The organism is Erwinia aphidicola (assembly GCF_014773485.1).
Taxonomy (GTDB): Bacteria; Pseudomonadota; Gammaproteobacteria; order Enterobacterales; family Enterobacteriaceae; genus Erwinia; species Erwinia aphidicola.
Map to the genome: position 1 here is coordinate 344,202 of NZ_JACXBP010000006.1, position 54,778 is coordinate 398,979.

Genomic DNA, 54,778 nt, shown 5'->3' on the forward strand with positions numbered 1-54,778 from the left:
TCGGTCTGCAGTAGCTCAGGCTGTTTAACGAGATCGATTCCCAGTGCTTTGCCGCATGCAGAGTAATTATCGCGGAACGTGACTTGCTTCAGTCCGCGCCCGCGATACTTCCATCCATCACCTGTGAGGTTGTTACCATATCGGCCACCATAAACGAGGTTGGCTATAGCCATCTGTCGCTCTGGAGATAATGCAAACTCTCCTGGCTTACGCCCAAGTTGCTCTCGCTGTGCAGGGGTTAATCGCGATCCGAATATAGCGAGCCCTGCAACGGAGTAGTTGAAGCTCTCGCTCACACTGGTGAACCCGCCGGACTCAGTTCCAACCTGCGCAATGAAATAAGCCTGGCGCTTCGGCGTGTCGATGCCGAATTCACCCATCGCAGATCTGACAGGTCCGAACCACTTTTCAGCCAGAGACTGACTGATGTTCGCGGCGCGTCTGAACTGGTCTTTAGTCATTTCCCGTTACTCCAATGTCACCAGAGGCTTTTTGAAGGAATCGCTTTTCGAGAGCCTTGATAAGAGATGAACCAGACCAGCCGGCCATACCACATATGGCACCAGTAACCTCCTGAGGCCACTTCCAATAAGTAGCGAGCAGCATCATCAGGAATCCGGCGAATATGGATACGATTAACTGCAGGCAGAGCGTGCGCCACGAGAACGCGTCTCCGCTGAGAACTTTGTAGGCATATGCTGCCACCGCCCCGAGCACAGTCATGCCCAGCGCAATCAGCGTGGCAATGAAGCCCGGATCGGATTTATAAGGCATATTTTTCACATTCAACCCCCGTGTAGGGGACTTGTCCGTTTTCAGAGTTGTCTAAATGTTGAGCTGAACAAGTCCGGGTAAACTTCATCTTGTCGATAGAAGAAGCTCCGCCTTGTGCCGTGAGGTAGCTAACCGAAGAATCCGCCATTGAGCGGATTTTTTTGTTTAAAGTGCGCCGCAACGAGCTGTCATTGATATCTGAGGGTTGTATCGAAGGGCGCAAAAGAAAAGGCCGCTCTTTGGCGACCTTTGAATATGGTGCAAACTGAGGGCCTCGAACCCCCGACCTCCTGATTACAAATCAGGCGCTCTACCGTCTGAGCTAAGCATGCAAATGTTATTTGCCGGGACCGCAGTTTCGAACTGCCCGGCGCAGCTCCTCATGACCGCTCAGCGGCTTGCGTTACTAACCCATCGGATGTGACCGGATAGCGCAAATGAAAAAAGCCAGCTGCGGGATCGAGGTTTTAAGCTCGGCGCAGTCTGGCTTTTCTCTCTAGTCACCGTAACATCTTCACGGATTTCTAGTGTTAGAGGACTATATCCGCAGTTTCGGGAAAAGTAAATAGCTCACGATAAATTAATGAGCTATTTCTTATTGCACTATGCAGTTACTTTTCTTAATGCGCTATTGGCCCATGATTCCTCGATCTCCAACTTCACGGTAAGCCCGTCATAAAATGGCTTAATCGACTTCTTCCATGTGTCGAGGGTTAGCACTTCAGTAACCTGAGACAAAGCTCTGTGTGCGTCGGTCGAAGGAATGCGCTCGTAGCCGCGACCACTACAGCGTTTGCATACTCCATGAACCGGAACGCCCTGCTCTTCGGTTAGCTTGCGGTTGACGGCCCTTCCCCGCCCACTGCAGTCCCGGCACGCCGCAGACACTACCCCCTTACCTTTGCAGTTACCGCACTGTACGTGAATCTGCTCTCGCACTTCCCGCCGTCCCGGCCCGCTGAAGAGAGATTTCATCGTCACCACTTCCGCGTCAATGAACCCTGTCGCCCGGCAGCACTCGCACGGTTTTACGCTGGCCGCACTCCGGCAGTAATCCATGTATGCATAACTTGCGAGTATTTGCATAACCGCTGGTTTAATATCTGTGTCGAGTTTGCGTAAGGCTGCAACCTTATCGCAGGTTTTTAATGCATGTTCAGTTAACAGGGTGACGGCGCGTCGGGCGTCGTACTCGCTTACCCCTACCTTCCCCATGAAAGCGCTAAACCCCATCGGTGCCAGTGACTGCACCATACCCATTGCTGCCATCTGGTCAGTTCCTGTCAGAGAATCTGAGGCGGTGGCGCGAGGGGAGTCGGAGATTTGAGTGGACTTCGGGAAATGGTATTTGACCGTTGATTCTAAGCTCATCGCTTCTTCCCCTTTGGAGTAACTGCCCAGGACTGGGTGTGAGTTGGCTGGATGGTTGGAGTGACTGGCTTGAGGTGGCTGAGTAGCCGGGTTAACCAGGTCATGCTGCGTTCTCCTGCTGGTATTTTTCGAACCAGAAAACGATGGGATGAGGTGTTATCTGAACCTGTCCAAATCTTTCAGCAGTTCGGAAGTTGACTGATGTTTTAAGTGCCCGGCCAGTCTGATAAGCGATCTGGCGACGGAACTCCTCTATATCGAAAACTGACTTGAACAGGTTGCATGGTGCGCATGATGGGAAAAGGTTATCTGCCGTGTCGTTAGCTGGCCTGAACATCTCACCTGTTTGCTTTAGCTTCCATTTCCCTTTAGCTCTGGCATCCTCGTCTATCTCAAGTTTCCGGTGAATGGCTTCTACATGATCTGCGTGCCAGCCCTTTTCCGGCAATTCGCACCCGCAGTAAGCGCATCTGCCGCCAAACTTCATTCGCAACGCAGCTCTCTGTAGCTTTGTTAACTTCATGCCGCCTCTCTTTGCTTATTCAGCTCACGCAATTTAGCCCTGTAGAACGCACGCAGAGCGTCGAGTTCTTCGCGGGTGTATCGGTAGGGTGTGTTGTTAGATTCGAGCGCCTCGACGCGCTGAATGCCGATTTTGGCTATCAGGTTGATGCGGTATGGGCCAATCGCGCCAGAGTGATGCACGTTGCATGCTGAACACTGGCTATGGCAGTTGTCTTCGTTGAACCTTAGCTGTGAAGCCGCCGCTGTCGTCCGGTAATGCCCGGCGTGATAGCTGACTGCCGAAGTGTTCCCGCAGCTGATGCAGATTTCCCCGTCCCGCGCCCTGATGTAGTCGTTAAACGCACGCTGAGTCATGCTCATCCAGTGGCTTAAAGGCTTTGTTCCTGCTTTGCGCTTATTCCAGGCTGCACGCTGCTCTTTCTCCTCGCGCTGTTGCTTGCGCTGGGTGAGTTGTTTAGCGAGTTGGATTGCACATTTTGGAGAGCAGGCGGTTTGCAGGGTGTTGCGTGGGGTGAATTTCTCAGAGCAGGCTTTACACTTTTTCGGCTTCGGTGGCTTGAGCATTGTCGCCATCCTCCCTCCTGACTGTCTGAATAACTTCATATCCAATCATCATGTAGAGTGAGTCACATTCTTCGCACACCCATGTTTCATCCGGTGACAGCGAAAGGCCACAATCAGCACAGGCCCTGTCAGCTGGTTGTGTCATCGCGTCCTCCTCATTCGATCGAACTTCGCCCGGAGCAGCGTGTACACATAGTCGTAAGTTGTTACCTGGTTCGCTGGCGGTACCAACTTTCGCTTGCTGCGGCTTCTGGCTGTAGGAGTGAATATCAGTGAGTCGATTGCTCGCTGTGTTGCGGAAACTCTCTGCCGGCTCATTGGCGCACCTCACGCAGGCATTTGTCGAATGCTGCCATCGCCTGGCTCACGCCGAATCCGCACGGAAAATCCGTCTTTTTGTAGAGCACTTTACCAAGCCTTTCCGGGTCGTCTTTCTTGATGATTAACCCGTCCCGAGTCATTGTTGCCAGGGTTACTCGGGTGTATGGCCTGGGTAGCCCGGCCATCTCGGCTATCTCGTTTGATGTCATCCATTTGCCAGTTGATAACTGGTCGATGATTGCTATCTGCATTTTGCTCATGCTGCTCTCCCGTACTGTTTTGCCCAACGCATAGCCAGCGCGGCATCGTCACCAAAGGTCACGCCATGCTCTGCACCAAAGGCGCTGATTAACTCTATGAGGTCACGCATCTCGCTGACGCGCATTTTGCTTGTTGACTGGCCCAGCACCACGAATCCACCTTCGATACCCGGTACAACGTCCTGCTTCTTCAGAGCTGCGGTGAAAACGTGTTTCCACTCTTCGCTGGTCAGCATGCGGCCGTGCCAGTTGACCTGCTCTGAGATGTCGTTAAGACACGCCCAAAGTTTGGCGTTTTGGTCGAGGCTGCGTGTTCGTTCCTGGATGGTTACTACGAGGGGTGATTCGGGGCTTACTGGTAGGCTTCGGATGAATTCGGTGCAGTTGTTTCGCCGCTGCATATCGACGAGAAAATAGCTTTGTTTGTTCACTGTTACCTCCCCTCTACTGTCTCCACATAGTCATAGAGATTGTCAGCTGCAGCGCTGATTAACAGGTCAATGGCCTGCTCGCTGTGGCCGCCCTCGCGAATCATCGACAGCGCGACTATAAGCGCTTTTCTTGAATCGATTACCGGCTGGTGCTTAGGTTTGAATGGAATGATTTCTGCTGTCATACGATGCTCCACTGCCGCTGGTAGTCGAAGATGATCAGGCCTTTCTTCCTCAACGCCTGTAGGCGACCGTCAATGATACGAAATGCAGGTCGACCCGTTTCAACATGAAGCCTATTCGCCTCTCGATAAACGTCGCCATTATCGATAGCAGCGAATGACTTGGCTCCTGAGTGAATCTTTTCGATAATCAGTTGGTCCATTTTCGTGTAGTCGGTCATCACCCTCTCCTCCCCGCCCAGCGCCAAACTAAAAGGCCTACTAAAATTAGTAGGCCCGATACGATAAGTTCTGTTGTGTATGTCTGGTGCATTATTCCTCCGGCATTAAACAGCCAGTTGTAATTGCATGTTGAAGCGATCCCGAATCTCGCAGTACTCCAGCGAGCCGGGGCTGTTATGTGACTCAATCCTTTCAACCATCAATGCCGCACGCGTCTCTTTTGATGCTGGCGCGTATGCACCTTTCCATGCTTTATCGATGCCGATATTACGTGCAACGTTAGTGCTGTCGGCGCTCGCCAGCGGAAGTTTCGTGAATATCAGCGGATTAAGCATGCGAAGTCCGTGAAGCTTTGCGATTGGTTGACCGTAATCATCAGTGACATGGCGAATCAGGTCTTTCATGCGCGCCACGGCGATGTTTGGCCTCTTGACGTCATATTCGCCACAACTTCCGATCGCTACCCGTGGATACTCGTTGCATAGACGGATGAATCTGTCGTCGCTTTCGTTCATATGCCATACCGGTACGCCATAGAAATCACCGTGCGGCCACTCATCAAGCAATGCCTCGTTTTCAACTTCACCGCCATCGATAACGTCAGGGATGATCGCAAAGTCGAAGCCAGGATGATTTTTCCATCGAGCCACGAAATCGTAATAATCACTCCAGTCAATTTTGTTACGACCAGCCGCCTTCCATGCCGTGAAGGCACCGTTGTCTAATGCGAATGACTGGCAGAATTCTGATGCGAGGTTTATCTGTGCGGGGTGTGCGAATGAAATGAATGCATGTCGGCCTTTCCATGCCCTGATTGCGCATGTGTCAGGTGTTATCGGCCCTCCATGATAATGAATCATTATGGCCTCCTTTTCTGGCTGGCTGCCTGGCCCCGATAATGCGGAGCACTCTTTCCATCTCACGATTCATGATTGCGTGCAGTACGCGGTCACGGCGATATTTGCATACCTCAGGCTTGTGCTTGCGCTTCTCTGTGAATGGAAGTGATGATGACTTGTAGTAGCGCTGCATGATGCGGTTGCTTTGCGCTATGTCGTGGTGGATTAGCTGCTGTGCTGTTGTCATGATTTCACCTGCTTGCGGATTCCCAGCTTTGCGCGAATCTCTGCGATTTTATCCAGCCCCGCCTCATTGCTGACCGGGATGTGCATCTTTGGGATCTGAACTACAGGTGCGGGAATTGGCTCGCCTGACTCAATGCGGCGCGACATTGCTTTCAGCTCTTTCAGGCAGTGCTTGCGCAGCTCTGGCGTGGTGAGGTTTTGCGATCGCATCTCGGAGTACAGCTTGGTGACCATCCAGTAAGCGGCATTGCTGGGCCATGGGAAAGCCTCAGGACTTGCGAAGAATCCGCGCCGGGCGCTGTAGTCCATCACCATGTCGTGAAGCTCGTCAGAGTCCGGCAGGCCGTATTTGCTGATTTCACCCTGGCGGCACCAGGCGACGAATTGGCCCGGCGACGGGAGGAAAGGCGTTTCCTGCTGACGGGCAATCTTCATCCCGGCGTTAACCTGGTCGATTGTCGTAATGCCGTTTTCAGCAAAGGCCATCACCCACTGGCGCCGAAGCTCGTTCAACTCTTCCTGGGTTTTGATGCTTGCCATCAGTGCCGGGAAAGCACCCTTCAGCTGCCTGAACAACTCATTGAAGATTTGAGCGGCCTGCTCGGGAACCTGCTGCTTTGGTTTCTCTCCGGCGTACATCTGCTGCAAAGATTTGCCATCGCGATTCTGGATGGCTGTGACAACGTTTCTCATACCGTTACCCCTTTAATCCAATCAGTGTTATCCAGGTCCAAAGCAGGCTTACCAGAGGCAGTGGCTGTTTTGGCTTTATCGCGCTTGATTACCAGCTGCGACCACTTCTCGCGAAGCTTGGCAGGGCAAAGCACGTTGCCACACCAGAAGCTGTCCTGACTGGCCCAGCGGAACAGGCTGCACATGTCGCGATGGTCTCGACCGTCTTTCTCCCGCATCAGCCGGATGTCGTTTGCCCATCCGGCGAAGGCTGGCTGCTTGGCAGAAGGCTCGATTGACTTAACAACATCGAACATCCACTCAGCAGCTTTAAGGTCATCAGGAGTTCCCCACTTGTTTCCACTCTGAATTCCTGCTTCTGCTCGAACTACTGGAAGGCGTTTGCGAGGCTTGTCAGAGGATTCGTTAGAATTCTCGGACGAAGGGTTTTTATTAGTATTGTTTTTATATTCTTGTTCATGATGCGCGGCTTTATGCTCGGGCTTATGCGCGGGGGTAGTCTCTGAGGCCTTGGTATCACTGGGTTTGTTATGCTCGGGTATATGCGCGGTGTTATGCGCGGGGGTGTCGATCATTTTTTCAGCATATTCAGTGTAATTTACCACGGTGATCACCGTGCCTTTTCGCCGCTCTGCATGAATGCAAATCATCCCCTCCTTCTCGAAAAAACTGAGCATTCTCTCGACTGCGTGGCGGCTTGTTGGCTCACCGTTGCGGTCACAGAGAGCCAGCCCTAAATCTGCTGAGGTCGTTACCAGTTGCCCGGTTTCCAGTTGCCATGCATGGCCTTTGAAATTAGGCGTATATGGCTTTCTGGCGGCATCAAGTAGGATGTTTTCCCATAGCGTTCTGAGAAAGACATCCTTCGCCCATGACTGCTTCTTGACGCTCCGGTACAACGGGATGTAACCATTCTTCTGGTTCTCCATCCTGTTGCTCCTGAGGTGCCTTTCGGCATTGAGATCATAAATTCTTGCTGTACTCATGCTGCCCGCTCCTGAACCTGCCGAGCTGCCCACAACCCGGCGATCCACTGGATTCCTTTAGGCGTGAATTTGTTCTGGGTGAATGCGTGGCCGTTGTTCTGATTCTCACCTGTCTTGATAGTGAATCTTCCAGCATCGATGTGCTGAGCGTAAGGAGTTAGCTTCCCGGCCAGTAGATACATGATGTCGTTATCAAGCAGGAACTGCCGGAAGGCGTTCTCTTTTGCGTGGAGTAGCTTGCAGGTCTCCCGGAATCCAAGTGAGCCGGTAGCGTTGACATAACTATCGACAAACTGAATTTTCGGTGCGGCAATGGCTAACTGATTCTCAAGCTGCTGCTTCTCTTCAGCGAGGTCAGCAGCAAGCCTGAGCGCCTCAGGAAGTGTTTGAGGTAACGCAGGAGGATGATTGCCTTCCAGCTCATGCAGGCGCTTTATGACCTTCATGCGCAGCATGGCGTTGTATCCAGTCACCAGGCATTCGGTGTGTTCACGGTCGAGTGCATACTCAGTCTGACTACGATTCATGGCGTCCTGATAGGTGTGCGCAAATTTGCTCACATCTTCCTGGAGCTGAACCATCATCACTTCGATGTCACGTTTAACATCCGGGTGCCGCTTTCCGGTCAGTTCTGCAATTTCTCGGCTGGTCATAGTCAGGCATTTGCCTGTAGTAATTATTCCTGGCATACTTATCTCCAGATTGTTTTAGAAAAGCATCGTGATTTGTGAATCAGCCTCGGTTGCCGCCGGGGCTTTTTTATTGGTCAGCACAGCAGCAAACCGCCGCGCCAGTTCGACTATCTCCGTGTCGTCTACCCCGTACTCCAGAATCGCCAGAGCCATAGCAGCCTGACGAAAGAATCCATCCTTCATCCGGGATACCTTGCAGTCAGGTACGCCCATCAGTTTTGCGAACTTTGTCTGGCCCATAACGGCCAACTTCCCTAACAGCTGCGACTCAATGCGAGACGCTTTTTTGCGGTACTTTGCAGCTTCCATGATTGATAATTTCCATGTTGAATTAGTTACGTGCGATCACCCTGCGGTGTCGCATTTGTGCTCTACAAGCGGCAGAGCGGTTCAGAGTTTTAAAGAGCGGTGAAACTTAAGCTGCCGTGTCAGCAGCCTTCATGTATCGCTGCGGGTACAGAATTTGCATTTCGGTAATCTTCCCTTTGAAGTACCGAGACAATTTCTCTGCCGTCTCCAGAGAGGGAACCTGCATTCCCCTTTCGATTCGGCTGAGGTTTCCAACGTCCAGCTGTGTGGCGATGGCTACCTCTGCGATTGTCAGTTTTTTCTGCACACGCATTTTCCGTAATGGCGTTGACATAATGCACCTCCTAAATGCGCTATACGCATAATATGCGAAACTGAAAATTTGCGCAAGGCGCTTTGCGCGTGACGCATAAAAAAGGTTAGATGTACGTCATGAAAATAGGCCAAAAGATTAGACAGATTCGCAAAGCGAATAAGATGACGCTCAATGAGCTGGCGCTACGCGTTGAAAGCGACGTGGGCAACCTGTCACGCCTGGAACGCGGTGTTCAGGGCTACAGTGAGCAGCTTCTGAATAAAATAGCCGCAGCCCTCTCAGTTCCTGTAAGTGAGCTATTCTCTTCTAGTGAGGCTAATGATACTGTAGATTCATACAGTATTAGTTCCATTAAGAAAAAGGGGAGAGATGATGTGTACAGGATTGATGTGCTTGATGTTTCAGCCAGCGCAGGAGATGGTTCGCCCTCGAAAGATATCATTGAAGTCATAAGATCCATTGAATATGTGCCTGACCAGGCAAGGGTGATATTCGGAAATCGACCGGAGTCTTCCGTAAAGCTGATCAACGTTCGCGGCGACAGCATGGAAGGAACTATTGAGCCGGGCGATCTGATTTTTGTCGATGTAGCAGTGTGCAACTTCGATGGAGATGGAATTTATGTTTTCGACTTTAACGGGGATATGTTTGTTAAACGCCTACAAAAGGTGAAGAGCGAACTGATAGTTATCTCAGATAACCCGCGCTACCGCGAGTGGTCCATTACTGAAGAAGAAATGGATATGCTCCATGTTGCAGGGCGCGTCATGCTTAGCCAGTCACAGCAGTACAGGCGCCACGGTTAACCCTCCCCTTTCTGCATAAAAGCCCGCCTTGAGCGGGTTTTTTTGTGCCTAATGCATATCCGCAAAAAAATAAATCCCCTTCTGTTTCATGCGCATACATAAACATCATGCCAAAACACAGCCACACGCTAAAATATGCGCTTGACGCATTTGCGCTGTACGCATAATATTTACTCCATCAGCAGGACGCACCGCACCACCGACACGATGTCGAGCTCTTTAATAATCAGGATTTCTACCGCCGCTTGCGGTAGACCAAAGCGCAGTAGGCTTTGGGATTGGATGTAGCTCAGATGGATAGAGCGGGCTATGGATTGCTGGCCAGCAACTGACGCAACGGTTTGCAAGCCCAAGCGTTAAGTTTTCCTAAAAGTGCGGTCGCCGGTTCGAGTCCGGCCATCCAATCCCAAAGTCAATTGGGAGGCTCACATGGTTGATATCGTCTTTAAACGCAGGAAAGAAAACAGCAAGTCACGCCGGATGCGTGAGAGAGGTGAGCATTACGCAGCGTACAAAGCTCTGTGTGACGCTGACCGGGCAATGGCAAGGAAGCTTGAGGCAGCATTCACGAAGCTGTCAGAGGGCTGCACAGCTAAAGTGGCGCGTGCAATCAACGGGCCGAGTGTCCGTGATGTGAAAGAAGAGTCCGGGGCGATGTGTTTGCCAGATGTGGCGCTGTATGCAGCTGGCTATCGTAAACCAGTTGAATCAGTGACGGCGAGGTAAATGTGTCAGGAAAGCCAAACGCGGTGTTAATTGCATCAGTTAACAGTAACGCCCATTCAGAGAATAAGCTACGAAAACAACGGCTGATGGTTAGCAGCGCCATCGAAGCCTGGTCTCCTGGCGGTATTTGCCATGAAGAAAAAAGGAATCTGCCGGATTACTGTGAGCAGCAAAAAGAATATTTCGTCGAAGCATTAAGCATCATCGATAAGCATCTTAAAAAATTTAATCGTAATGTCGATTAATCGGCCTTTAACAGCGGCGCTGCCGCAGGAGTGAGAGATGGGATTAAATAATGGCTTTACACTGCGTCGCCTATTTGACGAACCAGAAGATAATTTTGACATGATTTATGTTGATGGCGGTAAAGCCTATTACTCGACAGATGTATATGTGAGTGTGCGCCAGGGACGCGAAGCACTAAAGCAGGTGCAGCTCGAGGACGTAGAAGCGCAAGGGTGGGAGCCATACACCCACACGAAAGAAGCCGAGAATCTATGGGAAGAGGTTGAACACAAACCGGCATGAATTCATGCTAAAGGATAGATCGATGGAAGACTACTGGCTTGGCGTATGCGTTGGTTGGTTATTGGGACTTGGAACCGCGTGGTGGGTGTATCGTGACCAAGTAAAGCATCTCAAAAATCAAGTAAACGCACTTGAATACTACATGCGGAAACTTACGTGACAGCCTCGCAATCGCGGGGCTTTTTATTGCCCGGGGCACGCAATGATAGTCAATCGCAAAGATGGTAAGTGGCGCGTCACAGCACAGGCCTGCGGCTACTCATGGCGCGCTGAGAAGTTAAAAGAAAATGGCGAGAGAGCTGATAACAAGCTGGCTGTAACGCTCAATAAAGAGCAATGGGAAAGGTGGAGGGTTGGATGAAAGAGTTTAAAGGCGTGCCGTTCTATGCAATAGCCGAAGATGTTTTCACGGTAAACAGTGAGGCTATAACTTCGGTTTATGGTGATTACACGACTCAAGAGCAAGATGAAGAGTTGGCAACGCTGTTCGCCGCCGCTCCTGAGCTTCTATCTGCACTGCAAAACATTGTCAATTACCACTTCGGAAAAACCGCTACTGCGCCCGCTTACTTAGAAGCCAAAGCCGCCATCGCCAAAGCACTGGGAGAATCACTATGAGCAAAGAGAAGTTAGAGTCATTTGAAAATGCAGCAAAACCTCTAATTAAGTGGCTATCTGAAAATGAGCATCCACATCACTCAGCAATTGTAACAAGCACTCACGCTGAGTTGCTGGAAGCGAAGATGTCTTTCCCTACTGAAGAGTTCATTAAGGACTAATGCGATGAGCGAGTACCCATTAACAGTATTCCCCACAACTGAGTCAAATTGGCTTAATGAGAATGTTCGCACGGAGGGGATGCTAATGCGCGATTATTTTGCAGCCAAAGCTATTCAGGGGTGGCTGGCATCTTATGGCCCTGATATGCCCCATCCGGCCCAAAATGGAAGTGATATTGATGCTGCTCGGAATGCTTATAAGTTAGCTGACGCCATGCTCAAAGCACGCGGCGAGTAACTGAGGAGAGGATGATGGAAGAGTTGTCGGAAGAAGAGAAATTGGCAGTGGAGCGCCTAAAGGAAATTCTGAACGGGATTATGCAGGATTACCAATGCGGCAGAGAGGATGCCCTAAGAATTGCGGAACAATGGATTGCCGAGGCGGTGGAAAAAAGGCAGCAGAATAAAAGAAAAGTTTGAGTAGCATCGCAGAAGCCATTTCATCAGTGGCTTCGACGATGACACCCAGTCATCAGTAAATCGCTTTAGTCGTCAAGGCTACAGCAGTTGCGATTGTGATTTGGCCTGAGCTAACCCTCGGGCCTTTTTTATACCTGCATGCCAACGCTCACTTATTTCGAGTGGGCATCGTCATGCAATCAATACAGGAAACCCACGATGAACTACGCCATCGAGGGTGGGGCCATTGTGGGCTTCACTCTACAAACAGAATCACTTCTCGACGTTATCACCCGCCGCCTCCGCACTGGCTGGCGCTCATTAATCGACACGCTTAACCAGCCGGGTAAACCATGAAATCACGCTACTTCAGCAAAGCACAGGAGCTATCACGTGAAGCTGTCATGTACAGCAATGCGGATAAGTGGACGGCAGCAATGAAACTCCTAAGGAGAGCAGCAGAATGAATATCAAATTCACATGCGATTACTTCACTACCGGCAGCGGAGTGCGGCCCGGTGAATTACAGGTCACAGCTGAGGGAGTGGTGATTCAGGATGTAATCGCCAAAGAGGTTCTGATGGATATGGATATCCGCGACATATTCGATTTTCTGGCCTCTCAAGGGTACACAGTGCAGGAGCAACATCATGCAGCATGACGCAGCAGACGAATTCTTTATCGCAATGATGGCTCCGATCGTCGAGCCATTCATGACCGACTTACTGGCACAGCAGGAAGCTATCGCCGACTACCGCACGGAGCAGCAGGAAATCACCTGGAATGAATTTGCAGGAAACTTCAACTAAGAGGCAACTATGAAATTTGAAAAAGCCATGAGAAAGAAAGCCAAGCTACGGCTGGCTCTTACCGGGCCGAGCGGGTCAGGAAAAACATACAGCGCCCTGCTCATTGCCAAAGGAATTGGCGGAAAGATTGCAGTAGTTGATACAGAGAAAGGAAGCGCATCACTTTACTCTGATATTGCTGATTTCGACGTGCTGGAACTGGAACCACCATTTAGCCCCGAGCGTTTTATTGAAGCCATTAATGCAGCTGAGCAGGCCGGGTATGACAGCATCGTCATCGACAGCATCACTCATGAGTGGGGAGGCGTTGGTGGGTGCCTGGAACTTGTCGACACGATTGCTAAAACAAAGTTTCGCGGAAATTCGTGGTCAGCGTGGAGTGAGATTAACCCACGACACCGCCTGTTCCTCGATGCCATCCTGCGCACAAATATGCATGTAATCGCCACCATGCGAAGCAAGACGGAAACAGCTCAGGTAGAGGAAAATGGACGCAAGAAGGTAGCGAAACTCGGCATGAAGTCAGAGCAACGGGATGGAGTGGAATATGAATTCACTACCGTTCTCGACCTGGTGCATGAGTCGCATCACGCAAACGCCACGAAAGACCGTACAAAGCTGTTCTCCAATGCGGACCCGGTAGTCCTGTCGGAAGACACTGGCAAAAAGCTACTCGAATGGCTGGAGTCAGGTGTAAACCCGCATGAAGAAGCACTGAAGCATTTCACGGCCCTTGCATCAACCGCCCATTCAGTTGACGAGCTAAAGCCTGCATTTGAAGAGGCGTGGCGAACACTGCGCGGTACTGAACAACAGGCGCAGGCCAAAGATGTTTACGACATCCGCAAGGCTGAATTAGAGCAAGCCGCCTAACCCCTACCCCGGCAGGAATCCCAATGAGAGAACTCACACCTGAACAACATGAGCATTGCGCACGCCTGCCGGAATATCGGCGGGCATCGTACCGCTACAAAGCATCACGGATGACTGACATGGAACGCAAGATGGAGAGCATTGCATGGGACGCAGGGAGAGCGTGGCTGGCACTGAAGGCCGGAGAAGAGCATGCACGCATCAATACCAAATCGGTCCCTGAGCGCATGGCTGATTTACGCACGCGCAGGTATGCAGAGGCGGCCTCATTCTACCCTCAGCGCCCGGAAATTATCGTCACTGAAATGGATGAGCTGTTCCTTGACTATCGGGCACCGAGACTGGGTGCAGGTGGCGCAATCAGGCAGGAGTAATCATGAAGAAAGTCGCAATGTACCGCCGCGGCCGTGGCGGTCCCAATGATGGCCTGAAAGAGAAAATCGTATGGCTGCTCAGCACAGGGTCAATGACAGGGCGCCAACTCCACGTAGCAACGAAACTACCCCTCCGCAGCATCCATAGACAACTCAATGCTGAGCGCCATCTTATCAGTGCCACAGCAGAGATATCAGCAAGCGACTGGTATATCGACGAAGAAACCGGACAGCGCGACAGGCTTTACACGTTGGTCCGCACACCGCGACGGGTAATCACGAAAGCGAAGGCGAATAAGACCATCGTCGTGAGCGTTAAGTCGCTTGCTGAGCGCGGTGAAGATAAGCGGCAGCAGTGCATTGAAGCAGCTGCACGCAGGGCCAGGCTGATTAAAGCAGGCTTGTGGATTACATCATCTGATTTAACTGGCTGACTGCGGTCGGCGGGAGAGAGTAAATGGAAAAGTACTAAGTATCAGGCTGCATCGAACTTGAAGGAAGTGTTGGCCACGTTGAAGATGAGAACGCTGAGTTCTTCACTCTGTATGAAAAAAAAGAAAACGGCAAAAGTCACGCGCTGCTGGATTGCGTTGACAGACTGAGCGTTGAAGCGGCAATGGCTGTTTATGTTGAGCGTGATGCACTTCAGGAGCAGGTGCGGGCGCTGGCTGCTGAGCGAGATGGATCGCTGAAAGCTATAGCCGATATTTACATGGCTGTAATCGGAGGTCGACCAGGGTGGAGCAACTGGCAAGCATACCTTGACGATATCGTTGAAGAGGTATCCACCAATCTTCGCGAGATTCGGGCGCAGGCTATGGATGAGGCAGTAGAAGAAGTAGATGAGTGGATAGGGAATGATCTTCTTGCTCAGGAGCTGCGAAAAAAAGCCGCCCGCATCCGCGCAGGAGAGCAGCCATGATAAAGCCTAAAGAAAACGACCAACATGTAAAGGCAGTAGAATACTCACATACTCTTGAAAAGTTGCTAATTATGGAGCGAGAAAACAGCGCTGCGATTCGGTCTGAACTGGAAGCGGCAGAGCGTGAGCGCGACGAGCTGCGTGCAGAACAGGCTGAGCATGATGAGCAGATAGCGAGAATGGAAAGTAAGTTCAGTCTGGCAAAGCGTGCTCTTGATTCTAAAACTGCGCGCTGCGAAAAGGCAGAGGCTGAGCTAAGGCGACGCGATGCGGCGGCGGGTGAGCCTGTTGCGTGGCAGTATCGCGTAAGCGCTGGACCACAAACTGGGTGGAGCTTCTGGGGTTATGGCAAAGGCAGGGAGTACGAGAAATCATATCAAGTAGAGTGTCGACCACTCTACACCGCCGCACTGCCTGTCGTGTTGCCGCCGGACATAACATTCGAAAGCAAAGGATTCGTTTCGCTAACGAGCGAAGATTTTGCATACAACCGAGCATTGGAAGATGCCAGGAAGCTGGGCGCGCAGCAGCAGAAGGTCGTTGAATTGCCAACGCCTTATGATATCGGCAAGGGGGATCGGCGATACTACGACATTACAGGCTGGCACTTTGATCGCGAAGAGTTAATCGCAGCACTCGACGCAGCTGGCGTTAAGTGGGAGGTGAAGAAGTGACTTTACTCGAAGCAATCAAAGAATACCCGCTGGTGTCATTCTGCCTGTTCTTCGCAGTGGTTCTGCTTTTCATAGATGTGGTGCGCAGAGGTGGAGAATGATCAACGAACTTATCGAGCAAATCGGCGGGCGGGAGCGCCTGGAGTTTATCGCAGGAAACGCCATCAGCAGAGAGCGAAGCATGATGGCCCGCGCCTTGCTAGCGGTGCTGGATGCGCAGAATAAAACAGCTTTAGTGCTGCGACCTTTTGGGTATGACGGTGAAACATTCAGAAAAAGTGACATTGATCACCATGCTGCCGTTGTTTATTACCCCGCGCCGCCAGCGGCCAGCGTGAACTATCCGGCAATCCCGGAGGGTTGGATATTAATGCCAAGGAAACTGACGGCAGAGAACGGCGCTAAAGCAGCTCTTTCAGGAGATTTCGCAGAACATAAATTTATCAACTGCCCTGAGTGCTTTGGTGATGATGAATGTGAAAGTTGTGATGGTAGCGGACGGATAAAAGTTGAAGTTACTGTGTCATGGTCAACTATCAAAGCCATCTGGGAGAAAGGTGCCGATCACTTTGCAGCTGCGCCAGCGCCGGGAGGTGATGGTGGGTGACATCCCCGCAATAATCCTCGCCATCGGAATGCTGAAAGGCATTGCACTTTGCCTGAAAGAAATGTGAGCCACCCAAGCGGTGGTTTTTTTACGCCTGAATAACGGAGAGAGACCATGAATTTTGCAGACCCGATTGACGAAGCAGCAGCACGCGAACAGCAGCTGATTGAAGTGGCACTGGCTAATCGCAAAGCACCGGAGCCACCCTCGCCAGTGTGCAAAAATGCAGACTGCGGCGAGCCATCACAGCCCGGTACGAGCTACTGCTGTGCTGAGTGCAGAGAAGACCATGAGCGTGAGTTGTGGGCTATCAGGCAAAGGAGGATCGCGTAATGAGTGTTAGATGGAATGGCGCAGGAATACCTCAATCTGGTGATTTGGTTGATTTAATGGATGACAGTCAATCGCAAACATGGGGTGACGTAACTATCAAATTCTATGGGGAGCAATTTGCCGTATGGGATGATCATGGTGAAGAGTGCTCAAACGGGCTATGCAACATACATATTCGTCCAATCCTCACCGAAGCAGAGCGAAAACGTGAAAATATTGCTGAAGCGCTAGTCAGGTTTCTTGATAAGGAAACAAACCTAGATAATCCCTATGGTAAGCATGACGTGCATACATTTATCGATTACATAGAAGCTGGGGAAATCCCCGGTGTAAGGCTGGCTGATGACTGAATCAGATAAATCATTCGCCGACTATCTCGACGAGGTTATCGAGCACGCCGGACAGACTGGCAAGCGCCGGACACTGTGGAGCATACCGCGCTGCGTTCTGGCCCGGGAGGTGTGGATAGATTGCATGGAGAGACAAAATGTCGCCAGCACAGGAAAATGCCCTGAGGTCTGTAGCGCGACGGTGCCGGGCAGCGATTAAATCCGACACCGAAGGCAAGACTGCCGCAGAGAAAGACCGCATCACAACCCTTCTTTTAGACCAATTCACTAAACAAATAAACGCCCTGCCGCCTGGTAAATTTCGGCCAAGAGACTGGCTGGCTTACTACGTGCGCGTGGTGGATAAGGAGCTTTTAAAATGACCATTGCATACATAACTAAGTACGCCTTGAGCTACGGAATTTATAAAACAGAAGTAGAAATTAACGGAGAGATGGCAACCCAGCCAGGTGACAAAAGAGATGGCCGCTCCTATTTCCCTCAGTACTTCCATGGGAAAGATTGGCACCTTTCTGAAAGTGGCGCTCTTGTGAGGGCTGAAGAGATGCGTATCGCGAAACTGAAATCACTTGATAAGCAGATGAAGAAAATCAGCGCGTTGAAATTCGATATCAAGGAGCGGACGGACTTATGACTCAAGACGAAGTATCGCTCCTCAGCGATCAGGAGTTGCAATCACTGTCGCAACGGGTCGCTGAGTTCTGGTCTTTCCGGCCTGATGACAAGGAAAGGCTCCGGCATGCAGCCGGGCTATGTTGGAACCCGCTAATCGACATTAGTCAGGCAATGCTGCTCGCCGCCCTGATGGATATGAATATCTGTTTTGGCGACAAGGTGGTGTTAGTGAGCGAGCCTAACAGCGCGCAATCCAGGTCAATCGATTACACCAATACTGGGCGTATATCGGCCATGCAGCGCGCTATCACACTTCTCGCTGCGGATTGCGCAGAGTACATCTGACGACCCACATCTATCTACTGAGGTAACCAACATGGAAAACGTAATCCAGCTCGTGCCGAGTGACTGGGTCACTGAAGATTTGCTTATCGCCACCACCGGGTTACGGCCCGGCACTATAAAGAGGGCGCGTGAAAACGCCTGGCTTCAAGGGCGGGAGTATCTGCTCTTCTCCCCGGTAGGCGAGCCAAAGCCAAACAGTGAGTGCATGTACAACAGAAAGGCGATTGATTTGTGGATCGGTCAGCAGGCAAAAAAACAGCCTGGTGCTTTGCCTCGTAAAACAGCTTAACCTGACTGCCCTTATTGGACTATGGAGGTTTAAATGAAGGTGAATTATCCAACAGGAGTGGAAAATCATGGAGGGTTTCTGCGCATTTGGTTCATGTATCAGGGGCAGAGAGTAAGAGAAGGGCTGGGCGTGACAGACACGCCCAAAAACAGAAAGGCGGCGGGAGAGCTTCGGGCCAGCGTTGCGTATTCAATCAAGGTGGGCGCCTTTGATTACGCTAAACAGTTCCCAAGTTCATCTAATCTGAACCGGTTTGGCCTTGCAAGGCAGGAGCTTACTGTGGGGGAACTGGCGGAAAAGTGGCTGGCAATAAAAGAAACTGAAATATCGAAAAATTCTCATGGCTCTTATACCACTCGGGTTAAAACCTCCATCGCCTTGCTTGGTGCCAACAAGATGGTTTCCAGTATAAGGACGGAGACAATGCAGACGCTGAGAACAAACCTGCTGAGAGGTAGCTTCACGCAAGGGCGAAATAACAATGTTACCAAAACCGGGCGCTCAGTGGCTTACGTTAACACATGCATGACCGATATGTTTTCAATGCTCAAGTTCGCTCACAATAACGGATACATCGAGAGAAACCCGATGGCGGCGTTGGGGAGATTAAAGAGGGACAAGAAGAAACCAGATCCGGTTGAGAGAGATGAGTTCCAAAGATTAATCTCAGCCATGAAAACTCGGCAATTGAGAAACTTTTGGTCTCTAGCGGTTTACACAGGCCTGCGTCACGGTGAACTGTGTGCGCTGGCATGGGAAGATATCGACCTAAAAAAATGGACTGTTAACGTGAGCCGTAACCTGACGAAGGATGGTGATTTTACCCCGCCAAAAACCGACTCTGGATTCAGAAGCGTTTATCTCATCGAAGCTGCTCGTGATGTTATTCGCGATCAGATGGAACTGACCAGAATGCGTAAAAGCATCACGGTTCCGGTAGCCGGGCGCGAATATGGCAAGTCAGAACACGAAGAACTGACTTTTATCTTCAATCCCAAGGTCAATGCCATAAACAATGCCAGCAATGACTATTACGCCGTTTCATCCCTTGCTCAGACATGGAGAGCGGCCATGGTCAAGGCAGGGCTGAGATTACGCAAGGCGTACCAGTCTCGGCATACATATGCTTGCTGGTCATTGTCCGCCGGGGCTAACCCGAACTTCATCGCATCACAAATGGGCCACGCTGATGCACAGATGGTCTACCAGGTTTATGGAGCATGGATGGCTGAAAACGATGATGCGCAATTGAGCCTGATGAACTCAAAACTTAACGACTTTGCCCCACTACTGCCCCAAACCCACACTGGATAGCTTTATAATTCTTAGCATTCAGTCACTTAACTAATCTAAACCTGCATATTCATAATGTCAGTGTAAGCGCTGACCAGCTTGTTACGCACCTGAATACCCATCTGCATCGAGACGCTGGATTTTTGCAGGTCGACCATCACGTCGTTCAGCGACACCCCCTCTTTGCCCATCTCAAAATCCTGCGCCTGGGTGCGCGCCGAGGTTTGCGTTTCGCTGATCTTGTTCAGCGCCGCCTTCAGCTCTGCGCCGAAATCTGCCTGAGAAGTGCTGTCTGTGCTTTTACCGCCTGCCTGCAGAGCTGCTGTCTGCATGGCCTGCATCACGCTTTCAATACCCTGAATCGCCATGTTTTCTCCCAAATGGATGCTGAAGTGACTACCGACGCCGAGTAACTTAACACCGATGTCAATAAGACAAAGCCTCTAATTAGAAGTAAAAAACACAGCTTATCCGGCCATCGAATTTCCCATTTAAGAAAATAATGGCACTCCATTAAGGTGGAAATTTTTTAAGCCAGCGCATCAGGGAGTCAGTTTTGTTACGACACTACACGCAACAGTCCGGTCAACTGTCAGGCAGGAAGAAGTCATGAATGCAACTGTCACGCAGGATAATCCAGAGAAGAAGGGTCTGAACGACCTGTTCGCTCGCCTACGCGCTAATCCTCGCATCCCTCTTATTGTGGCTGCGGCGGCCGTTGTGGCCGTCATTATCGCGATGGTGCTGTGGGCGAAGCAGCCGGATTATCGCGTTCTTTATAACAACCTCAGCAATGAGGATGGCGGCGCCATCGTCACCCAGCTGACCCAGATGAACGTACCCTATAAGTTTGACGATCAGGGTGGCGCGTTACTGGTTCCGGCAGCCCAGGTGCATGAACTGCGCCTGCGCCTCGCTTCACAGGGTCTGCCAAAAGGCGGCGCTGTGGGCTTTGAACTGCTGGATAAAGAGAAGTTCGGCATCAGCCAGTTCAGCGAGCAGGTTAACTACCAGCGTGCGCTGGAAGGCGAGCTGGCACGCACGATTGAAACCCTCGGCCCGGTGAAAGGCGCGCGCGTGCACCTGGCCATGCCGAAACCGACGCTGTTCGTGCGCGAGCAGAAAGCCCCGTCCGCCTCCGTGACGCTGGCTCTGCAGCCAGGCCGCGCGCTGGATGAAGGCCAGATCAATGCCGTGGTGCATATGGTCTCCAGCAGCGTCGCCGGTATGCCACCCGGCAACGTGACCGTTGTCGATCAGGCTGGCCGTCTGCTGACGCAGAACGACCCGACCGGCCGTGACCTCAACGATACCCAGCTGAAATATGCCAGCGATGTTGAAGCCCGCTATCAGCAGCGCATTGAAGCTATCCTTGGCCCAATTGTCGGCAATGGCAATGTCCATGCCCAGGTCACCGCGCAGATTGACTTCAACAGTCGCGAGCAGACCGACGAGCAGTACAAACCGAACAGCAATCCTGACCAGCAGGCTATCCGCTCTCGCCAGACCAGCGACAGTGAGCAGCTGGGTGGCCAGTATCCTGGCGGCGTGCCGGGCGCGCTCTCCAACCAGCCCGCTCCGGCTAACGCGGGCCCGGTCACCACGCCAAATAACAATGCCAACGGGGCGAACGGTGCCAACGGGGCGAACGGCCAGGCGGCCAACAATGCGGCGACCAATGCCGCCACCACGACTGCGCAGAAAGCGGTGCCGTCGAACACCCGCAGCGACAACACCACCAACTACGAAGTCAACCGCACCATCCTGCACACCAAGATGAATGTCGGTGAAGTGCAGCGCCTGTCGGTGGCCGTGGTGGTGAACTACCGCGCCGATGCCGCAGGCAAACCGATTGCATTGAATGATGCTCAGCTGAAGCAGATTGAAAACCTGACCCGAGAGGCGATGGGCTATTCGGAACAGCGTGGTGACAGCCTGAACGTCGTCAACTCACCGTTTACCGAGAACGATGATGTTGGTGCCGAGCTGCCATTCTGGAAACAGCCAGGCTTTATTGACCAGATGTTTGAAGCAGGCCGCTGGTTACTGGTGCTGATTGTTGCCTTCATCCTGTACCGCAAGCTGGTGCGCCCGCAGCTACGCCGCAAGGCCGAGCAGGAGAAAGCCGCTGCCGAAGCCGCCGTGGCTGCCGCCCAGACCCGTGCCCAGGATGATGATCAAGGGGTCTCCGTCAAGCTGTCGAAAGATGAGCTTGACCAGGAACGTAAATCTCAGCACCGCATGAGTGCTGAGGTCATGAGCCAGCGAATTCGCGAAATGTCAGAAAATGACCCACGCGTGGTGGCTCTGGTTATTCGCCAGTGGATGAAGGACGAACTATGAGTCTCACCGGTACTGAAAAAAGCGCCATCCTGATGATGACCATTGGCGAAGATCGCGCTGCCGAAGTGTTTAAGCACCTCGACACCCGCGAAGTGCAGCATCTGAGCTCGGCGATCTCGAATATGCGCCAGGTGTCGCACAAGCAGCTGACCGACGTGCTGCGCGAGTTTGAGATCGATGCCGAACAGTATGCGGCGCTGAGCCTCAACTCCAACGACTATCTGCGCTCCGTGCTGATTAAAGCGCTGGGCGAAGAGCGTGCCTCTACCCTGCTGGAAGATATTCTCGAAACCCGCGAGACCACCAGCGGCATGGATACGCTGAACTTTATGGAACCGCAGGCGGCTGCCGACCTGATCCGCGACGAACATCCGCAGATCATCGCCACCATCCTGGTGCACCTGAAGCGCGGCCAGGCGGCCGATATCCTCGCTCAGTTCGACGAGCGTCTGCGTCACGATGTCATGCTGCGTATCGCCACCTTTGGCGGCGTGCAGCCGGCAGCGCTGGCGGAGCTGACCGAAGTGCTCAACGGCCTGCTGGATGGTCAGAACCTCAAGCGGGCGAAGATGGGCGGTGTGCGTACTGCAGCCGAGATTATCAACCTGATGAAAACTCAGCAGGAAGAAGCGGTTATCGAAGCAGTGCGCGAGTTCGACGGCGAACTGGCACAGAAAATCATCGACGAGATGTTCCTGTTCGAAAACCTCGTCGAAGTGGACGACCGCAGTATCCAGCGCCTGTTGCAGGAAGTGGAGTCCGAGTCGCTGCTGGTGGCGCTGAAGGGTTCCGAACAGCCGCTGCGCGAGAAGTTCCTGAAAAACATGTCACAGCGTGCGGCCGATATTCTGCGCGACGATCTGGCCAACCGTGGTCCGATGCGTATGTCTGCGGTAGAGACCGAACAGAAAGCGATTCTGTTGATCGTTCGTCGTCTGGCCGAAAGCGGCGAGATGGTGATTGGCGGTGGCGAGGAAACCTATGTCTGATAATTCCTCCCTGCCGTGGCAGCGCTGGCAGCCTAACGATCTGGCACAGCGCGATCGGCCGCTGATTGAAGAGCTGACGATCCCGGAAGTGACGGAAGAGCCTGCGGACGATCGGCAGTTCCAGCTGGAGCAGCTTCAGGCTCAGGTGCGCAATGAAGCACAGGGTCTGGGCTATACCGAAGGTCAGCAGCGCGGCTTTGCCGAAGGCCAGAAAAACGGTTATGACGCCGGTTTTCAGCAGGGGCTGGCGGAAGCTCAGCAGCAGCAGGCACCGTTACAGGCGCGCATGCAGCAGCTGGTTTCCGAATTCCACCACACGCTGGAAGCGCTCGACAGCGTCATCGCCTCGCGCCTGATGCAGCTGGCGCTGGAAGCCGCACGCCAGGTGATTGGCCAGGCACCGCACGTTGACGGCACCGCCCTGCTGCGCCAGATCCAGGGGATGCTGCAGCAGGAGCCGATGTTCAGCGGCAAACCCACGCTGCGCGTCCACCCGGACGATCTGCCTCGGGTGGAAACCACGCTCGGCGCTACGCTGAGCCTGCACGGCTGGCGTCTGCTCGGCGACAGCACCATTCACCCGGGCGGCTGCAAAGTCAGCGCCGAGGATGGCGACCTGGATGCCAGCATCGCCACCCGCTGGCATGAACTCTGCCGTCTGGCCGCACCGGGAGAACTGTAATGACCACTCGCCTGTCGCGCTGGCTTGGCGCACTCGACAACTTTGAACAGCGTCTGGCCCAGGTGCCCGAGGTACGTCGCTATGGCCGGCTGGTGCGCGCCACCGGGCTGGTGCTGGAAGCGACCGGCCTGCAGCTGCCGCTGGGTGCGACCTGCGTGATTGAACGTCATGACAGCCAGGGCATTGGCGAAGTCGAGAGTGAAGTGGTCGGCTTTAACGGCCAGAAACTGCTGCTGATGCCGCTGGAAGAAGTAGAAGGCATCATTCCCGGCGCGCGCGTTTATGCCCGCGTGGCAGGTGATAACCAGCACAGCGGCAAACAGCTGATGCTCGGGCCAGAACTGCTGGGGCGCGTGCTCGACGGCAGCGGTCGCCCGCTGGACGGCCTGCCTGCACCGGAAACCGGCTATCGCGCCCCGCTGATCACGCCGCCGTTTAACCCTTTACAGCGCACGCCGATCACCGACGTGCTGGATACCGGCGTGCGGGCGATTAACGCTCTGCTTACCGTCGGTCGCGGCCAGCGTATGGGGCTGTTCGCGGGTTCCGGCGTCGGTAAAAGCGTGCTGCTCGGCATGATGGCGCGCTACACCAAGGCGGACGTCATCGTGGTCGGGCTGATTGGCGAACGTGGCCGCGAAGTCAAAGACTTTATCGAAAACATTCTCGGTACCGAAGGCCGTGCGCGGGCGGTGGTGATTGCCGCCCCGGCGGATGTCTCTCCTTTATTACGTATGCAGGGTGCTTCTTACGCCACGCGCATTGCCGAAGACTTCCGCGACCGTGGCCAGCACGTGCTGCTGATCATGGATTCCCTGACGCGTTACGCCATGGCCCAGCGTGAAATAGCGCTGGCGATCGGGGAGCCGCCAGCCACCAAAGGCTATCCGCCTTCCGTGTTTGCCAAGCTGCCCGCGCTGGTCGAGCGCGCCGGTAACGGCATCGACGGCGGTGGTTCGATTACCGCCTTCTATACCGTTCTGACCGAAGGGGACGATCAGCAGGACCCGATCGCCGACTCCGCGCGCGCCATTCTCGATGGCCACATTGTGCTGTCGCGCCGCCTGGCAGAATCCGGCCACTACCCGGCTATTGATATTGAAGCCTCGATCAGCCGCGTCATGGCACACCTGATCGATGAGACGCACTACGCCCGCGTGCGCCAGTTTAAACAGCTGCTTTCCAGCTACCAGCGCAACCGCGATCTGGTCAGCGTGGGGGCGTATGCCGCCGGGACCGACCCGACGCTGGATAAAGCGATCAAACTCTACCCAGAGCTGGAGGCCTTCCTGCAGCAGGGGATGTTTGAGCGCAGTACGTTTGATGATGCCAGCCTGCATCTGCAGGCGATCTTTGGTTAAGTCTGAACAGCGGAGAACTTATGGCTAAGACAGCTTCCCCGATCGATACCCTGCGCGATCTGGCACATAAAGATGTGGAAAAAGCCGCCATCCAGTTAGGCGACGTACGCCGGGCGCAAAAGCAGGCAGACGATCAGCTGACAATGCTGCTCAACTACCAGGACGAATACCGCAGGAATCTCAACACCACCATGAGCGAAGGGATTGCCAGTACGCGCTGGTACAACTACCACCAGTTTATTCAGACGCTGGAAAAGGCGATTGAACAGCACCGCGCCCAGCTGATGCACTGGAACACCCGGGTAGAAAATGCCCTGCGCTTCTGGCGCGACAAACAGCAGCGGCTGCACGCCTATGAAACGCTTCAGGCGCGGGCGCTGGCAACCGCACTCTTACAGGAAAACCGTCTCGATCAGAAACGGATGGACGAATTTGCCCAACGGGCATCATTGAGGAAAGGCGAATGATTACCTTACCAACCGCAGTGGCGACCACCAGCGCCAGTAGCAAAACCGGTGCGGCTGCCACCACCCCTGACAGCACGCTGGACGCGACTCCCGGCGGCGACAGCGCCGCCAGCGGTGAAAATTTGCCGCAGGGGTTTCTCACTCTGCTGGGGAACCGACTGCTATCGCTGGCGCAGCAGGGTGCCAGCGCCGCCCCTCAGGATGACACGGCGCAAAATGTTACCGCCGATGGGAAAGCACCGGCAAAAACCAGCATCAGCGATCTGCTGGCCGCGCTGGATAAGCCCGAGACGCTGACCGCGCTGCTGCAACCGCAAAAAGCCAGCACGGAAAAAAGCCCGGACAGCGAGGAGAAAGCCGCGCCGGTGGAGCTGAGCAGCAGCGATTTGCAGGCGTTACAGGCGCTGTACGCAATGCTGCCCAACGCTGCCGCAGTGCCCGTCGCCAGCGGTAACAGCAGCAGCAAAAACAGCGACCTGCTGAGCAGCGATCTGAGCAAGAGCAGCAAAGGCTCGACGCTGAACGCGTTAAGCGCGGCGTTGGGTAAAGTGAGCAGCGACGACGCTGACGCCGCGGGCACAGCCACCACGAAAACCGGCAGCGCTGGCGTACTGCTGCCGGGCAACTCCGACAGCGCGACTGCTGCGGCAAAATCCAGCGCTAACCCGGGTGCGCAGACGCTTGACTCAGCTTTTCAGCAGGTTATGAGCCACGTCAGCAAAGATAACGACAAAGAAAATTCAAGTTCTGCCCTCAACGCGACGATAACCAATAATGTGATCAGCGCCGCTTCTTCCGCGCAGACCCCGACTTCAACCTCGACGGTCAGCGCGCCGGCAACGCCACTGCTGAATTCTCAGCTTGGCAGCCCGGAATGGCAGCAGGCACTGGGACAACAGATCCTGATGTTCAGCCGCAATGGGCAGCAGACCGCCGAGTTGCATCTGCATCCGCAGGACCTGGGCAGCATCCAGATCTCTTTGAAGCTGGATAATGACCAGGCCCAGCTGAGTATGGTGTCGAACCATAGCCAGGTCAGGGCCGCGCTTGAGGCCGCTATCCCTCAACTGCGTACCTCACTGGCTGAAAGCGGCATCAGCCTGGGTCAAAGTAATGTCAGTAGCGATGCATTCCAGCAGGGTCAGTCCTTTAATGGCCAGCAGGAACAGCAGCGTAATAACAACGGAAACCCGTTTAGTCTTGCTAATGAAAATGACAGTGATGTGATGCAAATTGCCGTACCTGCCGCCCTGCAGGCGCGTGCAGCTGGCTCCAATGCTGTTGATATTTTCGCCTGACGGCAACAAACGCGCAAGCTGATGGCAAAACTCGCGTCTTTTCTGCCTATTGTTTGGTGCAAGACGCGGGATAATTCGCTCATAAAGCCGTGGGACAGTGAGAAATATGACGTGGCACCGCCCCTCGAAAATAATCACAGGAAGTTACAGCTAATATGACTGATAACGCTAAAGCCAAAAGCGGCAAACGTAAGCTCCTGATACCCGTGTTACTGATCGTGACTCTGGTCGCTTGCAGCGTGGCGGGATATACAGTCTGGCACATGATGAAGGCGCCGAAAGATGCCGCTGCGGCTGCAAAGCCTGAGCCGCCACCTGCCCCGGTCTTTTTTGCTCTGGATACGTTTACGGTCAACTTGATCAACCCAGACAACGACCCGGATCGCGTGCTTTATGTCGGCTTCACCCTGCGCTTGCCGGATGAAGAGACCCGTCGTCGCATGAACGATTATCTGCCGGAAGTACGCAGCCGTTTACTGCTGCTGCTGTCGCGTCAGAATGCTACGGGCCTCGCCAATGAGCAGGGCAAGCAGCAGTTAGTGACACAGATTAAACAGGTACTGGCACCTCCGCTGGTGCAGGGACAACCACAGCAGGTCGTGACAGATGTACTGTTTACGGCCTTCATTCTGCGGTGATGGATATACATGGGCGATAACATTCTTTCTCAGGCAGAAATTGACGCACTACTCAATGGCGACAGCGATAGTGCGGCAGAAGATAAGGTCAGTACCGGGGGCGAAAGCGATATTCGCCCTTACGATCCCAATACTCAGCGCCGCGTGGTACGCGAGCGTCTGCAGGCACTGGAGATCATCAACGAACGTTTTGCGCGTTCTTACCGTATGGCGCTGTTTAACCTGCTGCGTCGCAGCCCGGATATTTCCGTCGGCGCGATAAAGATCCAGCCATACCATGAGTTTGCCCGCAATCTGCCGGTACCTACCAACCTTAACCTTATCCACCTCAAGCCGCTGCGTGGCACGGCGCTGGTGGTATTTTCGCCGAGTCTGGTGTTTATCGCCGTTGATAACCTGTTTGGTGGTGACGGCCGTTTTCCGACCAAGGTCGAAGGACGCGAGTTTACCCACACCGAACAGCGCGTGATCCGCCGTATGTTAAAGCTGGCGCTGGAAGCCTACAGCGAAGCGTGGAAGCCGATCTATCCGCTGGACGTAGAGTACGTGCGTTCGGAAATGCAGGTGAAGTTCACCAACATTACTACCTCACCGAATGACATCGTGGTCACCACGCCATTCCAGGTGGAGATTGGTAACCTGACCGGTGAGTTCAACATCTGTATCCCATTCAGCATGATCGAGCCGCTGCGTGAAACGCTGGTGAACCCACCGCTGGAGAACTCGCGTACCGAAGATGAGAACTGGCGTGACACGCTGGTGAAACAGGTTCAGCACTCGGAGCTGGAGCTGGTGGCGAATTTTGCCGATGTCTCAATGAGAATTTCCCGTCTGCTGGAGTTAAAGCCCGGCGACGTCTTACCGATTGAAAAACCGGACCGCATTATCGCCCATGTCGATGGCGTGCCGGTGTTGACCAGCCAGTACGGAACACTGAATAAACAGTATGCACTGCGCGTGGAACACCTGATCAACCCGATTTTGAATTCGCTGAATGAGGAACAGCCCGATGAGTGATACCAATAAGCCGTCCGACGACGACATCTCTGCGGACGACCTGTGGGCTGACGCAATGAACGAACAGGTAAAATCCTCTTCAACCGGCGGCGTGTTTAAATCGCTGGAAAATGGCGATATTGCTGCTGGTTCGCAGGATATCGACATGATTATGGATATCCCGGTGAAGCTCACCGTGGAGCTTGGCCGTACCAAAATGACCATTAAAGAGCTGCTGCGCCTGTCGCAGGGTTCGGTAGTGGCGCTGGACGGCTTAGCCGGGGAGCCGCTGGATATCCTGATCAACGGCTATTTGATTGCCCAGGGTGAAGTGGTGGTGGTCGCCGATAAATATGGCGTGCGCATTACCGACATTATCACCCCGACCGAACGTATGCGTCGTCTGAGCCGCTAAATGAATACCACCCAGCAGCAGCCAGTCATCGGGCAGCCGGCCATTTCTACCGGTTCAATGCTGACTCAGGTGAGCGGGGTACTGGCGGCGATTATTATTCTGATCCTCGCCTGCGCCTGGGTGGCAAAGCGCTTCGGCTTTGCCACTAAGCGCAGCGGCAGTGAGAAACTGAATATCAGCGCCAGCTGCCAGCTGGGACAGCGTGAACGCGTGGTCGTGGTTGATGTGGATGATGTGCGTCTGGTTCTGGGCGTCACCGCTCAGCAGATCACCCATCTGCATACCCTGCCGGCGAAACCGCAGCAGGAACTCCCGGAAGCACCGGCTGTGACGGCAGATTTCCGTCAGGTTCTGCAGTCGTTAATGAAAGGTTCCGGGAAGAAAAAATGAAACGTCTCCTTCCACTGTTAGCACTGGTTTTGCTGATGCTGACTCCGAACGTCTACGCGCAGCTGCCTGGGCTTATCAGTAAGCCGATGGCTAACGGCGGCCAGAGCTGGTCGCTGCCGGTGCAGACGCTGGTATTTATTACCTCGCTGACCTTCCTGCCGGCAATATTGCTGATGATGACCAGCTTCACGCGCATCATCATCGTTTTCGGCCTGCTGCGTAACGCGCTGGGTACCCCCTCTGCGCCACCCAACCAGGTGCTGCTTGGCCTGTCGCTGTTCCTGACCTTCTTTATTATGGGCCCGGTGTTCGACAAAATTTATACTGATGCCTATCTGCCGTTCAGCGAAGACAAGATCAGCATGCAGGAAGCCATTGATAAAGGTGCGCAGCCGCTGCGTGAGTTTATGCTGCGCCAGACGCGTGAAGCGGACCTTGCGCTGTTTGCCCGCCTGGCTAACACGCCACCGATTGCCGGGCCGGAAGCGGTGCCGATGCGTATTCTGCTGCCGGCTTACGTCACCAGTGAACTGAAAACGGCTTTCCAGATCGGCTTCACGGTATTTATTCCATTCCTGATTATCGACTTGGTGGTCGCCAGCGTGCTGATGGCGCTGGGGATGATGATGGTGCCCCCCGCCACCATCTCCCTGCCCTTTAAGCTGATGCTGTTTGTGCTGGTGGATGGCTGGCAGCTGCTCATCGGCTCACTGGCCCAAAGTTTCTACTCTTAAGCGAGGCCACAAAAATGACTCCTGAATCGGTAATGGTTTTGGGCCACGACGCGATGCAGATTGCGCTGGCGCTGGCCGCCCCGCTGCTGCTGGCAGCGCTGGTAAGCGGCCTGTTAATCAGCCTGCTGCAGGCGGCTACCCAGATTAACGAACAAACGCTCTCCTTTATTCCGAAGATCCTTTCCGTGGTGGCAACCATCGTGGTGGCCGGTCCGTGGATGCTCAATCTGATCCTCGACTATATGCGTACCCTGTTCTCCAACCTGCCTTATCTGATCGGATAATGATTCTTTTTGACAGCAGTCAACTTTTATTCTGGATAAGTCAGCTATTCTGGCCGCTTGCTCGCGTGCTGGCTTTGATCATGACCGCGCCGCTGCTGAGCGAAAAATCGATTAGCCGCAAGGTGAAAATTGGTCTGGGCCTGATGATTACCTGGGTATTGATCCCGTCGTTACCCCCGACCAACGTTACGCTGTTTTCGGTTGGCGGCTTCTGGTTGCTGATTCAGCAGATACTGATTGGCGTCGCGATTGGTTTTACCATGCAGTTTGCCTTTGCGGCGGTGCGTACCGCGGGGGAAGTGATTGGTTTGCAGATGGGCTTATCCTTTGCCACCTTCTTTGATCCGGCCAGCCGCCTCAACATGCCGGTTCTGGCGCGCTTTCTCGATATGCTGGCGATGTTGCTGTTTCTCTCCTTCAACGGTCACCTGTGGCTGATTTCGATGGTTGCGGACAGTTTTCATACTTTGCCTATTGGTGGCGAGCCGCTGAACAGCAATGCGTTCCTGGCGCTGACCAAAGCCGCCAATTTAATTTTCCTTAACGGCATGAGATTAGCGCTACCGTTAATCACCCTATTACTCACCTTAAACCTGGCCCTGGGTTTGTTAAACCGCGTTTCACCACAGCTGTCGGTTTTCGCTATCGGCTTCCCGGTCACCTTATCGATAGGTATGGTGTTCATGAGCCTGATGATGCCCCTGCTGGCGCCCTTCTGCGAGCATTTATTCAGTGAAGTGTTCGACTTACTGTCGACATTACTCAGTGAACTACCCGGCAAGTAAACTTTAGTATTCCCCCTCTGACACAAAAGCATTGTTAAGCCATCGAAATATATCAGTGCATTTTTCACACCATTATTTGCAGAATTACCTTAAGGAAATTCTGATAAATGCACTAGCGCGGTGAAAATAATTCTTATTAAAACCCAGTTAGCGTATTTTAAATCCTCAAACCGGTGATTTGTTGCGAAACAGTTAACGGTTAAAAAATGGGTAAATGTCTGTTTTTAATGAAGATTTTATTTTTCTCGGTTTTTCTTGTTTTAAAATTCATTTTACGGCATTGTCAATGCTTCCCGCATGCCTACACTTTCGGGGAATGAATGTTTTTAGGATTCGTCCTATCAGAGTTTTCCTGATTCTGCGCGATAGTGTCGACGTCAGCGGAAAACTGTGTCAGGTGCTGTACTAACTCAGATGTCTAAGCAGTCTCGCTGCTAACCCTCTGAAGTGGTTGACTTTTCAGAGCATCGCTCTGTCTAAAGCCAAATTAGCAGTCAGCAAGGACGCATGAGTACTCTCGCCGTAGATGGCAAAGCTTTATTCAGGCTGGGTAAAAATAACAAGATCGTGATTAAGAACTCTTTGCTCTCGTACCGCAAGCACGTAATTCATCGTTGATTTAAACGGAAAACAAATTTGGTGAGGGTAGCTATTATGCCAACGATTATTATGGATTCATGTAACTACACACGACTAGGCTTAAGCGATTATATGGCGGTTAAAGGGGTTAAAAAGAAAAATATAACCACCGTTAACGACATGGACCAACTGCAAATTAAATGCCAGCAGATTCAACCTGGCGTGGTCTTTATTAATGAAGACTGTTTTATTCATGAGTCCGATGCAAGTCAGCGTATCAGAGACATTATCATGCAGCACCCTGATACCCTGTTCTTCATCTTCATGGCTATCTCCAATATCCATTTTGAGGAATACCTCTACGTTCGTAAGAACTTGATTATTACATCAAAATCGATAAAGCCGGCGACTCTTGATACGCTGCTTAGCAGCTACTTTCAAAAGAAAGTCAGTATGTCACCCCGCTACAATTCAGGCTTCGACGTCCATCCATTAACGCTCAGCCAGACTGAGTCTAATATGCTTAAGATGTGGATGTCCGGTCACGATACAATACAAATCTCAGATAAAATGCAGATTAAAGCCAAAACGGTTTCATCGCATAAAGGCAATATAAAACGTAAAATTAAAACGCATAATAAGCAGGTTATTTATCACGTAGTTCGTTTAACTGATAATGTCACCAGCGGTATTTACGTCAACGTAAGATAACGCACCAGGCAGGTCAGCATTCGCTGACCTGCCCGTTCTCCGTTTGCAGAATGCTCAATCTGTGAGCCTGCTCCCACTTCAAGACCTAATCCTTTTCACTTCTTTGCCGATGGTTTGTAGACGACCGGAGCGTTCCTTCGTCCCTACTGACAGAGAGCAAGGATATGAAATCACAATTACAATCTCACGAGCAGCCGACCATCAGCTTTTGGCAACATTTGCGCCTGGTTCCCCTGTTCGCCGCCATTCTTGGCGGAATTCTGCTGTTGTTTGCCCTGTGTATCGGCCTCGCCAGTTATTTTTTAGTCCAGAGTAATAAGTCGCTCAATGATATTACGCAAGAAATTGCTATCCGCATGGCGATCTCAAACAGTTCTAATAATTTGCGCGCTGCGCGTTTGACGGTGATCCATGCCGGTGCCGCTGCACGTATCGGTGAGATGGATGAATTCAAAGCCAATCTCGCCAATTCAGAAAAGCGCATCAAATCGGCACGCGACAATTTCACTATTTACCTCAACCGCCCGGTAAAAACCCCGGCAGGGATAGCGCTGGACGTGGAGCTGAAAAAACGCTTCGACGCTTATATTAAGCAGGGACTTGAGCCGATGCTGAAAAGCGCGGGTGATGGCAGCTTTGAAGGCGTTATCGCCCAGGAAACGGATTACACCCGCAAACTGGATGACGCTTATAACGAAGTGCTTTTTAAAGCGATCAAGCTGCGCACTGAGCGTTCCGACGGGCTTAATGAGCAGGCCGCTGCGCAAACCCGCCTTGGCTTTATTATGATGGCGGCGGCATTCGGCCTCGCACTGCTGCTGACGCTGGCTACCTTCATCTTCCTGCGCCGGGTGGTGATTACGCCGCTGCGCCAGGCGGTGGAAAGAATTGAGCAGATCTCCCACGGCGATTTGACCGCGCCGCCGCAGGTCTGGGGACGCAGTGAGATCGGCAGCCTGGGGAATAACCTGCAGCTGATGCAGCAGGCGCTGGTGAAAACGGTAGGGACCGTGCGCGAAGGGGCAGTGGCGATCTATCAGGGATCGAGCGAGATCTCCGCAGGCAATACCGACCTCTCCTCACGCACCGAACAGCAGGCTTCCGCGCTGGAGCAGACCGCTGCCAGCATGGAACAGCTGACCGCCACCGTGAAACAGAACGCTGAAAATGCCCATCACGCCAGCCAGCTGGCTGCCGATGCGTCGGGTAAAGCGCGCCAGGGCGGAGACATTGTGACCGGCGTAGTCAATACCATGAACAACATCTCCAGCAGCTCGAAGAAAATTGCCGAGATCACCACGGTGATCAACAGCATTGCCTTCCAGACCAATATCCTGGCGCTGAATGCCGCGGTGGAAGCCGCGCGGGCCGGTGAACAGGGGCGCGGCTTTGCCGTGGTCGCCAGCGAGGTGCGCAACCTGGCGCAGCGCAGCGCCGGAGCCGCGAAAGAGATTGAGGGGCTGATCGCCGAATCGGTGGAGCTGATTGGTAAGGGATCTTCGCAGGTGGGGCACGCGGGCAATACCATGGGTGAAATCGTTGATGCGGTGCGCCGCGTGACCGATATCATGGCCGAGATTGCCGCCGCATCCGACGAGCAAAGCAAAGGGATCCAGCAGGTCAGCCATGCGGTAACCGAGATGGACAACGTCACCCAGCAGAACGCCTCACTGGTGGAGGAAGCCTCATCTGCCGCTGCGTCGCTGGAAGATCAGGCGGCGCGCCTGACTCAGGCGGTGTCGGCATTTAAACTGAGTGGTGGCGCGGTTGCTGCGGTGAAAAACAGCAGCGTCAGCAGCAAACCCGCAGCGTTAGCCGCCACGCGCCCGGCGCTGGTCAGTAATGAGAATTGGGAAACATTTTAAGCGGGGTTAAGATGGATAATCAGGGCGAGGCAGGCCTCGCCCTGACGAGAGTTGAGGGGTTCGTTGTCGGGTCGACCTGTTACCGGTCGGCCCGTTGCAACAACTCTGTGGCCTTATCCAACGCTATGCCCTCTTTATTACGGATAATCACTTCGCCAATCTCCTCTGCACATTGCAGAATATTATGGTGGTGGCACGCCAGCGGGATCACCGTCAAATCTTCGCAAACTTGCTGCAATCCATTATCCTGCACTGCCAGAAGCTCTCGCATTACGTCATCCGGTAGCTGTGGGTTGGGCTGGGTCGCTTTGAACAATGTCACGCGTGTGGTCATCAGCCTGCGCGAAATAACACCTTGTGCAAGCCGCTGTTCCGTTCCTGCAATAGCCATTGCCCGCTGTGCCGCCTCCGCAGTAATGCCCAGGGCAGACAGCAGATCGGATGATGGCTGTTCTCCCACGGCTTGCTGATAGAAACTGTCGAGCAGATACAGTGACACCTGGCCGACGCCCCTTGCTTCCAGCAGCGCGGCAACCTCCAACGCGATCAGTCCCCCCAACGACCATCCGACAATCTGTACTGGCGAACTTCCGCTTAACAGCCCGTGTGCCGTCATCTCATCAAGATAGCGAGCGGCAAGCGTGGACAGAGAATCAATCGGCGGCCGATGATAAAGATTGTAGTTGTCGATACCGAAGCAGTTTATGCGGCCCTGGAAGGCCTGCGCAAACGGATAAAACGCTTCAGCGCCAACCAGTGCCGGATGGATCATCCATAACGCAGATGCACCGGGCGTAGGGGTGTTGAGCGCTATCACCAGGCTGTTGTGCTGGCTGGCTAACAGATTTTTCAGGGTACGGCACTGGAACAGTTTCACCACCGGGACCGGCGAACCCAGAATTTCAGCAAGCCTGATGCACAACGAGATCGCGATAATTGACGTTCCCCCGGCGCGGAAAAAATCATCGGTCATGCCGATGCGTTCGCAGTGCAGCGTTTCCTGCCACAGCGCACACAGCTGCGCCTCCAGCGCATTTTTCGGGGCAACATAATCAGTTTCGCTACTGCTGGCCGGGGCAGGCAGTGCTTTGCGATCCAGCTTACCGCTGGAGCTAAGCGGCAACGCATCCAGCCTCACTAACGCGGTCGGGATCATATATAGCGGCAGTTGCTGACTCATGAATTCCAGCAGCTCAACTTCCACCAGCGGCTCCTCACAGACGTAGTAAAGGACCAGCCGTTGCTGGCTGTCGTCATTTCTGACAATCGCGCAGCAGGACTTGATGGGACTGAATGCCATCGCGCAGTCTTCGACTTCCCCCAGCTCAACGCGATAGCCATTCAGCTTCACCTGAAAATCCATACGGCCTAAAAATTCAAGGTTGCCATCAGGCAGATAACGCCCGGCATCCCCGGTACGGTAAAGCCTCTCCCCCAGCACCGGATGCCAGATAAAACGCTCATCGGTAAGGGTGCGATTACGGTAATATTCACGAGCCACGCCTGCCCCACCGATATACTGCTCACCCGGCAGACAAGGCGGTAGGATACGCATATGGCGGTCAAGCACGTAAAAGCGCTGGTGCGCCATCGCTTTGCCGTAAGGCACGCTGGGAGCAAGTATCGGTCCGTCAGGAATCTCATAGATGATCGACCATATAGAACTCTCGGTGGCCCCCCCCGTACTGCTAATACGACAGTGCGGCTGCCACTGGCGAATACGCGCGGGAAGCTGTCGGGAGATCACTTCCCCCACCAGCACCACATTGCGCAAGGCGGGCCAGCTGGCACCGGGCTGCACGCCGGACTCAAGATACTCAACCAGTAATGTCATCACTGACGGGGCAGAGTTCCAGAACGTCACGTCGTGCTCAATCATCAGGCGATGCCAGGCATCTGGCTGATAACGCTGGGCTTCCGACGGTATCACCATCGTTGCACCAGCCGACAGAATGCCAAAGATATCAAATGCAGAAATATCAAAGCTCAACGCGCTCAGCGCCAGCCCTCGATCGTGCGGGCCAATGCTCAGCTGCCGCAGCGTATCAACAATACTGTTCACAGCGCCGCGATGCTCAACGGCCACCCCTTTGGGTGCCCCAGTAGAACCGGAAGTGAAGATGACATACGCCAGTTCACCCGACGCCGCGAATACCGGTTCGCCCGGCTGCGGCTGCGGAAGTTCCGCGACGCAGCCGTGACTATCTATCGCCAGCAGGCGAGCATTGTCGGTGCACTGCCAGGGGGCACTGCTAATAATGACCCGTGATTGTGACTGGCTGATGATGGCGCGCCGTCTGCGCTCCGGCCAGGAGCCGTCAAGCGGCAGATACGCCCGGCCGGCCATCAGGATAGCCATTACGGCAATAATCTGCGCGCGCCCTTTATCCACCATCACTGCAATAGTCTCCGCCTCCATATCGGTAAACTGCCGTAGTTGCAGAGAGAGATGCAGCGCCGCCTGATACAGTTCGCCGTAGCTCAGTGCCCCTTCGCTGTCTATCAGCGCCACCCTCTGCGGCTGCCGCCGGGCATGCTGGATAAAATCATGATGAATGGCACGCTCGAAGTCATACTGCGGCAGGCTGGACTGCCACTCTGCTCGCTGACGCAACACGTCGGCTGAGTCGATCAGATGCATCTCTTTAATGTGCAGGCGGCTATGATTCACCAGCTGTTGCAGGATGCGCAGATAGTAACGCGCCAGGTATTCTATGGTTTCAGCACTGAACAACGCCGTGGCGTAGTTAAATATCAGCTGCGTCCCCTCCGTTTTTTTCTGTACGCTCAAGGTCATATCAAACTTGGCTACCTGATAATTTTTGTTCAGGCTTTGTGGGATAAGCCAGTCAGGGAATGACGGATTAACTTCCTCATCTTCCAACAGGAACATCACCTGGAACAAAGGGTGAGAAGCCAGGTCGCGCGGCACCTTCATCATATCGATCAGCTGGTCCAGAGGCAGGCCCTGATACTGCTGAATTTCCATCACCTGGTCGAACACACCCTGTATGTACGCGGCAAGCGTGATGTCATCATCGATCTGCGAGCGTAGCGGCAAGGTATTAACAAAGAAGCCGATAACATTATGCACCTCCTCCGTCGGGCGGTTAGCGACAGGCGTACCGACCAAAATATCCTGCTGACCGCTGAAGTAGCTCAGCAGCAGGTTAAAACTGGCGAGAAACAGCGCGAATGGCGTTACGCCATGCTGCTGAACAAAATGCTCACATTGAGCACCCAGTTCTGTTGGTAACCTGATGCAATAATTGGCCCCCCGATGATCAACCTTTGCCGGGCGGGGGTAGTCGAGCGGCAGCTCAAGAGGTTGCCAGTTGTGCAGCTTATCCCGCCAAAAGTTTTTCAGCGCCTGCGCCCGCCCGGAGTCAAGATACTCTCGCTGCCAGCAGGCATAGTCACCATACTGTAACGCGGGTGCGGACAATGGCAGCGTGCTGCCCAAACAGCAAGCGGGATACAGCTCGGCCAGCTCGCGGATAAACAACGCTTGCGACCAGCCATCGAAAGCCAGGTGATGGATAACAACCAGGCAGTAAACGTCCAGCGTATTCCCCTCATACACCTGGTAAATCGTGGCGCGGGTCGGAATTTCTGTGCTGAGATTAAATGGACGGTCGATATCCTGCTGCAGCTGCCGCGGCCACTCACCCGCAGCCAGCATCATGCGAGCCACCTCGAGCGCTGCATCAGTTCGCACTGACTCGGCTAGCTGCGCCTGCTGCTGATGGATCACGCTGCGCAGCACTTCATGACGGGCAACAATCGCCTGCAAACTGTGGCAACAGGCGTCAATATCTGTGCCTGGCGCCAGCCGGAACAGCATCGGAACATGGTACAGATTGCTGCCACCGTTAAGATTTTCAATAAACCACAGCTGCATCTGTGAGTAAGAGAGCGGCCAGCGGTCGCGTTGCTGGGCCGGGATAGAAATACCCGCTGTCTGCGGCCCACTCTGCGCCAGGTAAGTGCACAGCGATCTGATCGTGGGGTACTGCCCTATTTCGCTGAGCGTAACCTGCTTTTTCAGCCGTCGGCTAAGCTGGTAGCTGGCCTGGATAGCCAGCAGGGAATTGCCCCCCAGCGCAAAGAAGTTGTCCTCTACGCCGATTGGCTCCACGTTAAGCAATTCACGCCAGATATCGCAACAAATCGTCTCTTCATGACTCGCTGCCTCCACAAACGCCTGCGCCTGAGGCACTGCTGGCGGCAGTAAATCGCGCGCGACTTTGCCATTAAGCGTCAGGGGGATCTGCTCAAGCTGCATAATGGTTTTGGGCACCATGTACTGCGGCAGCTGGGCGCGTAACTGCTGAAGCAATAAGACAATATCAATCTCTTCACTGGCAGTGATATAGGCGACCAGAACCCTTTGAGGAGCGGAAGTCAATATCACGCAACAGCCCGTTATCCGCGGATAAGCCAGCACCACGTTTTCAATTTCACCCAGTTCAACCCGGTAGCCATTGATTTTGACTTGCTGGTCAATGCGCCCCATGAATTCGATATTGCCATCGCTGAGGAAACGCCCGTAATCGCCAGTGCGATACACGCGCTGCTGCAGCTGGTGATGCCAGAAGAAACTGGCGTTGGTTCGCTCTTCATCATGATAGTAACCGCGCGCTAATCCCTCTCCGGCAATAAAGAGCTCGCCTTTAACCCCTTCAGGCACGGGCCGCAGCCAGCGATCCAGGACGTAAAATTGTTCATGGGGCAGCGCCCGACCATACGGGATACTGACCGTCAGCACCTTTTCAGGTGGAACTTCGTACAGAATGGAGAAAATGGCGGCTTCTGTCGCGCCGCCTGCACTGCAGAACTGGCAGCCAGGTGCCCACTGGCGACAGCGCTCGGGTAAGGATGTGGCGATCCAGTCCCCTCCCACCATGACCAGCCGCAACGCCGGACGTGGGCGATCGAGGGATCCGGCATTAATAACGTAATCCAGCAACAGCTCCAGCAAGGCCGGAGCACTGAGCCAGAGGGTCACCCGATGCGACATCATCAGCTGATACCATGCCTGCGGGCTGGCGCGATGTTGCTCAGCAGGCATCACTACGGCGCCACCGACGGAAAGCGGGGCAAAAATGTCCCAAATGGCAAGGTCAAAACTCATTGCGCTGAGCGCCAGGCTGCGATCGTGCTTATCAATGCTGAAGCGACGCTGTACCCCTTCCAGGGTATTCACCGCGCTACGATGTTCAATCGCGACCCCTTTCGGCGTACCGCCAGAGCCGGAAGTGAAAATAATATAGGCCAGGTCATTCGCGGCCACCTCCACCGGCGGCAGTAGCTGCTCTGCCAGCGGCAGTTCCGATGCCAGCCCCCTGCGGTCCAGCAGAATGACCTTGACGGCTTCAGTGGCCCACGCTTCGCTGCTCAAAACGGTGTTAATCCCGGCCTGCGCCATGACCGCCAGTCTGCGCTGCAGCGGCCAGGCCTTATCCATTGGCAAAAAGGCTTTACCACACATCAGCACCGCGAGTATCGCAACAGGCTGCTGTCGCCCCTTATCCGCAAGGATAGCGACAGCTTCTCCAGTCACTTCCCCCTGTAATCGTAACTGGGTCGCCAACATTTGTGCGGCCTGATACAGCTCACCGTAGCTCATCTCGCCGCGATCATCGAACAGCGCTGCTGCCTGCGGGTTTTGCTGGGCATGACGAATAAAGTCCTGATGTAGCGGACGTTCAAAGTGATAGTCAAATGCTGCTTTCGGCGGCGAGAGGGCGATACCCGCCCCCAACCCGGCTGCCGCTAGCGGCCGTTCCTCATGCTCTATCAGCTGTTGCAGCATCTGCAGATAGTAGTGGGCGAGCCGGGAAATCGTTGATTTTCTGAAGAGTGCACTGGCAAAGTTGAAGCGCGCACGCATCCCCTCCTGGCAAGGCTTGAGCGTCAGAGTCAGATCAAATTTCGCCGTTCTCTCTTTCTCACTCAGATCCACCAACGACAGCCACTGCGGCACAGCGTCAGAGTGCTCCTCGCTTTCCAGGCTGAACATCACCTGAAACAGCGGATGATGGGAAAAGTCACGCGCAATGGCAAGATGGTCCACCAGCTGCTTCAGGGACATATCCTGATGCTGCTGCACCTGACGGGTGTTGTCCGCCACCTGACGGATAAATTCAGCAACAGAGAGTTGATTGTCCAGCTGGTGGCGCAGCGGCAGGGTATTGACAAAAAAGCCGATAAGATTTTCCAGCTCCGCCTGTCCGCGATTAGCCAGCGGCGAACCCACCACCACGTCGTCCTGCCCGGTATAACGGGATAACAGCAGCACAAAACCGGCCAGGGTCACGGCATGCAGCGTCACGCCCTGCCTGCGGGCCAACGCGCGTAACGCCTCAATAAGCGCCGCCGGCAGCAGCACTTCAACATTGTCACCCCGCACATCGGCAAAGGCTGGCCGGGAAAAATCCATCGGGATATCAAGTGGCTGAAGCCCGTCAAGCGCCCGAAGCCAGAAGTCCAAAGCGCTTTGCTGATTCGCCGCCTGCTGCTGCTGCCACAGGGCGTAATCCAGATATTGCCGTTCAGGCACGACGGGATCCGCTGACGCTGTCTTACCGAAGTACTGATATAAATCGTCGAGCTCCCGCATCACCACATTCAGCGACCAGCCATCAAAGGCAATATGATGAAATACCAGCAGGCAGGCGATACGTGCAGTGCCCGACACATCCTGATAATGATAAATCGTGGCCCGTATCGGAATCTCACGTTTCAGATCAAAGGGTTGCTGCAGTGCCTGCTCGACGCTGGCTGTAACATGGTCTTCCGTTGGCAGATGTTTTTGCGCCACTGTCAGAGTCTGTGGGGTTACTTGCTGGCTCGCTTCGCCCTGCTCATCCTGCACTATCAGGCTGCGTAATACCTGATGTCGCGCAACCAGCGCCTGCAGGCTGATCGTCAGCCGTTCGCAGTCAATTGTCGGGTCAAGCTGGAGCATCAGCGGCGTCAGATAATGTGTCGCCTGCGCAGACAGCTGCGCCATAAACCAGAGCTGAGACTGCTGGAAAGAGAGCGGTCCGCTGTCACGTCCCATGGCTGGAATAGTGACCTGTGGCACCGTTTCGTTGCTCAATGCCAGCTGATGGCTCAGCGTGGCAACGGTAGGGTACTCACTCAGGGTTAAGGGCGACACATGCAGGCCAGTCCGCTTGTAAATCTCATGGCAGTATCTGATCGCCAGAATGGAGTCGCCTCCGAGAGCGAAGAAGTGATCGTCAGTGCCCGCCTGGCATTTCAATAGCTGATTAAGCAGCGCCAGAAGCTGGCTTTCCAGCGCATTGGCAGGCGCCCGATAGTGAGTACAGCTGTCAACGCTCTGCGGTTCGGGCAGGGCCTTATAGTCCACTTTGCTGTTGAGCGTCAGCGGGATCGCCGCAATTGCCCTCATTGCGCCAGGAATCATATACAGCGGCAGCTGAAGTTTAAGCACCTGTATGATCTTCTCTGCCGTGAGAGTGCTGCCTGGCGACAACACGTACCAGGCTCGCAGCTGGAGCACAGGTTCGCTCTGCACGGCCGCGACCGCCCCCTGCACTCCTGGGATAGCGCGCATCACACTTTCGATCTCACCCAGTTCAATGCGATGACCGTGAATTTTTACCTGCTGATCTTGACGCCCGCAATACTCCATACTGCCGTCAGGCAGGCGGCGCGCCTTATCGCCGGAACGGTAAAAACGTTGATAATTTTCACCCTCCTCCAGCAGATTGTCCGTAAAGGTGCTCGCCGTCAGCTCCGGTAGGTTGAGATAACCGCGGGCCAGCCCAATCCCCGACAGGCAAAGATCGCCAACCACGCCAGTCGGCAGTATGTGCCCCCGTTCGTCGACGACATAGCAGCGCATATTGTCTATGCTGCAGCCAATATTACGCGCGCCATTATGCTGATAGAGGTTCACACTCACGCTGACCGAGGCTTCCGTGGGGCCATAGAGATTTGAGACGCGCATTCCCTGCGCCAGATAGTGGTTCAGTACCTCTTCCGCCACCGACTCGCCGCCCATACCGATGTAGCGCACAGATTCAGGGAACGCCGGGCAGGTACTGAGCAGGGCCGGTGGCAGGAAGCAGAAATGAATCTGCCAGGCAGCCATTTGCTGCGTCAGCTGCTGTAAATCTTTGCGCTGCTGTTCGCTGGCGATGTGCAGGCTATGCCCGTTATGCAAAGCGATAAAGACTTCATAGACATGCGCGTCAAAAGCCAGGGTGGCAAACTGCAGGCAATTCAGCACGCCGCGCTCATCCGCAAGAATGCGGCGGGTGTGGCCGAGAATGGTATTGATCGCCCCACGGTGCTCACAGAGGGTCCCTTTGGGGCGCCCGGTGGTGCCGGAGGTGTAGATGACATAAGCCAGCTGTCGGTTATCAATCCGCGGCAGGTGTACCACTGGCTCATCGTCGTTGCACGGCGCCAGCGCATCTATCAGCAGGCAGTGTATGTTTTCTGCCCCTGTGCGAGCCCGGTCCTGCAGGCTGGTTTGTGTCAGAATGATTGGGCTAGCCACATCCTGCAGGATCCAGCTCAGCCGCTGCTGCGGGGTGTGAGGGTCAAGCGGCACATAGGCTCCCCCTGCTTTCATGATCGCCAGCATACCGATGACCGCATCGTTGGTTCGCTCAATAAACAGCGGGATCAGGGTCTCCGACAGCATCGGCTCCCCCGTCAGCTGCCGGAAGGCGGTGTGCAGCTGGCTGGCCAGACGGTCAACCCGCTGTGACAGTTCGCCATAGCTAAGGGAACCCTGTTCGTCGTGCAGGGCAATCCGCTCGGGATGGCGGCTGGCATGCAGTTCAAAACCGGATAGCAGTGTGGTACAGCTCTGTATGACTACCTCGGGCTCGCTGCTCCACTGGTCGCGCAGTCGTGATTCCTGCTGGGCCGTGATCAAAGGGAAATCGGACAGCGGCCTGTCCGGCTGCTGCAAAGCCGCGTTCAGCAGATCGCAATACTGTTCCGACATCTCAACCATCTGATGCTCATCGAACAGATCTGTGCGATATCTCAAGCGAAAATCGAAGCCATCATCAGCGGGTTGATACTCCAGAAGCAGCTCTGAACCGGATAGATCAATATTAAATCGATTGTTGATGCTGAGCTGGCAACCTTCCAACGAGAAAGGCGCATCCTTGAGATAAGCCTGGGAAAAGTTAACATTCAAATGTTGAATGCCAGTCTGTCTGATAACTTCATAAATCGGCAGCTGAGTATGGCGCAATTTTCCCGACGCTTTGATTTTTCGGATATAATTGATGCTTAGCTGATATATATCACGAAACGTCGACTCAGCAGAGAGGCTCAGAGGAAAAATCCCCATATTCACCTGAGCGCCGTAATACATCTCACTGCCGCCATCAATAGACACTGGATAGCCAATACAGACCGATTTCTCCTCTGACATTCTGGCAAGAAGGGTTGCCCATAATGTTTTAAAAATCAGGAAATGGCTCGCGTATTTCACACCGGACTTCAGACTATTCCACTGAGTATAAGGGATGTGAAAACGAACCTCAGACGAGTGTATCTGACCTGGTAGGGTGTTCTGATGGATTTTTGGAATATCATTAACTTTTTGACAACCCGCCAGCATCTCTTGCCAAAAATCCACTGAATTAAATTCAGTGCGCAGGCGTGATATCTCTTGCTTGAAACGGGCATTCTGTTCATCGATGGTTTCTCTGTTATTGCGACCGAACGGCTGTTGGCCCCGGTGATTATAATAGTGAGATAACGCGTCAATAAACTCCTGCCCCGAAAGGCCATCGAGGAGGGTATGATGCAGGATGACAATCAAATCATGGTGATGCGCATCGTGCCTTACCAGCAAGAAGCGGCAGAGTGGGCCACTACGCAGGTCAAAGGGGGCCTTTACTCGCGCGGACAGATCGCACGACGGGTCAAGCTGCTCAAGTATGATACTTTTATTACCCGGCACCCAACGGAGTTGGTCGCCGCTATCACTCAGCACGTGACTAAACAGAATATTTTCTTCGACTAACTTTGCAATCGCATTTTCCAGACGTGCGATATCTAATGGCCCATTTATCGCCTGATCGACGACTAAATTATACTCACAGGATTTCGGATTGATTAAGAATTCATTCCAGAAAGTTTCAGTATATGGCGATACCGAAAAACCAATCATATTAACTCCATTTAAATAAATACAAACTTTTACTCTCGAATTTCTGCCGGAGTATGTTTAGAAATTAACAATAAATACGCCTAATTTCACACAAACAACTTATCTTAAAAAATGATGATAAATAAAATTATATTTTAGAAAAATAAGAAAAGAGCAGAGTTCACCAACGTCATAAGTTTGATTAACATAAAATGACGTAAGTTATGGCGAATTTTCCGATTTACAGAGAGGGGGGGATAATTTTCGGTCAACGTGGTGAGCTAAAAAACCTTTGTCAGGGCATCAACAGGCACGGCAAGCCCCGCCCCTGCACTCGTTGAGGGGATCAATAGCAGAGGTCGGGCATGCCCGACCCGCTGTTAAAATTCAACCTGCGTATGGCGAGCGATCAGCGAGCGTAGCGGCACGCTGCTTTTCATAATCGGTGACTTGATCACGATATAGCTGAAGTACTTGTCGATGCCGACCTTGGCATCCAGCAGTCCTTCAATAACTTCCTGATAGTGCTCAATACTGCGGGTGATAAAGCGCAGCAGATAGTCGTAGCCGCCGGTGATCAGATGGCACTCCATCAGCTCGTCCACTTCGCGGATCGCATTTTCGAACTTGAGGAAATCTTCGCGTCGGTGACCGGAGAGCGTCACTTCGGTGAACACCGTGACTGAATCGGTGATTTTAGTCAGATTAATATGCGCTTCATAACCGGTGATAAAGCCCGCAGTTTCCAGACGCTTCACGCGTTGCAGGCAGGGGCTGGGCGAAAGCCCGACGGCGTCGGCAAGATTGACATTGCTGATACGGCCATCTTTCTGTAGCTGTACCAGAATGTTGATGTCGATACGGTCCAGTTTCATTAAGCCGTTCATAAAACCCCTCATTGGTTCACGTCACCCAGATGGTATAGCACGCTTAATCACTGGTACGCCAGTGATTTAACATCGCGTGCTATCCGGGCGTAATTATCAATAAAAGCAATAATATCAATGAGGAAGAGTGGTCAACCCAGGCGTCCGGTGGCGCGTGCCAGGGCGATATCAAAGATATGCAGCGCCTCTTCCAGCTGTGAGTCGCTGGTCACCAGCGGGGCAAGGAAGCGCACGGTATTACGCTGCAGGCCACACTTGATCAGCAGCAGCCCCTCCTGGCAGGCGCAGTCGAGGATCTTCTGCGTCAGCGCCGCATCGGGCTGTTTGCTTTCGAAGTCGATGATCTCCACCGCCTGCATAAAGCCAATGCCGCGCACCTCGCCGATGCAGGCATATTTATCCGCCAGCTGCTGCAGGCGCGCACTCATCTGCTCGCCGAGCTGGTTCGCGCGCTCCAGCAGGTTGTCGTGCTCAAACAGATCGAGCACCGCCAGCGCAGCCGCGCAGCCCAGCGCGTTACCGCCGTAGGTGCCACCGAGGCCGCCAGGGGTTGGCGCATCCATAATCGCCGCTTTACCCACCACACCGGAGATCGGCAGCCCGCCGCCGAGGCTTTTCGCCACGGTCACCAGGTCCGGCACCATCCCGGTGTGCTGGAAGCCAAACATCTTGCCGGTACGACCAAAGCCGGTCTGCACTTCGTCACAGATCAGCAGAATGCCGTGGCGGGTGGTGATCTCACGCAGCGCCTGCATAAACGCCGGGGAAGCCGGCAGGAAGCCGCCATCGCCCTGCACCGGCTCGATGATTATTGCCGCTACGCGCTCCGGCAGGATCTGCACCGCAAACAGGGTATCCAGCGCTTTTAAGCAGTCCGCTTCGGAAACGCCGTGGAACGCGTTCGGGAACGGCACGCGGTAAATATCGCCGGGGAACGGGCCGAAGTTCTGCTTATACGGCTGGCTCATGCCGGTTAAGGTCACCCCCAATAAGGTACGGCCGTGGAATGCACCGTCAAAGGCAATAATGCCGGGGCGATTGGTGTGCGCACGGGCAATCTTCACCGCGTTCTCTACCGCTTCCGCGCCGCTGGTAAAGAACACGCTTTTGAACTCTTCACCGCCGCCAATCAGCTTATTCAGGCGTTTTGCCAGCTCGATATAGCCCGGGTACGCTGCCACCTGGAAACAGGCGTGGGAAACCAACTGCAGCTGCCGGGTGACGGCATTAATCACTGCCGGATGGCTGTGGCCGACGTTTAATACGCCGATGCCGCCAACGAAATCTAAATAGCGATTACCTTCCACATCCCACACTTCGGAACCTTTGCCTTTGGCAATCACAATCGGGTGCGCGGTGACCACGCCGCGCGGCACGTTTTCGGCACGGGCGTCCAGTAACAGGGCGTTATCAGAAAATGTCTGCTGCTCAGCCAGTAAATTATGCATTGTATGCCTCATTGACGTGAAAATGATGAATTGCCCCAGCGGGCATCTGCCAAGTATCGCAATAAGCCGGACCATTAAGCTGCCGTTCCGGGAGCGGCAGCAGCATTAACTTTCGTAATTCGGGCTAATCTTTCGGTTAAATTTCTGGCCCGAGCGTTTCCTGCACCAGCGCGCAATACCAGCGGATGCCGAACGGGATCAGCGCATCGTTAAAATCATATTCGGAGTGGTGCAGCGGGCGGCTGTCGGCACTGCCCAGCCACAGATAGGCACCGGGTTTTGCCTGCAACATAAACGAGAAATCTTCCGAGGTCAGCGCCGGTTTAGGCGCCTCGGCGTGCGCCAGCCCGGCACGTGCCGCCGCACATAATGCGGTGGCCGCCTGCTCAGCGCCGTTAATGGTTGCCGGATAGTAACGGTCATATTGCACCGCAGCCGTCAGGCCGTGGGCGGCGGTGACGTGCTGCGCCAGCTCGCGCATGCGCTGCTCAATGCGGTCCTGCACGGCGCTGTCAAAGCTGCGCACCGTGCCGCTCAGCGTGGCCTGCGCCGGGATCATATTGTGCGAGAAGCCGCCGTTGATGCGCGTAACCGTCAGCACCGCCGGGTCGCACGGGTCAAGATCGCGGCTGACGATGGTGTGCAGGGCCACCACCAGCTCGCTGGTCGCCAGCAGCGTGTCCGGCGTCAACTGCGGCTGCGCGGCATGCCCGCCGCCGCCCTCAACGCGGATAGAAAACGCATCGCCCGCGCCCATGATAGGCCCCGGGCGCGTCTGCACCACGCCGAGCGGCAGCTGCGGCCAGTTGTGAATGGCGTAAACCTCGTCACAGGGGAAGCGCTCGAACAGGCCGTCGTCGATCATTGCCTGCGCGCCTGCCAGCCCCTCTTCTGCCGGTTGGAAGATGAAATTCACCGTGCCGTCGAACTGCGCATCGGCGGCGAGCGCCTGCGCTGCGCCGAGCAGCATCACCGTGTGGCCGTCATGGCCGCAGGCGTGGCAGACGTTCGGCTGCTGGCTTTTCCACGGCTGGGTGCCGTTATCGGCCATCGGCAGCGCATCCATATCGGCGCGCAGGCCGACGGCACGCGGGCTGGTGCCGCGCTTCAGCACCCCGACTACACCGGTTTTACCGATGCCCTGATAGACTTCCAGCCCCAGCCGGGCCAGGAATTCCGCCACCAGCCCGCTGGTGCGGTGCTCCTGATAGCCCAGCTCCGGGTGCTGGTGCAGATCGCGCCGCAGCGCCACTAATGCCGCAATATCCATCTCAATATCCCTGTTCGCGGTCGACCACGCCGACCATGGGTTCACCGCGTTCATAGCGGCGAATATTGTCCAGCAGCGCTTTTACCGCGCTCTCCGGCTGGGTCTGGCTGGCAATGTGCGGCGTCAGCCAGATGGCCGGATGCTGCCAGAAGGCGTGCCCGGCGGGCAGCGGTTCCGGGGCGGTAACATCAACCACCGCCGCGCTCAGCTGCTGACGGTCGAGGGCAGCCACTAAGTCGTCATGATTGAGCTGCGCCCCGCGCCCGACCTGCACCAGCGCCGCGCCGGGCGGCAGCTGACTGAAAAGGTCGGCATTGAGCATCCCTTCGGTGCTGGCGGTGAGCGGCAGCAGGCAGATCAGGATATCGCTGCGCGCAAGAAACTCAGCCAGCCGCTGGTTACCGGCAAAGCACTGCACGCCGGGCAGATCGCGTGGGGTGCGGCTCCAGCCTGCGCAGTCAAACCCGAGCGCCACCAGCGGTTTTAGCACCGCCTCGCCCAGCGCGCCGAGGCCCATCACGCCAACGCGCCGCTTGCCGGCGGTCTGTACCGGGTGCGTCTGCCAGATGCCCGCGCGCTGCTGTTGCAAATAGCGCGGCATATCGCGATGCAGGCCAAGCACGGCAAAGGTCACATACTCCACCATGCCGCTGGTCAGGCCCGGCTCGATCATACGCACCACCGGCAGCTGCGGCGGCAGACTGGCGTAATCGAACTGGTCTGCACCCGCCCCGACGGAAAACAGCACCTTCAGGTTGGGAAACTGCTGCATGATATTGTCCGGCGGCACCCACGCGACCAGGTACTCCACCTCATGCGGGTTGCCAAACTCCGGCCACAGCCGGAAGCTGGCCGCCGGGGCCATTTCCGCCACCAGCGCGGCCCACTTCTGCCCGCGCTCGGGCTCTGATTTGTAGACAATATTCATCAGGCCATCGCCTGGCTCATTAGCCCGAATGCCTGCATGCCACCGCTCTCCGGCTGCCAGGGTTGCCCTTTGACCATGGTGGTTGGCGCATCCACTTCTACCAGCCCCAGCGTATTCAGCCACGGGCCAAGCCCGGCCGAACGGTCGCTATCAATGCGCACAAACTGCCCCGCCACGCCGCTTAGCAGCTCGCTGACCAGCAGTTTAGCGTTAGCGAGATTGCGCGCCACAATCGGCCCGATGGCATAGCCGTGACCGAAGCGGCGCAGGCTGGCGAACCCGGCAGCGGTACCGTTCTCCTCCAGCACCAGGAAGCGTTCGGCGCGCTCAAGCAGATGAGTGATCAACAGCGGGCGCTGCTGGCCGTGCGCCTGGCGGTCGAGCGCGGTCAGCAGCGCGGCATCCTGGAGGCCCGCGCTGCGCATCCGCTGCTGCGGCCCGCAGGCGATGGCCGCTACCGGAGCCAGTTCGCGGCACTGGTGCTGCTCAACGTGGCCGGTAGCGACAAATCCGAGTTTTTCATACAGCGGCTGCCCGGCGGCGGTGGCGTGCAGGCGCACGTTGCTGCCTTCAAGCCTGGCCAGCGCCGCCTGCATCAGCTGTTTGCCAATGCCGCGCCCCTGCTGAGCATCATCGACAATCACCAGGCCAAGGGTGGCGTAATCCTTGCCCCAGCGCCAGAACAGGAGGGTACCAACCAGCGTCCCGTGCTCTTCCGCCGCCAGCCCTTCCCCCAGCAAAAGCGCCTGCTGCCAGTCCGCGCGCCGGTGCGGCCACTTAAGCTGCTGGGTAAGCGCATAAGCCGCATCCAGATGGGTTTCGTTCATTGCTTTGATTTCAAGAGTCATCACTGTTCCTTACATCATGCCCGGCGCATCAAGGCCGGAACCGTCAATCAGGCGTTCATAGCGGAACGGCTTCGCATCAACAATCGGGGTATCGTGGGTGGCGAGATCGGCGGCAAGGCGCCCGGCACCGGGACCGATGCCAAAGCCGTGCGCGCTGTAACCCGCCGAAATAATCAGGCCCGGTAGCTTGCCGACGGGGGAGATCACCGGCACCGCGTCCGGCGTGCTGTCGATCATCCCGCCCCACGCCTGCTCAAGGCGCACGCCCGCCATCGACGGGAACTCGCTGCGCATCGCCGCCAGCCCCTCCTCCACCATCGCCATATCGGGATGGGGGTCGAGGATGCGGACTTTCTCGAACGGCGACACGCCATCCAGCTGCCAGCGCGCCAGCGCTTCCGGGCCGCGGATAAACGGGCTGATGCCGAGGTTAATCGTCAGGTTTTTACGCCGCGCCTTAAAGGTCGGATAGAACTGGCGGGCGTAACGCAGCCCCTGCGCGCCAGGCTCAAGGCGGCCACGGCCGGAAACAGAGACGGTATAACTGCCGTCGAGCTGCGGGCGGCAGGCAAAGCCCGGCGTATACAGCGGCAGGGCAATTTTTTGTTCAATCGGCGCGGTGCGAAAAGCGGTGCCGATCACGTTGCCAAGCGGCAGATCGATACCGTGACGACGGCAGAACATAGATGTCCACGCCCCGCCCGCGCAGATCACGCTGCTGGTTTTGATCAGGCCGCGTTCGGTCACCACGCCGCTAACCTTACCGTTAGTGATATCCAGACCGCGCACCGCGCACTGCTGAAACACCAGCCCGCCAAGGCGCTGCGCCGCTATCGCCAGGCCCGGTGCCGCCAGTGAGGGTTCGGCATGACCATCGGTTGGCGATGACACCCCGCCCAGCCAGCGGCTGGAGCTGCCCGGCGTCATCTCTTTAGCGCGCGCGGCGGTGAGGATTTCGCTGTGAAAATCATAGCCTTTCGCCATGGTGTTCCACGCTTCCCAGGCGTTGATGTCAGCCTGGTTTTGGGTGGCGTACACCAGCCCGCTGCGGCGGAAGCCCAGCTCTTCGCCGGTCTCTTCGCCCAGTTCGGCCCAGCGCTGCAGGGCGTACTTGATCAGCGGCAGTTCACGCTCGTCGCGGTTCTGCTGGCGGCACCAGCCCCAGTTGCGGCTCGACTGCTCACCGCCGACCAGGCCCTTTTCAATCAGCACCACGCTGACGCCTTTTTTTGCCAGTTCATAGGCCGCAGCCGCCCCGGCGATCCCGGCACCAATCACCACCACATCCGCTGCCGGTGGGAAATGTGGGCTGTCCTGTACGTATCGAATCGGTGCTGGCATGTTGTTCCTTACCTGAAAATTTATTAATGAGGGCGGACCGGAAAAGAGGGTCCGCCCCTACAGCAATCTCGTCGCAACCTCGTTCGCCGCGACACCTATCTCATCGTAGGGGTCGACCATTTTTTTTGGTCGACCCGTGAAATTAATCTGCTTACAACGCGATATCGCTCTCCTGGTGCTCGTCGAGCCAGCCCTGGCGCAGCTCCGGTACCGCGCGCTTCAGGCGCTCATAGTACAGCTCGCTTGACGGCTTGTCGTAATCGGCGCGCGCCACCTGGGTGACCATGCGGCCATTTTTTACCACGATAATTTCGTCGCACACCGAGCGCACCGCGTGCAGGTCGTGGCTGATAAACAGCACCGACAGGCCCAGCTCGCGGCGCAGCTCGGTAATCAGATCCAGCACCGCCGCCGCTACCACGGTATCCAGCGCCGAGGTCACCTCATCACAGAGGATCAGGTCCGGCTCGGCGGCCAGCGCGCGCGCCAGATTGACGCGCTGCTTCTGCCCACCGGACAGCGACCACGGCTTGCGCCACAGCACGTTGCGCGGCAGGCGTACCAGGTCGAGCAGCTGGAACATCCGCCGCTCCAGCGCTGCACCGCGCAGCCCGTGGAACAGCTTCAGCGGGCGCTTGAGAATGGTCTCGATAGTGTGCGCCGGGTTGAGCGCGGTATCCGCCATCTGGAACACGTACTGAATGCGGCGCAGCTCGTTTTCCGGGCGCTGGTGCATATCCCCGGCAATATAGTGGCCGTTAAACAGAATATGGCCGCCGCTCGGCTTGTTCATTCCGGCTATCGCGTGCGCCAGCGTGGTTTTGCCGGAGCCGGACTCGCCGATAATGCCAATCGCCTGGCCGCGATAGAGCTTGAAGTTAATCTCTTCGAGGATCTTAATCTTCGGCTGCCCTTCGGCGTCGAGCGGGCCGTACCCGGCGCTGAGGTCGCGCACCTGCAGCAGCGGCTGCACGTTCTCATCCTGCTCCTGCCACGGGCTGGGGCGCGTTTTCTGCTTCGCCGCCTCCAGCAGCAGATGGCTGTACTCCGCCACCGGGGCGCGCAGCAGCTGCTCGGTGGTGCCGTATTCGGCGATATTGCCCTTTAGCAGCACCAGGATTTTATCCGCCATCTGCGCCACTACCGCCAGGTCGTGGCTGACGTAAATAGCGGTGGTGCCACGCTGGCGCACCACGCGGCGGAAGGCCTTCAGCACCTCCACCTGGGTTGTCACGTCGAGCGCGGTGGTCGGTTCGTCGAGGATCACCACCTCCGGGTCGCTAATCAGCGCCATCGCCGTCATCAGGCGCTGTAGCTGCCCGCCGGAGACCTGATGCGGATAGCGGTCACCGATGGTTTCCGGGTTGGGCAGCGCCAGTTCGCGGAACAGCTCAATCGCTTTGGTTTCAGCAGCGGCGCGGCTCATCACCCCGTGGATCACCACCGGCTCGACCACCTGGTCCATGATCTTCATCGCAGGGTTAAACGAGGCCGCGGCACTCTGGGCGATGTAGGCTACCTTGTTGCCGCGAAACTGGCACAGCTGCGCGGGAGTTAATGAGGTGACATCGGTTCCGGCCACGTGCACGGTGCCGCCCGCAATCTTGCAGCCGTGGCGGGCATAGCCCATCAGCGCCAGCGCAATGGTGGTTTTGCCAGAGCCGGACTCGCCGATCAGCGCCAGCACTTCACCCTTCTGCACGGTGAAACGAATATCGGAAACCAGGCTTAACTCATGGCCGTCGTCAGCGCTGGCGGTGACGCGCAGGTTCTCGACCGACACCATCGGGGTGGAGGCGTGTGGCGTAATATTCATGCAACCCCCTTAGCGACTACGGTTAATGAACGCATTGACTGTAAGCTGTCGATAAACAGGTTGGCGCCGATAGTCAGGCTGGCAATCGCCACCGCCGGCATCAGCACCGCCGGGGAGCCGTCAAACAACCCCTGCAAGTTTTCACGTACCAGCGTGCCCCAGTCGGCATAAGGCGGCTGAACCCCAAGGCCAAGGAAGCTCAGGCCGCTGAGCAGCAGCACGATATAGACGAAACGCAGGCCGAAGTCGGTGAGCATCGGGTGCAGCATATTCGGCAGGATGTCGTGGATAGCAACGTACAGGCGGCTTTCACCGCGCAGGCGCGAGGCCTGCACGTAGTCCATTGAACGCAGGTTCGAGGCCATGGCATAGGCGATACGGTAGGCGCCCGGCCAGTAGGTAAACACCGCGGTGATAATCAGCATCGGCAGCGACGAGCCAAACACCGCAACGATCATCAGCGCCAGAATTTTGCCCGGCAGCACCAGCATCGCGTCGTTGATGCGCCCCAGCACCTCCTCCAGCCAGCGCCCGGCGACCGCCGCCAGCAGCGCCAGCAGCGTACCCACCAGGCTCGCCAGCAGCGCGGCACTGAGCGCCAGGCCGATAGAGTAGCGCGCGCCGAACAGAATACGGCTGAAGATGTCGCGCCCGAGGTAATCGGTGCCGAACCAGAACTCGCGGCTGAAGTCGCCGAACAGCGGACCGCCGCCGATATCCTCAAGATTGTGCGGCGCCAGCGCGGTGCCGAATACCGCCATCACGATCCAGAACAGGGTGATCAGCAGGCCAATACGTCCGCTGACGGAGAGAGATTGAAAAAAGCGCCACGGCAGCGTGAGTGTGTTCATCAGCCCCTCCACTTAGGATTGAATGCAATAGTCAGGACGTCAGCAATCATCAGCAGTACCAGGTAGCAGACGGCGAAGAACATCACGCACAGCTGCACCACCGGCAGGTCGCGGTTGCTCACCGCATCAACCATCTGGCTGGCCAGCCCCGGATAACTGAAGATACTTTCGATAATTATCACCCCGCCAAACAGGTAGGAGAGGCTGAGGGAGATGGCGTTAGCAATCGGTCCGACCGCGTTGGGCAGCGCATGGCGCAGCATGGCACGCAGTGGGGAGACGCCTTTCAGCAACGTCATCTCCAGGTACGGGCTGTCCATCTGGTTGACGATCGCGGCACGCGTCATGCGCGCCATCTGCGCCACCACCACGCAGCACAGGGTCATCACCGGCAGCGCGAAGGTGCGCAGGAAGCCGAGAAAATCCTGATGCGTGGAGCCGAGCGACATCGCCGGCACCCAGTGCAGCTTAACGGCGAAGATGATCACCGCCACGGTCGCCACCAGGAACTCCGGCACCGCGACCACCGCCATGGTGCTGACCACCAGCGCCCGGTCCAGCAGCGAGCCGCGCTTCATTGCGGCAGTGATGCCGATGATCAGCGCGACCGGCACCGAGACCAGGGTGGTGGTCGCCGCCAGCTGGAAGGTGGCAGGAATACGCTGCGCCACCAGCTGGGTCACCGGCAGGTTACTGGCAAACGATGTACCGAAATCACCATGAAGCATTCCGAATAGCCAGCTGAAATAGCGCATCAGCAGCGGCTGGTCGAGCCCGAGCTGCTGGCGCAGCGCCGCCACCGTTTCTGCAGTCGCCGACTGGCCAAGGATCATCTGCGCCGCATCGCCCGGCAGCATGCTGGTAATGAAAAATACCAGCGCTGAGACGATAAAGAGCGTAAGTAAACCCGACCCTATTCGCCGGAGTATCAGTGTGAGAATGTACCGGTTCATCGCCGTTCTCCTGCTCAGTGTGTAGAGATTAAGCCGACAGCCACGCGAACTCATGGAAGCGGTAACCCATCATCATGCCCGATGGCCAGGCCTCCACCCCTTTCACCTTATTGCTACAGCCATCCATGGTGCTGATAAAGGCCGGGATCAGGGTGCCGCAGTTGTCGTACACCAGCTGCTGCATGTCGCCATACATCTGCTTGCGCTTCGCCTGGTCGCTTTCGCCGCGGGCGGCGCTCAGCAGCTGATCGAACTGGGCGTTTTTCCAGCCGGATTCGTTCCAGGGCGCCGAG

At 55.2% G+C, this 54,778-nt stretch carries 68 protein-coding genes and 2 tRNA genes (2 of these 70 only partly in view); 40 read left to right on the forward strand and 30 right to left on the reverse strand.

From position 1 onward, the window contains the following. From ID864_RS16420 to ID864_RS16505, 18 genes are all read right to left on the reverse strand, one after another. Positions 1-461 carry the 5' portion of a glycoside hydrolase family 19 protein gene (locus ID864_RS16420; RefSeq protein ID WP_191150112.1) on the reverse strand. 172 nt of this gene lie to the left of the window's left edge, so only the first 461 of its 633 coding nucleotides appear in the window; its start codon is at positions 459-461; the stop codon falls past the left edge of the window. Beyond that, on the reverse strand, positions 454-774 hold the full coding sequence (locus tag ID864_RS16425) for a phage holin family protein (RefSeq protein WP_048918233.1): 321 nt from the start codon (positions 772-774) through the stop codon (positions 454-456). Before ID864_RS16425 ends, ID864_RS16420 begins: the two co-directional genes overlap by 8 nt. 256 nt (positions 775-1,030) lie before the next feature. After that, positions 1,031-1,106, reverse strand: a tRNA-Thr gene (locus ID864_RS16430). Positions 1,107-1,377: 271 nt separating this feature from the next. Beyond that, a complete protein-coding gene (locus ID864_RS16435; RefSeq protein WP_191150113.1) occupies positions 1,378-2,145 on the reverse strand; it encodes an antitermination protein in 768 nt (255 codons plus the stop codon). Positions 2,146-2,245: 100 nt separating this feature from the next. Beyond that, entirely contained in the window at positions 2,246-2,668 is a 423-nt protein-coding gene (locus ID864_RS16440; protein WP_191150114.1) for an HNH endonuclease, read from the reverse strand. Continuing rightward, a complete protein-coding gene (locus tag ID864_RS16445) occupies positions 2,665-3,243 on the reverse strand; it encodes a recombination protein NinG (RefSeq protein WP_191150115.1) in 579 nt (192 codons plus the stop codon). Before ID864_RS16445 ends, ID864_RS16440 begins: the two co-directional genes overlap by 4 nt. 132 nt (positions 3,244-3,375) lie before the next feature. Beyond that, on the reverse strand, positions 3,376-3,552 hold the full coding sequence (locus tag ID864_RS16455; RefSeq protein ID WP_191150117.1) for a NinE family protein: 177 nt from the start codon (positions 3,550-3,552) through the stop codon (positions 3,376-3,378). Continuing rightward, on the reverse strand, positions 3,549-3,815 hold the full coding sequence (locus tag ID864_RS16460; protein WP_191150118.1) for a MarR family transcriptional regulator: 267 nt from the start codon (positions 3,813-3,815) through the stop codon (positions 3,549-3,551). Before ID864_RS16460 ends, ID864_RS16455 begins: the two co-directional genes overlap by 4 nt. Then, a complete protein-coding gene (locus ID864_RS16465; protein ID WP_191150119.1) occupies positions 3,812-4,246 on the reverse strand; it encodes a recombination protein NinB in 435 nt (144 codons plus the stop codon). Before ID864_RS16465 ends, ID864_RS16460 begins: the two co-directional genes overlap by 4 nt. Before the next feature lie 2 nt (positions 4,247-4,248). Then, positions 4,249-4,431: a hypothetical protein gene (locus tag ID864_RS16470; RefSeq protein ID WP_191150120.1), complete on the reverse strand. Its 183-nt coding sequence runs from the start codon at positions 4,429-4,431 to the stop codon at positions 4,249-4,251. Continuing rightward, a complete protein-coding gene (locus tag ID864_RS16475; protein WP_191150121.1) occupies positions 4,428-4,649 on the reverse strand; it encodes a hypothetical protein in 222 nt (73 codons plus the stop codon). Before ID864_RS16475 ends, ID864_RS16470 begins: the two co-directional genes overlap by 4 nt. Positions 4,650-4,754: 105 nt before the next feature. Next, positions 4,755-5,510, reverse strand: coding sequence for a hypothetical protein (locus tag ID864_RS16480; RefSeq protein ID WP_191150122.1), 756 nt, complete (start codon positions 5,508-5,510; stop codon positions 4,755-4,757). Further along, positions 5,476-5,736, reverse strand: coding sequence for a DUF7301 family protein (locus ID864_RS24015; RefSeq protein WP_455709048.1), 261 nt, complete (start codon positions 5,734-5,736; stop codon positions 5,476-5,478). The genes ID864_RS16480 and ID864_RS24015 overlap by 35 nt, the downstream gene beginning before the upstream one ends. After that, a complete protein-coding gene (locus ID864_RS16485) occupies positions 5,733-6,428 on the reverse strand; it encodes a replication protein P (RefSeq protein ID WP_191150123.1) in 696 nt (231 codons plus the stop codon). The genes ID864_RS24015 and ID864_RS16485 overlap by 4 nt, the downstream gene beginning before the upstream one ends. Further along, positions 6,425-7,414 carry a replication protein gene (locus ID864_RS16490; protein WP_396018886.1) on the reverse strand — a complete coding sequence of 330 codons (990 nt, stop codon included), beginning with the start codon at positions 7,412-7,414 and terminating at the stop codon, positions 6,425-6,427. Before ID864_RS16490 ends, ID864_RS16485 begins: the two co-directional genes overlap by 4 nt. Beyond that, complete coding sequence (locus ID864_RS16495) at positions 7,411-8,103, reverse strand: phage antirepressor KilAC domain-containing protein (RefSeq protein WP_191150124.1); 693 nt, start codon at positions 8,101-8,103, stop codon at positions 7,411-7,413. The genes ID864_RS16490 and ID864_RS16495 overlap by 4 nt, the downstream gene beginning before the upstream one ends. An 18-nt stretch (positions 8,104-8,121) precedes the next feature. Next, entirely contained in the window at positions 8,122-8,415 is a 294-nt protein-coding gene (locus ID864_RS16500) for a CII family transcriptional regulator (protein ID WP_191150125.1), read from the reverse strand. Positions 8,416-8,521: 106 nt separating this feature from the next. Further along, positions 8,522-8,749 carry a helix-turn-helix domain-containing protein gene (locus ID864_RS16505; RefSeq protein ID WP_048918187.1) on the reverse strand — a complete coding sequence of 76 codons (228 nt, stop codon included), beginning with the start codon at positions 8,747-8,749 and terminating at the stop codon, positions 8,522-8,524. A gap of 98 nt (positions 8,750-8,847) precedes the next feature. On the opposite strand from ID864_RS16505, the gene ID864_RS16510 reads away from it, so the two are divergent. From ID864_RS16510 to ID864_RS16630, 25 genes are all read left to right on the forward strand, one after another. Beyond that, positions 8,848-9,537 (forward strand): XRE family transcriptional regulator, encoded by a 690-nt coding sequence (locus ID864_RS16510; protein ID WP_191150126.1) that lies wholly within the window; start codon positions 8,848-8,850, stop codon positions 9,535-9,537. 278 nt (positions 9,538-9,815) lie between these two features. Further along, a tRNA-OTHER gene (locus ID864_RS16515) sits at positions 9,816-9,942 on the forward strand. Between the two features lie 24 nt (positions 9,943-9,966). Then, positions 9,967-10,263 (forward strand): transcriptional antitermination N peptide, encoded by a 297-nt coding sequence (locus ID864_RS16520; RefSeq protein ID WP_191150127.1) that lies wholly within the window; start codon positions 9,967-9,969, stop codon positions 10,261-10,263. Between the two features lie 23 nt (positions 10,264-10,286). Further along, complete coding sequence (locus ID864_RS16525) at positions 10,287-10,508, forward strand: hypothetical protein (protein WP_191150128.1); 222 nt, start codon at positions 10,287-10,289, stop codon at positions 10,506-10,508. Between the two features lie 37 nt (positions 10,509-10,545). Then, positions 10,546-10,791 carry a hypothetical protein gene (locus ID864_RS16530; protein WP_191150129.1) on the forward strand — a complete coding sequence of 82 codons (246 nt, stop codon included), beginning with the start codon at positions 10,546-10,548 and terminating at the stop codon, positions 10,789-10,791. A gap of 357 nt (positions 10,792-11,148) precedes the next feature. Next, a complete protein-coding gene (locus ID864_RS16535) occupies positions 11,149-11,409 on the forward strand; it encodes a hypothetical protein (protein WP_191150130.1) in 261 nt (86 codons plus the stop codon). Further along, on the forward strand, positions 11,406-11,570 hold the full coding sequence (locus tag ID864_RS16540) for a hypothetical protein (protein ID WP_191150131.1): 165 nt from the start codon (positions 11,406-11,408) through the stop codon (positions 11,568-11,570). Before ID864_RS16535 ends, ID864_RS16540 begins: the two co-directional genes overlap by 4 nt. Before the next feature lie 4 nt (positions 11,571-11,574). Further along, a complete protein-coding gene (locus tag ID864_RS16545; protein WP_191150172.1) occupies positions 11,575-11,808 on the forward strand; it encodes a hypothetical protein in 234 nt (77 codons plus the stop codon). An 11-nt stretch (positions 11,809-11,819) separates the two neighbouring features. Continuing rightward, positions 11,820-11,990, forward strand: a complete 171-nt coding sequence (locus ID864_RS16550) for a hypothetical protein (protein ID WP_191150132.1) — start codon at positions 11,820-11,822, stop codon at positions 11,988-11,990. A gap of 198 nt (positions 11,991-12,188) precedes the next feature. Then, positions 12,189-12,326 (forward strand): protease FtsH-inhibitory lysogeny factor CIII, encoded by a 138-nt coding sequence (locus tag ID864_RS16555; RefSeq protein WP_191150133.1) that lies wholly within the window; start codon positions 12,189-12,191, stop codon positions 12,324-12,326. Between the two features lie 106 nt (positions 12,327-12,432). After that, a complete protein-coding gene (locus ID864_RS16560; RefSeq protein WP_191150134.1) occupies positions 12,433-12,630 on the forward strand; it encodes a hypothetical protein in 198 nt (65 codons plus the stop codon). Next, a complete protein-coding gene (locus ID864_RS16565; RefSeq protein WP_191150135.1) occupies positions 12,620-12,778 on the forward strand; it encodes a hypothetical protein in 159 nt (52 codons plus the stop codon). The genes ID864_RS16560 and ID864_RS16565 overlap by 11 nt, the downstream gene beginning before the upstream one ends. A 9-nt stretch (positions 12,779-12,787) precedes the next feature. Next, a complete protein-coding gene (locus ID864_RS16570; RefSeq protein WP_191150136.1) occupies positions 12,788-13,651 on the forward strand; it encodes an ATP-binding protein in 864 nt (287 codons plus the stop codon). Positions 13,652-13,674: 23 nt separating this feature from the next. After that, on the forward strand, positions 13,675-14,025 hold the full coding sequence (locus ID864_RS16575; protein ID WP_191150137.1) for a hypothetical protein: 351 nt from the start codon (positions 13,675-13,677) through the stop codon (positions 14,023-14,025). Between the two features lie 2 nt (positions 14,026-14,027). Further along, positions 14,028-14,459 carry a hypothetical protein gene (locus tag ID864_RS16580; protein WP_191150138.1) on the forward strand — a complete coding sequence of 144 codons (432 nt, stop codon included), beginning with the start codon at positions 14,028-14,030 and terminating at the stop codon, positions 14,457-14,459. A gap of 182 nt (positions 14,460-14,641) precedes the next feature. Beyond that, positions 14,642-14,947: a hypothetical protein gene (locus ID864_RS16585; protein ID WP_191150139.1), complete on the forward strand. Its 306-nt coding sequence runs from the start codon at positions 14,642-14,644 to the stop codon at positions 14,945-14,947. Beyond that, on the forward strand, positions 14,944-15,621 hold the full coding sequence (locus ID864_RS16590) for a hypothetical protein (protein ID WP_191150140.1): 678 nt from the start codon (positions 14,944-14,946) through the stop codon (positions 15,619-15,621). The genes ID864_RS16585 and ID864_RS16590 overlap by 4 nt, the downstream gene beginning before the upstream one ends. A 97-nt stretch (positions 15,622-15,718) precedes the next feature. Then, on the forward strand, positions 15,719-16,228 hold the full coding sequence (locus ID864_RS23760; RefSeq protein ID WP_224750535.1) for a hypothetical protein: 510 nt from the start codon (positions 15,719-15,721) through the stop codon (positions 16,226-16,228). A gap of 114 nt (positions 16,229-16,342) precedes the next feature. Continuing rightward, positions 16,343-16,561 (forward strand): hypothetical protein, encoded by a 219-nt coding sequence (locus ID864_RS16600; RefSeq protein ID WP_191150141.1) that lies wholly within the window; start codon positions 16,343-16,345, stop codon positions 16,559-16,561. Continuing rightward, positions 16,561-16,911: a hypothetical protein gene (locus ID864_RS16605; RefSeq protein ID WP_191150142.1), complete on the forward strand. Its 351-nt coding sequence runs from the start codon at positions 16,561-16,563 to the stop codon at positions 16,909-16,911. Before ID864_RS16600 ends, ID864_RS16605 begins: the two co-directional genes overlap by 1 nt. Positions 16,912-17,048: 137 nt before the next feature. Continuing rightward, positions 17,049-17,273 (forward strand): hypothetical protein, encoded by a 225-nt coding sequence (locus tag ID864_RS16610; protein ID WP_191150143.1) that lies wholly within the window; start codon positions 17,049-17,051, stop codon positions 17,271-17,273. Continuing rightward, positions 17,270-17,545, forward strand: a complete 276-nt coding sequence (locus ID864_RS16615) for a hypothetical protein (RefSeq protein WP_191150144.1) — start codon at positions 17,270-17,272, stop codon at positions 17,543-17,545. The genes ID864_RS16610 and ID864_RS16615 overlap by 4 nt, the downstream gene beginning before the upstream one ends. After that, on the forward strand, positions 17,542-17,871 hold the full coding sequence (locus ID864_RS16620) for a hypothetical protein (protein WP_191150145.1): 330 nt from the start codon (positions 17,542-17,544) through the stop codon (positions 17,869-17,871). The genes ID864_RS16615 and ID864_RS16620 overlap by 4 nt, the downstream gene beginning before the upstream one ends. Before the next feature lie 31 nt (positions 17,872-17,902). Then, on the forward strand, positions 17,903-18,160 hold the full coding sequence (xisR, locus tag ID864_RS16625; RefSeq protein ID WP_048918575.1) for an excisionase family protein: 258 nt from the start codon (positions 17,903-17,905) through the stop codon (positions 18,158-18,160). A 33-nt stretch (positions 18,161-18,193) separates the two neighbouring features. Then, the gene (locus ID864_RS16630; protein ID WP_191150146.1) at positions 18,194-19,474 is read left to right on the forward strand and encodes a tyrosine-type recombinase/integrase; all 1,281 of its coding nucleotides are present in this window, start codon (positions 18,194-18,196) and stop codon (positions 19,472-19,474) included. Positions 19,475-19,509: 35 nt separating this feature from the next. Here ID864_RS16630 and fliE read toward each other — a convergent pair whose 3' ends face one another. Continuing rightward, the gene (gene fliE, locus ID864_RS16635) at positions 19,510-19,821 is read right to left on the reverse strand and encodes a flagellar hook-basal body complex protein FliE (protein ID WP_048916351.1); all 312 of its coding nucleotides are present in this window, start codon (positions 19,819-19,821) and stop codon (positions 19,510-19,512) included. 241 nt (positions 19,822-20,062) lie between these two features. Here fliE and fliF point away from each other — a divergent pair, with 241 nt between their 5' ends. From fliF to ID864_RS16710, 15 genes are all read left to right on the forward strand, one after another. Then, on the forward strand, positions 20,063-21,796 hold the full coding sequence (fliF, locus tag ID864_RS16640; protein ID WP_048916352.1) for a flagellar basal-body MS-ring/collar protein FliF: 1,734 nt from the start codon (positions 20,063-20,065) through the stop codon (positions 21,794-21,796). After that, positions 21,793-22,785 carry a flagellar motor switch protein FliG gene (fliG, locus tag ID864_RS16645; protein ID WP_048916353.1) on the forward strand — a complete coding sequence of 331 codons (993 nt, stop codon included), beginning with the start codon at positions 21,793-21,795 and terminating at the stop codon, positions 22,783-22,785. The genes fliF and fliG overlap by 4 nt, the downstream gene beginning before the upstream one ends. Continuing rightward, complete coding sequence (gene fliH, locus ID864_RS16650) at positions 22,778-23,467, forward strand: flagellar assembly protein FliH (protein WP_191150147.1); 690 nt, start codon at positions 22,778-22,780, stop codon at positions 23,465-23,467. Before fliG ends, fliH begins: the two co-directional genes overlap by 8 nt. Further along, the gene (gene fliI / locus ID864_RS16655; RefSeq protein ID WP_048916355.1) at positions 23,467-24,828 is read left to right on the forward strand and encodes a flagellar protein export ATPase FliI; all 1,362 of its coding nucleotides are present in this window, start codon (positions 23,467-23,469) and stop codon (positions 24,826-24,828) included. The genes fliH and fliI overlap by 1 nt, the downstream gene beginning before the upstream one ends. A gap of 20 nt (positions 24,829-24,848) precedes the next feature. After that, positions 24,849-25,295, forward strand: a complete 447-nt coding sequence (fliJ, locus tag ID864_RS16660) for a flagellar export protein FliJ (protein WP_048916356.1) — start codon at positions 24,849-24,851, stop codon at positions 25,293-25,295. Then, a complete protein-coding gene (locus ID864_RS16665) occupies positions 25,292-26,593 on the forward strand; it encodes a flagellar hook-length control protein FliK (protein ID WP_048916357.1) in 1,302 nt (433 codons plus the stop codon). Before fliJ ends, ID864_RS16665 begins: the two co-directional genes overlap by 4 nt. Before the next feature lie 155 nt (positions 26,594-26,748). Beyond that, entirely contained in the window at positions 26,749-27,231 is a 483-nt protein-coding gene (gene fliL, locus ID864_RS16670; protein ID WP_048916358.1) for a flagellar basal body-associated protein FliL, read from the forward strand. 9 nt (positions 27,232-27,240) lie between these two features. After that, positions 27,241-28,248, forward strand: coding sequence for a flagellar motor switch protein FliM (gene fliM, locus ID864_RS16675; RefSeq protein ID WP_048916359.1), 1,008 nt, complete (start codon positions 27,241-27,243; stop codon positions 28,246-28,248). Then, on the forward strand, positions 28,241-28,642 hold the full coding sequence (gene fliN, locus ID864_RS16680) for a flagellar motor switch protein FliN (RefSeq protein WP_048916360.1): 402 nt from the start codon (positions 28,241-28,243) through the stop codon (positions 28,640-28,642). The genes fliM and fliN overlap by 8 nt, the downstream gene beginning before the upstream one ends. Continuing rightward, entirely contained in the window at positions 28,643-29,032 is a 390-nt protein-coding gene (gene fliO / locus ID864_RS16685; protein ID WP_191150148.1) for a flagellar biosynthetic protein FliO, read from the forward strand. Beyond that, positions 29,029-29,766: a flagellar type III secretion system pore protein FliP gene (fliP, locus tag ID864_RS16690; protein ID WP_048916362.1), complete on the forward strand. Its 738-nt coding sequence runs from the start codon at positions 29,029-29,031 to the stop codon at positions 29,764-29,766. The genes fliO and fliP overlap by 4 nt, the downstream gene beginning before the upstream one ends. 14 nt (positions 29,767-29,780) lie before the next feature. Continuing rightward, positions 29,781-30,050 carry a flagellar biosynthesis protein FliQ gene (gene fliQ / locus ID864_RS16695; protein ID WP_048916363.1) on the forward strand — a complete coding sequence of 90 codons (270 nt, stop codon included), beginning with the start codon at positions 29,781-29,783 and terminating at the stop codon, positions 30,048-30,050. Continuing rightward, positions 30,050-30,835, forward strand: a complete 786-nt coding sequence (fliR, locus tag ID864_RS16700; RefSeq protein WP_048916364.1) for a flagellar biosynthetic protein FliR — start codon at positions 30,050-30,052, stop codon at positions 30,833-30,835. The genes fliQ and fliR overlap by 1 nt, the downstream gene beginning before the upstream one ends. A 654-nt stretch (positions 30,836-31,489) precedes the next feature. Next, complete coding sequence (gene rcsA, locus ID864_RS16705; protein WP_048917341.1) at positions 31,490-32,125, forward strand: transcriptional regulator RcsA; 636 nt, start codon at positions 31,490-31,492, stop codon at positions 32,123-32,125. A gap of 164 nt (positions 32,126-32,289) precedes the next feature. Then, a complete protein-coding gene (locus tag ID864_RS16710) occupies positions 32,290-33,990 on the forward strand; it encodes a methyl-accepting chemotaxis protein (RefSeq protein ID WP_048917340.1) in 1,701 nt (566 codons plus the stop codon). Positions 33,991-34,069: 79 nt separating this feature from the next. On the opposite strand, the gene ID864_RS16715 is transcribed toward ID864_RS16710, so the two are convergent. The 11 genes from ID864_RS16715 to ID864_RS16765 all read right to left on the reverse strand — a co-directional run. Further along, positions 34,070-44,164 (reverse strand): non-ribosomal peptide synthetase, encoded by a 10,095-nt coding sequence (locus tag ID864_RS16715; RefSeq protein ID WP_191150149.1) that lies wholly within the window; start codon positions 44,162-44,164, stop codon positions 34,070-34,072. Positions 44,165-44,523: 359 nt separating this feature from the next. Then, a complete protein-coding gene (locus tag ID864_RS16720; protein ID WP_048915662.1) occupies positions 44,524-45,030 on the reverse strand; it encodes an Lrp/AsnC family transcriptional regulator in 507 nt (168 codons plus the stop codon). A gap of 131 nt (positions 45,031-45,161) precedes the next feature. After that, the gene (gabT, locus tag ID864_RS16725) at positions 45,162-46,478 is read right to left on the reverse strand and encodes a 4-aminobutyrate--2-oxoglutarate transaminase (protein WP_099754917.1); all 1,317 of its coding nucleotides are present in this window, start codon (positions 46,476-46,478) and stop codon (positions 45,162-45,164) included. A gap of 136 nt (positions 46,479-46,614) precedes the next feature. After that, entirely contained in the window at positions 46,615-47,742 is a 1,128-nt protein-coding gene (locus ID864_RS16730) for a M20 aminoacylase family protein (protein WP_318153237.1), read from the reverse strand. 7 nt (positions 47,743-47,749) lie between these two features. Beyond that, positions 47,750-48,676: a 2-hydroxyacid dehydrogenase gene (locus ID864_RS16735; protein WP_048915659.1), complete on the reverse strand. Its 927-nt coding sequence runs from the start codon at positions 48,674-48,676 to the stop codon at positions 47,750-47,752. Further along, a complete protein-coding gene (locus ID864_RS16740) occupies positions 48,676-49,524 on the reverse strand; it encodes a GNAT family N-acetyltransferase (protein WP_048915658.1) in 849 nt (282 codons plus the stop codon). Before ID864_RS16740 ends, ID864_RS16735 begins: the two co-directional genes overlap by 1 nt. A 9-nt stretch (positions 49,525-49,533) precedes the next feature. Next, positions 49,534-50,865 carry an NAD(P)/FAD-dependent oxidoreductase gene (locus ID864_RS16745; protein WP_048915657.1) on the reverse strand — a complete coding sequence of 444 codons (1,332 nt, stop codon included), beginning with the start codon at positions 50,863-50,865 and terminating at the stop codon, positions 49,534-49,536. Positions 50,866-51,016: 151 nt separating this feature from the next. Next, complete coding sequence (locus tag ID864_RS16750; protein WP_048915656.1) at positions 51,017-52,681, reverse strand: ABC transporter ATP-binding protein; 1,665 nt, start codon at positions 52,679-52,681, stop codon at positions 51,017-51,019. Beyond that, positions 52,678-53,532 carry an ABC transporter permease gene (locus ID864_RS16755; RefSeq protein ID WP_048915655.1) on the reverse strand — a complete coding sequence of 285 codons (855 nt, stop codon included), beginning with the start codon at positions 53,530-53,532 and terminating at the stop codon, positions 52,678-52,680. Before ID864_RS16755 ends, ID864_RS16750 begins: the two co-directional genes overlap by 4 nt. Then, positions 53,532-54,485, reverse strand: coding sequence for an ABC transporter permease (locus ID864_RS16760; RefSeq protein WP_048915654.1), 954 nt, complete (start codon positions 54,483-54,485; stop codon positions 53,532-53,534). Before ID864_RS16760 ends, ID864_RS16755 begins: the two co-directional genes overlap by 1 nt. A gap of 28 nt (positions 54,486-54,513) precedes the next feature. Next, positions 54,514-54,778 carry the 3' portion of an ABC transporter substrate-binding protein gene (locus ID864_RS16765; protein WP_191150151.1) on the reverse strand. It continues 1,340 nt past the right edge of the window, so the window shows 265 of its 1,605 coding nt (coding positions 1,341-1,605); its start codon lies beyond the right edge, outside the window; the stop codon is at positions 54,514-54,516.

Coding starts and splice junctions, on each gene's coding strand:
- ID864_RS16510 (WP_191150126.1), top strand. CDS start 8,848: ATGAAAATAGGCCAAAAGATTAGACAGATTCGCAAAGCGAATAAGATG.
- ID864_RS16440 (WP_191150114.1), bottom strand. CDS start 2,668: ATGAAGTTAACAAAGCTACAGAGAGCTGCGTTGCGAATGAAGTTTGGC.
- ID864_RS16630 (WP_191150146.1), top strand. CDS start 18,194: ATGAAGGTGAATTATCCAACAGGAGTGGAAAATCATGGAGGGTTTCTG.
- ID864_RS16425 (WP_048918233.1), bottom strand. CDS start 774: ATGCCTTATAAATCCGATCCGGGCTTCATTGCCACGCTGATTGCGCTG.
- ID864_RS16760 (WP_048915654.1), bottom strand. CDS start 54,485: ATGAACCGGTACATTCTCACACTGATACTCCGGCGAATAGGGTCGGGT.
- ID864_RS16740 (WP_048915658.1), bottom strand. CDS start 49,524: ATGACTCTTGAAATCAAAGCAATGAACGAAACCCATCTGGATGCGGCT.
- ID864_RS16470 (WP_191150120.1), bottom strand. CDS start 4,431: ATGACAGCAGAAATCATTCCATTCAAACCTAAGCACCAGCCGGTAATC.
- fliF (WP_048916352.1), top strand. CDS start 20,063: ATGAATGCAACTGTCACGCAGGATAATCCAGAGAAGAAGGGTCTGAAC.
- ID864_RS16455 (WP_191150117.1), bottom strand. CDS start 3,552: ATGAGCCGGCAGAGAGTTTCCGCAACACAGCGAGCAATCGACTCACTG.
- ID864_RS16520 (WP_191150127.1), top strand. CDS start 9,967: ATGGTTGATATCGTCTTTAAACGCAGGAAAGAAAACAGCAAGTCACGC.
- rcsA (WP_048917341.1), top strand. CDS start 31,490: ATGCCAACGATTATTATGGATTCATGTAACTACACACGACTAGGCTTA.
- ID864_RS16665 (WP_048916357.1), top strand. CDS start 25,292: ATGATTACCTTACCAACCGCAGTGGCGACCACCAGCGCCAGTAGCAAA.
- ID864_RS16735 (WP_048915659.1), bottom strand. CDS start 48,676: ATGAATATTGTCTACAAATCAGAGCCCGAGCGCGGGCAGAAGTGGGCC.
- ID864_RS16580 (WP_191150138.1), top strand. CDS start 14,028: ATGAAGAAAGTCGCAATGTACCGCCGCGGCCGTGGCGGTCCCAATGAT.
- ID864_RS16570 (WP_191150136.1), top strand. CDS start 12,788: ATGAAATTTGAAAAAGCCATGAGAAAGAAAGCCAAGCTACGGCTGGCT.
- ID864_RS16505 (WP_048918187.1), bottom strand. CDS start 8,749: ATGTCAACGCCATTACGGAAAATGCGTGTGCAGAAAAAACTGACAATC.
- ID864_RS16710 (WP_048917340.1), top strand. CDS start 32,290: ATGAAATCACAATTACAATCTCACGAGCAGCCGACCATCAGCTTTTGG.
- ID864_RS16755 (WP_048915655.1), bottom strand. CDS start 53,532: ATGAACACACTCACGCTGCCGTGGCGCTTTTTTCAATCTCTCTCCGTC.
- ID864_RS16745 (WP_048915657.1), bottom strand. CDS start 50,865: ATGCCAGCACCGATTCGATACGTACAGGACAGCCCACATTTCCCACCG.
- fliN (WP_048916360.1), top strand. CDS start 28,241: ATGAGTGATACCAATAAGCCGTCCGACGACGACATCTCTGCGGACGAC.
- ID864_RS16485 (WP_191150123.1), bottom strand. CDS start 6,428: ATGAGAAACGTTGTCACAGCCATCCAGAATCGCGATGGCAAATCTTTG.
- fliG (WP_048916353.1), top strand. CDS start 21,793: ATGAGTCTCACCGGTACTGAAAAAAGCGCCATCCTGATGATGACCATT.
- ID864_RS16500 (WP_191150125.1), bottom strand. CDS start 8,415: ATGGAAGCTGCAAAGTACCGCAAAAAAGCGTCTCGCATTGAGTCGCAG.
- ID864_RS16545 (WP_191150172.1), top strand. CDS start 11,575: ATGAGCGAGTACCCATTAACAGTATTCCCCACAACTGAGTCAAATTGG.
- ID864_RS16535 (WP_191150130.1), top strand. CDS start 11,149: ATGAAAGAGTTTAAAGGCGTGCCGTTCTATGCAATAGCCGAAGATGTT.
- ID864_RS16600 (WP_191150141.1), top strand. CDS start 16,343: ATGAATTTTGCAGACCCGATTGACGAAGCAGCAGCACGCGAACAGCAG.
- fliI (WP_048916355.1), top strand. CDS start 23,467: ATGACCACTCGCCTGTCGCGCTGGCTTGGCGCACTCGACAACTTTGAA.
- ID864_RS16605 (WP_191150142.1), top strand. CDS start 16,561: ATGAGTGTTAGATGGAATGGCGCAGGAATACCTCAATCTGGTGATTTG.
- ID864_RS16615 (WP_191150144.1), top strand. CDS start 17,270: ATGACCATTGCATACATAACTAAGTACGCCTTGAGCTACGGAATTTAT.
- ID864_RS16490 (WP_396018886.1), bottom strand. CDS start 7,414: ATGAGTACAGCAAGAATTTATGATCTCAATGCCGAAAGGCACCTCAGG.
- fliQ (WP_048916363.1), top strand. CDS start 29,781: ATGACTCCTGAATCGGTAATGGTTTTGGGCCACGACGCGATGCAGATT.
- xisR (WP_048918575.1), top strand. CDS start 17,903: ATGGAAAACGTAATCCAGCTCGTGCCGAGTGACTGGGTCACTGAAGAT.
- ID864_RS16720 (WP_048915662.1), bottom strand. CDS start 45,030: ATGAACGGCTTAATGAAACTGGACCGTATCGACATCAACATTCTGGTA.
- ID864_RS16715 (WP_191150149.1), bottom strand. CDS start 44,164: ATGATTGGTTTTTCGGTATCGCCATATACTGAAACTTTCTGGAATGAA.
- fliM (WP_048916359.1), top strand. CDS start 27,241: ATGGGCGATAACATTCTTTCTCAGGCAGAAATTGACGCACTACTCAAT.
- ID864_RS16540 (WP_191150131.1), top strand. CDS start 11,406: ATGAGCAAAGAGAAGTTAGAGTCATTTGAAAATGCAGCAAAACCTCTA.
- ID864_RS16495 (WP_191150124.1), bottom strand. CDS start 8,103: ATGCCAGGAATAATTACTACAGGCAAATGCCTGACTATGACCAGCCGA.
- ID864_RS23760 (WP_224750535.1), top strand. CDS start 15,719: ATGATCAACGAACTTATCGAGCAAATCGGCGGGCGGGAGCGCCTGGAG.
- ID864_RS16575 (WP_191150137.1), top strand. CDS start 13,675: ATGAGAGAACTCACACCTGAACAACATGAGCATTGCGCACGCCTGCCG.
- ID864_RS16475 (WP_191150121.1), bottom strand. CDS start 4,649: ATGACCGACTACACGAAAATGGACCAACTGATTATCGAAAAGATTCAC.
- ID864_RS16435 (WP_191150113.1), bottom strand. CDS start 2,145: ATGAGCTTAGAATCAACGGTCAAATACCATTTCCCGAAGTCCACTCAA.
- fliL (WP_048916358.1), top strand. CDS start 26,749: ATGACTGATAACGCTAAAGCCAAAAGCGGCAAACGTAAGCTCCTGATA.
- fliJ (WP_048916356.1), top strand. CDS start 24,849: ATGGCTAAGACAGCTTCCCCGATCGATACCCTGCGCGATCTGGCACAT.
- fliR (WP_048916364.1), top strand. CDS start 30,050: ATGATTCTTTTTGACAGCAGTCAACTTTTATTCTGGATAAGTCAGCTA.
- gabT (WP_099754917.1), bottom strand. CDS start 46,478: ATGCATAATTTACTGGCTGAGCAGCAGACATTTTCTGATAACGCCCTG.
- ID864_RS16585 (WP_191150139.1), top strand. CDS start 14,642: ATGGCTGTTTATGTTGAGCGTGATGCACTTCAGGAGCAGGTGCGGGCG.
- ID864_RS16565 (WP_191150135.1), top strand. CDS start 12,620: ATGCAGCATGACGCAGCAGACGAATTCTTTATCGCAATGATGGCTCCG.
- ID864_RS16480 (WP_191150122.1), bottom strand. CDS start 5,510: ATGATTCATTATCATGGAGGGCCGATAACACCTGACACATGCGCAATC.
- ID864_RS16750 (WP_048915656.1), bottom strand. CDS start 52,681: ATGAATATTACGCCACACGCCTCCACCCCGATGGTGTCGGTCGAGAAC.
- ID864_RS16445 (WP_191150115.1), bottom strand. CDS start 3,243: ATGGCGACAATGCTCAAGCCACCGAAGCCGAAAAAGTGTAAAGCCTGC.
- fliE (WP_048916351.1), bottom strand. CDS start 19,821: ATGGCGATTCAGGGTATTGAAAGCGTGATGCAGGCCATGCAGACAGCA.
- ID864_RS16550 (WP_191150132.1), top strand. CDS start 11,820: ATGATGGAAGAGTTGTCGGAAGAAGAGAAATTGGCAGTGGAGCGCCTA.
- ID864_RS16610 (WP_191150143.1), top strand. CDS start 17,049: ATGTCGCCAGCACAGGAAAATGCCCTGAGGTCTGTAGCGCGACGGTGC.
- fliP (WP_048916362.1), top strand. CDS start 29,029: ATGAAACGTCTCCTTCCACTGTTAGCACTGGTTTTGCTGATGCTGACT.
- ID864_RS16590 (WP_191150140.1), top strand. CDS start 14,944: ATGATAAAGCCTAAAGAAAACGACCAACATGTAAAGGCAGTAGAATAC.
- ID864_RS16560 (WP_191150134.1), top strand. CDS start 12,433: ATGAATATCAAATTCACATGCGATTACTTCACTACCGGCAGCGGAGTG.
- ID864_RS16530 (WP_191150129.1), top strand. CDS start 10,546: ATGGGATTAAATAATGGCTTTACACTGCGTCGCCTATTTGACGAACCA.
- fliO (WP_191150148.1), top strand. CDS start 28,643: ATGAATACCACCCAGCAGCAGCCAGTCATCGGGCAGCCGGCCATTTCT.
- ID864_RS16620 (WP_191150145.1), top strand. CDS start 17,542: ATGACTCAAGACGAAGTATCGCTCCTCAGCGATCAGGAGTTGCAATCA.
- fliH (WP_191150147.1), top strand. CDS start 22,778: ATGTCTGATAATTCCTCCCTGCCGTGGCAGCGCTGGCAGCCTAACGAT.
- ID864_RS24015 (WP_455709048.1), bottom strand. CDS start 5,736: ATGACAACAGCACAGCAGCTAATCCACCACGACATAGCGCAAAGCAAC.
- ID864_RS16555 (WP_191150133.1), top strand. CDS start 12,189: ATGAACTACGCCATCGAGGGTGGGGCCATTGTGGGCTTCACTCTACAA.
- ID864_RS16460 (WP_191150118.1), bottom strand. CDS start 3,815: ATGAGCAAAATGCAGATAGCAATCATCGACCAGTTATCAACTGGCAAA.